The sequence below is a fragment of the Pseudonocardia sp. MH-G8 genome, assembly GCF_002262885.1.
GTDB lineage: Bacteria > Actinomycetota > Actinomycetes > Mycobacteriales > Pseudonocardiaceae > Pseudonocardia.
In genome coordinates, this window is the sequence record NZ_NKYF01000007.1 from 1 (window position 1) to 56108 (window position 56108).

At 70.4% G+C, this 56108-nt stretch carries 54 protein-coding genes and 1 pseudogene (1 of these 55 running past the window's edge); 28 read left to right on the plus strand and 27 right to left on the minus strand.

Annotated features, from left to right (window positions below; genetic code table 11):
* The first annotated feature begins 198 nt into the window (after positions 1–198).
* Together CFP66_RS17975 and CFP66_RS17980 are read left to right on the plus strand one after the other, a co-directional pair.
* Entirely contained in the window at positions 199–1119 is a 921-nt protein-coding gene (locus CFP66_RS17975; RefSeq protein WP_094925634.1) for a ferritin-like domain-containing protein, read from the plus strand.
* Positions 1120–1454: 335 nt separating this feature from the next.
* On the plus strand, positions 1455–1859 hold the full coding sequence (locus tag CFP66_RS17980) for a four-helix bundle copper-binding protein (RefSeq protein ID WP_094925636.1): 405 nt from the start codon (positions 1455–1457) through the stop codon (positions 1857–1859).
* Positions 1860–2096: 237 nt separating this feature from the next.
* Here CFP66_RS17980 and CFP66_RS17985 read toward each other — a convergent pair whose 3' ends face one another.
* The 6 genes and pseudogenes from CFP66_RS17985 to CFP66_RS18010 form a co-directional block, all read right to left on the minus strand.
* Positions 2097–3317, minus strand: a complete 1221-nt coding sequence (locus CFP66_RS17985; protein WP_198961526.1) for an MFS transporter — start codon at positions 3315–3317, stop codon at positions 2097–2099.
* Between the two features lie 109 nt (positions 3318–3426).
* On the minus strand, positions 3427–3906 hold the full coding sequence (locus CFP66_RS17990; RefSeq protein ID WP_369805097.1) for a GNAT family N-acetyltransferase: 480 nt from the start codon (positions 3904–3906) through the stop codon (positions 3427–3429).
* A 34-nt stretch (positions 3907–3940) separates the two neighbouring features.
* Positions 3941–4375: a GNAT family N-acetyltransferase gene (locus CFP66_RS17995; protein WP_094925641.1), complete on the minus strand. Its 435-nt coding sequence runs from the start codon at positions 4373–4375 to the stop codon at positions 3941–3943.
* A 23-nt stretch (positions 4376–4398) separates the two neighbouring features.
* Positions 4399–4731, minus strand: a pseudogene (locus CFP66_RS18000) (alcohol dehydrogenase catalytic domain-containing protein); the annotation flags it as partial.
* A gap of 90 nt (positions 4732–4821) precedes the next feature.
* Positions 4822–5739: an NADP-dependent oxidoreductase gene (locus tag CFP66_RS18005; RefSeq protein ID WP_094925643.1), complete on the minus strand. Its 918-nt coding sequence runs from the start codon at positions 5737–5739 to the stop codon at positions 4822–4824.
* 395 nt (positions 5740–6134) lie between these two features.
* Complete coding sequence (locus CFP66_RS18010) at positions 6135–6635, minus strand: hypothetical protein (RefSeq protein ID WP_094925645.1); 501 nt, start codon at positions 6633–6635, stop codon at positions 6135–6137.
* A 636-nt stretch (positions 6636–7271) separates the two neighbouring features.
* Here CFP66_RS18010 and CFP66_RS18015 point away from each other — a divergent pair.
* The 4 genes from CFP66_RS18015 (at position 7272) to wrbA (ending at position 11400) form a co-directional block, all read left to right on the plus strand.
* Complete coding sequence (locus CFP66_RS18015) at positions 7272–7733, plus strand: OsmC family protein (RefSeq protein WP_094925647.1); 462 nt, start codon at positions 7272–7274, stop codon at positions 7731–7733.
* A gap of 223 nt (positions 7734–7956) precedes the next feature.
* Positions 7957–9387 (plus strand): cysteine--tRNA ligase, encoded by a 1431-nt coding sequence (gene cysS / locus CFP66_RS18020; protein ID WP_094925649.1) that lies wholly within the window; start codon positions 7957–7959, stop codon positions 9385–9387.
* Entirely contained in the window at positions 9372–10712 is a 1341-nt protein-coding gene (locus tag CFP66_RS18025; RefSeq protein WP_094925651.1) for an NAD(P)/FAD-dependent oxidoreductase, read from the plus strand. The genes cysS and CFP66_RS18025 overlap by 16 nt, the downstream gene beginning before the upstream one ends.
* Before the next feature lie 70 nt (positions 10713–10782).
* Positions 10783–11400: an NAD(P)H:quinone oxidoreductase gene (gene wrbA / locus CFP66_RS18030; RefSeq protein ID WP_094925653.1), complete on the plus strand. Its 618-nt coding sequence runs from the start codon at positions 10783–10785 to the stop codon at positions 11398–11400.
* A gap of 120 nt (positions 11401–11520) precedes the next feature.
* Here the strand turns inward: wrbA and CFP66_RS18035 are convergent, their stop codons facing one another.
* The 3 genes from CFP66_RS18035 to CFP66_RS18045 all read right to left on the minus strand — a co-directional run bounded on the left by CFP66_RS18035 (position 11521) and on the right by CFP66_RS18045 (position 13276).
* On the minus strand, positions 11521–11805 hold the full coding sequence (locus tag CFP66_RS18035) for a hypothetical protein (protein ID WP_094925655.1): 285 nt from the start codon (positions 11803–11805) through the stop codon (positions 11521–11523).
* Positions 11806–11873: 68 nt separating this feature from the next.
* Positions 11874–12092, minus strand: coding sequence for a hypothetical protein (locus CFP66_RS18040; RefSeq protein ID WP_094925657.1), 219 nt, complete (start codon positions 12090–12092; stop codon positions 11874–11876).
* A gap of 281 nt (positions 12093–12373) precedes the next feature.
* Positions 12374–13276: a serine/threonine-protein kinase gene (locus CFP66_RS18045; RefSeq protein ID WP_094925660.1), complete on the minus strand. Its 903-nt coding sequence runs from the start codon at positions 13274–13276 to the stop codon at positions 12374–12376.
* 313 nt (positions 13277–13589) lie between these two features.
* Between CFP66_RS18045 and CFP66_RS18050 the strand changes: the two genes are divergently transcribed.
* Entirely contained in the window at positions 13590–13958 is a 369-nt protein-coding gene (locus tag CFP66_RS18050) for a response regulator (protein ID WP_198961528.1), read from the plus strand.
* 12 nt (positions 13959–13970) lie between these two features.
* Here the strand turns inward: CFP66_RS18050 and CFP66_RS18055 are convergent, their stop codons facing one another.
* Entirely contained in the window at positions 13971–18938 is a 4968-nt protein-coding gene (locus tag CFP66_RS18055; protein ID WP_094925666.1) for an AAA family ATPase, read from the minus strand.
* Between the two features lie 177 nt (positions 18939–19115).
* Here CFP66_RS18055 and CFP66_RS18060 point away from each other — a divergent pair, with 177 nt between their 5' ends.
* From CFP66_RS18060 to CFP66_RS18075, 5 genes are all read left to right on the plus strand, one after another.
* On the plus strand, positions 19116–19775 hold the full coding sequence (locus CFP66_RS18060; protein ID WP_094925667.1) for a response regulator transcription factor: 660 nt from the start codon (positions 19116–19118) through the stop codon (positions 19773–19775).
* A gap of 197 nt (positions 19776–19972) precedes the next feature.
* Positions 19973–20140: a hypothetical protein gene (locus tag CFP66_RS47945; protein WP_158228132.1), complete on the plus strand. Its 168-nt coding sequence runs from the start codon at positions 19973–19975 to the stop codon at positions 20138–20140.
* 265 nt (positions 20141–20405) lie between these two features.
* Positions 20406–20804, plus strand: coding sequence for a hypothetical protein (locus CFP66_RS18070; RefSeq protein ID WP_094925669.1), 399 nt, complete (start codon positions 20406–20408; stop codon positions 20802–20804).
* 66 nt (positions 20805–20870) lie between these two features.
* Positions 20871–21062, plus strand: coding sequence for a hypothetical protein (locus CFP66_RS47260; RefSeq protein WP_143517294.1), 192 nt, complete (start codon positions 20871–20873; stop codon positions 21060–21062).
* Positions 21063–21101: 39 nt separating this feature from the next.
* Positions 21102–21350 carry a hypothetical protein gene (locus CFP66_RS18075; RefSeq protein WP_094925670.1) on the plus strand — a complete coding sequence of 83 codons (249 nt, stop codon included), beginning with the start codon at positions 21102–21104 and terminating at the stop codon, positions 21348–21350.
* Positions 21351–21424: 74 nt separating this feature from the next.
* Here CFP66_RS18075 and lysS read toward each other — a convergent pair whose 3' ends face one another.
* The 4 genes from lysS to CFP66_RS18095 form a co-directional block, all read right to left on the minus strand.
* Positions 21425–23095 (minus strand): lysine--tRNA ligase, encoded by a 1671-nt coding sequence (gene lysS, locus CFP66_RS18080; RefSeq protein ID WP_094925671.1) that lies wholly within the window; start codon positions 23093–23095, stop codon positions 21425–21427.
* 162 nt (positions 23096–23257) lie between these two features.
* Positions 23258–23701, minus strand: coding sequence for a DUF3040 domain-containing protein (locus CFP66_RS50325; protein ID WP_094925672.1), 444 nt, complete (start codon positions 23699–23701; stop codon positions 23258–23260).
* 15 nt (positions 23702–23716) lie between these two features.
* Complete coding sequence (gene rpsM / locus CFP66_RS18090) at positions 23717–24097, minus strand: 30S ribosomal protein S13 (protein ID WP_094925673.1); 381 nt, start codon at positions 24095–24097, stop codon at positions 23717–23719.
* 1200 nt (positions 24098–25297) lie between these two features.
* On the minus strand, positions 25298–25420 hold the full coding sequence (locus CFP66_RS18095) for a ribosomal protein bL36 (protein ID WP_094925674.1): 123 nt from the start codon (positions 25418–25420) through the stop codon (positions 25298–25300).
* 110 nt (positions 25421–25530) lie between these two features.
* Between CFP66_RS18095 and CFP66_RS18100 the strand changes: the two genes are divergently transcribed.
* Positions 25531–26070 carry a fumarylacetoacetate hydrolase family protein gene (locus CFP66_RS18100; RefSeq protein WP_143517295.1) on the plus strand — a complete coding sequence of 180 codons (540 nt, stop codon included), beginning with the start codon at positions 25531–25533 and terminating at the stop codon, positions 26068–26070.
* A gap of 167 nt (positions 26071–26237) precedes the next feature.
* Here CFP66_RS18100 and CFP66_RS18105 read toward each other — a convergent pair whose 3' ends face one another.
* From CFP66_RS18105 to CFP66_RS18155, 11 genes are all read right to left on the minus strand, one after another.
* Complete coding sequence (locus CFP66_RS18105; protein WP_143517296.1) at positions 26238–26822, minus strand: carboxymuconolactone decarboxylase family protein; 585 nt, start codon at positions 26820–26822, stop codon at positions 26238–26240.
* Entirely contained in the window at positions 26819–27808 is a 990-nt protein-coding gene (locus CFP66_RS18110; protein WP_094925677.1) for a DUF6282 family protein, read from the minus strand. The genes CFP66_RS18105 and CFP66_RS18110 overlap by 4 nt, the downstream gene beginning before the upstream one ends.
* Positions 27805–28731: an MBL fold metallo-hydrolase gene (locus CFP66_RS18115; RefSeq protein ID WP_094925678.1), complete on the minus strand. Its 927-nt coding sequence runs from the start codon at positions 28729–28731 to the stop codon at positions 27805–27807. The genes CFP66_RS18110 and CFP66_RS18115 overlap by 4 nt, the downstream gene beginning before the upstream one ends.
* Entirely contained in the window at positions 28728–30173 is a 1446-nt protein-coding gene (locus CFP66_RS18120) for an NAD(P)/FAD-dependent oxidoreductase (RefSeq protein WP_158228134.1), read from the minus strand. Before CFP66_RS18120 ends, CFP66_RS18115 begins: the two co-directional genes overlap by 4 nt.
* Before the next feature lie 38 nt (positions 30174–30211).
* Positions 30212–30601, minus strand: coding sequence for a carboxymuconolactone decarboxylase family protein (locus tag CFP66_RS18125; protein ID WP_094925680.1), 390 nt, complete (start codon positions 30599–30601; stop codon positions 30212–30214).
* Positions 30601–31557, minus strand: a complete 957-nt coding sequence (locus CFP66_RS18130; protein WP_094925681.1) for a DUF6282 family protein — start codon at positions 31555–31557, stop codon at positions 30601–30603. The genes CFP66_RS18125 and CFP66_RS18130 overlap by 1 nt, the downstream gene beginning before the upstream one ends.
* A 94-nt stretch (positions 31558–31651) precedes the next feature.
* Positions 31652–32650, minus strand: coding sequence for a cyclase family protein (locus CFP66_RS18135; protein ID WP_094925682.1), 999 nt, complete (start codon positions 32648–32650; stop codon positions 31652–31654).
* A complete protein-coding gene (locus CFP66_RS18140; protein WP_094925683.1) occupies positions 32647–33723 on the minus strand; it encodes an ABC transporter ATP-binding protein in 1077 nt (358 codons plus the stop codon). Before CFP66_RS18140 ends, CFP66_RS18135 begins: the two co-directional genes overlap by 4 nt.
* Complete coding sequence (locus CFP66_RS18145; protein ID WP_094925684.1) at positions 33720–34517, minus strand: ABC transporter permease; 798 nt, start codon at positions 34515–34517, stop codon at positions 33720–33722. The genes CFP66_RS18140 and CFP66_RS18145 overlap by 4 nt, the downstream gene beginning before the upstream one ends.
* On the minus strand, positions 34514–35434 hold the full coding sequence (locus tag CFP66_RS18150) for an ABC transporter permease (RefSeq protein WP_233159520.1): 921 nt from the start codon (positions 35432–35434) through the stop codon (positions 34514–34516). The genes CFP66_RS18145 and CFP66_RS18150 overlap by 4 nt, the downstream gene beginning before the upstream one ends.
* A 119-nt stretch (positions 35435–35553) precedes the next feature.
* Positions 35554–36330, minus strand: coding sequence for an IclR family transcriptional regulator (locus CFP66_RS18155; protein ID WP_094925685.1), 777 nt, complete (start codon positions 36328–36330; stop codon positions 35554–35556).
* Positions 36331–36491: 161 nt separating this feature from the next.
* On the opposite strand from CFP66_RS18155, the gene CFP66_RS18160 reads away from it, so the two are divergent.
* A complete protein-coding gene (locus tag CFP66_RS18160; RefSeq protein WP_158228135.1) occupies positions 36492–37250 on the plus strand; it encodes an SDR family NAD(P)-dependent oxidoreductase in 759 nt (252 codons plus the stop codon).
* Between the two features lie 29 nt (positions 37251–37279).
* Here the strand turns inward: CFP66_RS18160 and CFP66_RS18165 are convergent, their stop codons facing one another.
* Entirely contained in the window at positions 37280–38347 is a 1068-nt protein-coding gene (locus CFP66_RS18165) for an extracellular solute-binding protein (protein ID WP_158228136.1), read from the minus strand.
* A 364-nt stretch (positions 38348–38711) separates the two neighbouring features.
* Here CFP66_RS18165 and CFP66_RS18170 point away from each other — a divergent pair, with 364 nt between their 5' ends.
* From CFP66_RS18170 to CFP66_RS18225, 12 genes are all read left to right on the plus strand, one after another.
* Complete coding sequence (locus CFP66_RS18170; RefSeq protein WP_094925730.1) at positions 38712–39518, plus strand: HpcH/HpaI aldolase/citrate lyase family protein; 807 nt, start codon at positions 38712–38714, stop codon at positions 39516–39518.
* Between the two features lie 5 nt (positions 39519–39523).
* The gene (locus CFP66_RS18175) at positions 39524–40447 is read left to right on the plus strand and encodes a hypothetical protein (RefSeq protein WP_198961529.1); all 924 of its coding nucleotides are present in this window, start codon (positions 39524–39526) and stop codon (positions 40445–40447) included.
* A gap of 56 nt (positions 40448–40503) precedes the next feature.
* On the plus strand, positions 40504–41916 hold the full coding sequence (locus CFP66_RS18180) for an MFS transporter (RefSeq protein ID WP_094925733.1): 1413 nt from the start codon (positions 40504–40506) through the stop codon (positions 41914–41916).
* Between the two features lie 22 nt (positions 41917–41938).
* The gene (locus CFP66_RS18185; RefSeq protein WP_094925736.1) at positions 41939–42943 is read left to right on the plus strand and encodes a cyclase family protein; all 1005 of its coding nucleotides are present in this window, start codon (positions 41939–41941) and stop codon (positions 42941–42943) included.
* A complete protein-coding gene (locus CFP66_RS18190) occupies positions 42940–43767 on the plus strand; it encodes an IclR family transcriptional regulator (RefSeq protein ID WP_094925739.1) in 828 nt (275 codons plus the stop codon). The genes CFP66_RS18185 and CFP66_RS18190 overlap by 4 nt, the downstream gene beginning before the upstream one ends.
* Before the next feature lie 277 nt (positions 43768–44044).
* Positions 44045–46351 carry a CaiB/BaiF CoA-transferase family protein gene (locus CFP66_RS18195; RefSeq protein ID WP_158228137.1) on the plus strand — a complete coding sequence of 769 codons (2307 nt, stop codon included), beginning with the start codon at positions 44045–44047 and terminating at the stop codon, positions 46349–46351.
* Positions 46352–46543: 192 nt separating this feature from the next.
* Positions 46544–47491 (plus strand): ABC transporter permease, encoded by a 948-nt coding sequence (locus tag CFP66_RS18200; protein WP_094925745.1) that lies wholly within the window; start codon positions 46544–46546, stop codon positions 47489–47491.
* Positions 47488–48384 (plus strand): ABC transporter permease, encoded by an 897-nt coding sequence (locus tag CFP66_RS18205; RefSeq protein WP_198961530.1) that lies wholly within the window; start codon positions 47488–47490, stop codon positions 48382–48384. Before CFP66_RS18200 ends, CFP66_RS18205 begins: the two co-directional genes overlap by 4 nt.
* Entirely contained in the window at positions 48381–49406 is a 1026-nt protein-coding gene (locus CFP66_RS18210; RefSeq protein ID WP_094926235.1) for an ABC transporter ATP-binding protein, read from the plus strand. Before CFP66_RS18205 ends, CFP66_RS18210 begins: the two co-directional genes overlap by 4 nt.
* Positions 49403–50476, plus strand: coding sequence for an ABC transporter ATP-binding protein (locus CFP66_RS18215; RefSeq protein ID WP_094925748.1), 1074 nt, complete (start codon positions 49403–49405; stop codon positions 50474–50476). Before CFP66_RS18210 ends, CFP66_RS18215 begins: the two co-directional genes overlap by 4 nt.
* Entirely contained in the window at positions 50473–52014 is a 1542-nt protein-coding gene (locus tag CFP66_RS18220) for an ABC transporter substrate-binding protein (protein WP_094925751.1), read from the plus strand. Before CFP66_RS18215 ends, CFP66_RS18220 begins: the two co-directional genes overlap by 4 nt.
* Positions 52011–53579, plus strand: coding sequence for an ABC transporter substrate-binding protein (locus CFP66_RS18225; protein WP_094925754.1), 1569 nt, complete (start codon positions 52011–52013; stop codon positions 53577–53579). Before CFP66_RS18220 ends, CFP66_RS18225 begins: the two co-directional genes overlap by 4 nt.
* 23 nt (positions 53580–53602) lie before the next feature.
* Here the strand turns inward: CFP66_RS18225 and CFP66_RS18230 are convergent, their stop codons facing one another.
* A complete protein-coding gene (locus CFP66_RS18230) occupies positions 53603–54538 on the minus strand; it encodes a LysR substrate-binding domain-containing protein (protein WP_094925756.1) in 936 nt (311 codons plus the stop codon).
* Between the two features lie 200 nt (positions 54539–54738).
* Between CFP66_RS18230 and CFP66_RS18235 the strand changes: the two genes are divergently transcribed.
* Both CFP66_RS18235 and CFP66_RS18240 read left to right on the plus strand, forming a co-directional pair.
* Complete coding sequence (locus CFP66_RS18235) at positions 54739–55986, plus strand: amidohydrolase family protein (protein ID WP_094925759.1); 1248 nt, start codon at positions 54739–54741, stop codon at positions 55984–55986.
* Positions 55983–56108, plus strand: partial view of a peptidyl-alpha-hydroxyglycine alpha-amidating lyase family protein gene (locus tag CFP66_RS18240; protein WP_094925761.1) — the start only. Its footprint extends 894 nt past the window's final position; only the first 126 of its 1020 coding nucleotides appear in the window; it begins with the start codon at positions 55983–55985; the stop codon falls past the right edge of the window. Before CFP66_RS18235 ends, CFP66_RS18240 begins: the two co-directional genes overlap by 4 nt.

Here is a 56108-nt window from a genome sequence, read left to right on the forward strand (position 1 = left end):
CAGCAACGGCTCGATCTGGGTCCAGGCTTTGTCGGTCAGCTCCCCGCGCCCTACCACCTGGTCATGATCACCGACGGCAGGTCACAACCCTTACAGGACACGCCCTAGTGTCCCGAGTCGTTTTGTCGTCCTCGCCATCGACGAACAGCGACTTGCCGCCAAGCGTGACCGTCACCATCGAACAGCACAGGAGTCAGGATGTCTGAGAACCGTTTCATCGACGACGCCATCAACCGCAGCGCCGAAACAGCCGAAGATCGCGCCAAGCTCACCAGCATGGTTGCCGAAGCCGGCGCCGATGCGCCGACGGCCACGACCGAAGAAGGCGGGCCGAGTGACAGTTCGATCCTGAATTTCGCGCTCAACCTGGAGTACCTCGAAGCCGAGTTCTACCTTCGTGGCGCAACGGGTCAGGGTCTGCCTGATGACATGGTAGGTGGGACGGGAAAGGCCGGCGCGGTGTCCGGTGGTCGTCAGGTCGACTTCCGCAGCCCGCTGATCAAGAACATCGCCCGCGAGATCGCCATGGACGAGCGAGCCCACGTCGCATTCCTCCGCGACGCACTCGGTGACGCGGCCGCCGCGCGGCCACGGATCTCCCTCGACAACAGCTTCACCGCCGCGGCGACCGCGGCCGGACTGATCAAGCCCGGGGAGGTCTTCGACGCCTATGCGAACGACCGCAACTTCCTTTTCGCGGCGTTCCTCTTCGAGGACGTCGGCGTCACTGCGTTCAAGGGTGCAGCGCCGTTCATCTCCAACAAGACCTACCTGGACGCAGCAGCCGGTCTGCTGGCCACCGAGGCCTACCACGCGGGGGTGGTGCGGGCCACGCTGTTCAGCGAAGGGCTCGTGGATGACTCGGTGTTCGACGTCGTCCACAAGATTTCCGCGATTCGCAACGCGGTCAGCGGGCCGGCTGACGATGATCAGGATCTCGGTACGAAGGACGAGGCCAACCTGGTTCCCACCGATGAGTACGGCCGCACATTCGGCAGGAGTGCTGTGCAGATCCTCAACATCGTCTACCTCGACCCCCAAGGGGCTTCTTCCGGCGGCTTCTACCCGGATGGACTCAATGGGGACATCGTCCGAGGCGCTGGGCCGGCCGCGGACTAGTCCCTACCTCCGCCATTCAGCCGTGTCGACGGGATGCTCATTGAATGAGCTGTTCCGCCGGTCCGTGGGCGTCGCCGCGTAGATGTCTGTCTCGGTGACCGGGTCGAGCGCCGGCGCCTACTTCCCGGAGGACGGGGCGGCCCACCGCGCACCGTGAAGTCGTGGCAGGCCGCCCAGTTGGGTCTGGGCGCGTTCATCGTCGGCATGGCCGCAATGGTCATCGTCGCAATGTGGCTGGGAGCCGGGTCATGGCCACGTCACACCAGTCGCCTCTACAGCGTCACCGTCACCGGCACCGTCCCCGCAGGAGGTCGAGACGACGAGAGGATCCCACGATGTCCCTGGTTGCCAGACAGATGGCCGACTCCCACCCGGGTTCCCGGCCGGCCTTCGATGACGCATTGATCAAGTGCATCGAAGAATGCGCCGCCTGCTTCCAAGCCTGCGCTGCGTGCGCCGACGCCTGCATGGCGGAGCCGGACGTCGTTTCGTTGATCAAGTGCATACGGACGGACCTCGACTGCTCGGACGTGTGCGCCACGACGACGAGCATCCTGTCGCGTCGCGCAGTTGTTGACGTGACGGTCACTCGGGCGGCCGTCGAGGCCTGTCTCGCCTCGTGCGTTGCCTGCGCCGAGGAGTGCGAGCTGCACGCTGCGCGCCATGAACATTGCCGCATCTGCGCCGAGGTGTGTCGGCGGTGCGAGGAAGCGTGTCGGCAGCTGTTGCAACGGTTGTGAGGTGACCACGACTCTCACGGGGAGCCGCGCGACCAAGGAACAGCGCGCCGCGTCGAAGTACTTGGGCTCGCTCGACGACTCACTCGCCCCGTGGGTGCAGTCGATCGGACCGATTGATGCCTACGCGATGCACCTCCCCGTGAAGGTCCGCGGTCCGCTCGAATGGTTCTCCTTCGCCATCGCATGGCAGCTGAGCAGGGCGGCGGCCAATGCGATCTACAACCTTGAGGTTGGTGATCACGCACCGAGCCGAGCGATCCCGGTCGGACCGGTACGTGGGTTACGTGCGGCGATGACGGTGAACAGGGTTGCGACGAGGGCGAGCGCGCCGTATCCGAGTGCGATCTGCGGTAGCGAGAAGGTGCTGGAGAGCTGGCCGGCGATGAGCGCAGGGATCGTCGCACCGCTGTAGCTGAGGAGGTAGATGACGCTGAAGATCGGTGCCCGGTCGGCCAGGGTGCTGCCGTGCAGCAGGCCGCGAATGGCGGCGCTGATGGCGACGCCTTGGCTGGCGCCGGCGACGATCGTCGCGGTGATGAACAACGCCAGTGTGCCGGTGGCGAGCGCTGCGATGAGGCCGATCATCCCGGCCAGGAAGGCGATCATGCCGATGCGTTGCGCTGCCGCTGGTGTGAACCGGCCGCCGAGGGGAGCACCGAGAACGCTGGAGGCCATGTAGGCGGCGAACACCAGTCCGACGATGAGCGGGCTGCTGGTGTGAAGCTGCTCCGCGACGAGCGCGGGAACGAACGCTTGGTAGAAGGTACCGGCCGCCCAGGTGGCCAAGAACACCGCGGCCGCGACCGGGAGCAGGCTCCTGGCCCGGGCCGGCACGTAGACCCGGGGTTGCAGCGATCGCCACGCACCCGGCATCCGGGTCACGGTCTCCGGGCTGACGACGGTCAGCGTCAGGGACGCCAGGAGGAGGGCGATGACCACCAGGAAGATGAGCTCCCGCGGCCAGGGACCGAACTGGACCAGGGCGCCGGAGGCGACGGCGCCGACGGCAAGGCCGAGCATGATCGTCTGGCTTGAGGCGACGGAGGCCAACCAGGCCGGCCTGGCCGGTGCCGCATCGACGACGTAGGAGGTGATGCTGCTGCTGGCCAGCCCGGCGCCGAGGCCCATCAGGAGCCGACCGGCGATCAGGATGCCTATGCCGTGCACATTCAACAACAGCACGCAGCCGAGCAGGAGCAGGACGAGGCCGGCGATCGAGATGGGTCGTCGGCCCAGATGGTTGGAGAGTCTCCCCAGCACCAGCAGCGTGGTGAGGGTGGCGACGGAGTAGGCGACGACGGTAATCGAGATGTCGGCGTTGGTGAACCCCTCCTCGGCCCGGTAGATGTTGAACAAAGGTATCGTGGAGCCCACCGCGGCAAAAGCTGCCACCAGTGAGACCACTGCGGACACGAAAGCCAGCCGGAGCGTTCTGTCCCGGCCGGCCACGTGGGTCACCGGCGCCATGTTGTGCATCGAGCTGGTGCCTTTCTCGGGCTCTGAGGTGAACAGGTCGCCGTAGCTGCGGGTTACCCGTCGCGTTCAATCACGGCTGAACTCCGTGTGACTACGCCAGGTCGCGCTCGAACGTGGCAATGTCCTCGTCGTGGTTGCCCTTCGCGGGTTCGTGCTGCGGATAGGCGCCGGAACCGGGATGAACCCTGTCGATCAGGTCGAGGTATTCCGGGTGGCGGGCGATGAACGCACCCACGACCGGGCAGATGATGGTGATCTTCTTTCCGCTCTCGCGGACCTCATCCAAGACGTGAGCGATGAGCTCCGTGGCCACCCGGTTGTGGCGGGCGGCCGGATCGACCCAGGTCGTCAGCAGCACAACGCGGAGGCCCACGAACCGGTACGAGAGCTCGGCGATCGCCTCGGCGCCGAGGGTGGCGATCCAGCGACCGCGCTCCGCGTCGTTGATGACATCGAGCACCCAGCTCGACTCCACCGCACCGGGGCTGCTCTCGTCCAGAGCAGCGATGAGCGCCGCGTTGTTCGCTTCTCGGGTGGCCGCCTCGGCCTCGATGTTGATCGTCAAGGTCACACTCTCTGCGCGGAAGTCGGTGGATTGGTCAGGATCAGTGCGCCCCCTTCGCCACTCCTGGGCGCTTGGAGTCGACGAGGTCGGCGTACTCGGGGTTGTTCTCGATGAAGGTGCGCACGATCGGGCACATGATGGTGATCGTCTTGCCCCGCGTGCGCACGTCGTCGAGGACGCGTCGGATCAGCTCGGTGGCGATGCCCTGATTGCGGAAGTCGGGGAACACCGAAACGGCCAGCAGCACGAGCCGGTCGTCGTCGGCGACGTTGTACGACAGCCCGGCCACCTCGCGCTCGCCGATGATGGCTTCGTAGATGTTGACCTTCTCGTCGTTGACGACTTCGAAGTCGGACGCGGAGGCGTGAGGATCGTCGAGCAGTTCGTCGATGAGGACGGTCTGATCCTGGCTGAGGGTGGCTTTTCCGTCGGGATACGCGAAGGCGTAGCGGTCCGGTGCGGTCGGGTCGGTCATGGGAGGGTCCCTTCGTCGAGTGCCTCCGCGAGGGTGCCGTCGCGAGTCCAGTCGGTGAGGCCGAACACCCGCTGTCCCACCGACAGACCGGTCGTGCCGTAGCCGAGGGCGGTGACCACGCCGGCCAGCTCGTGGCCGGGGATCGACGGTGTTCGGTCCCGCCCGAGGCGATCGACCCAGGTCGAGGGCCACTCCAGCTCATTCCCGGTGAATCCCGACGCATGAACTTCGACGATGACATCGCCGTAGCTCGCGCCGGCGAGGCTGGCGAGCCTCGCCGCATCCGGATCAGGCCGTTCCACCCGCTTCATCCCAGCCGTCCCGGCGGCCTGGTCCGTCACCACGATCGCTTTCATGGACACCTTCATGTTTCGGTCTTCGCCCTATACAGCGCGTTGGGTCCGCATTGCGCAGATCTGCCGCCTGACGACCGCGTTGCGAAGTCGTCACGGACGAACGCGGATGATCGTCTTCCCCTTGACCCGCTCGGTCGGGTTGAAGGCGCCAACGGCGTCGTCAAGGGTCGCGACGTTGCCGATGTCTGTCCGCAGTCGCCCGTCCCGCACGCGCCGGACGACCTCGCCGAGCTGAGCACGGTCGGACTCGACGACGAAGTCGATGGCCAGGCCATCGGCTGGTCGCGCCTCGGGGGGACCGGCGATGGTCACCAGTGTTCCTCCGGCTCGAACCAGACCCGCGGACCGCTTCTGGACGTCTCCGCCGATGACGTCGAACACCAGGTCGACTCCACCCATGTCTTCCAGCGAGTCGATCTGAAGGTCGAGGAACTCCTGCGCGCCGAAGTCGAGCGCGGTCTGCCGGTCGGCGGTTCGCCCGGTGCCGATGATGTAGGCCCCAGCCTCTCGCGCGAGCTGCGTCACCATCGAGCCGACCCCGCCGGCCGCACCGTGCACGAGGACGCTCTGCCCCGCCCGAAGGCGGCCGTGCTCGAACAGTCCCTGCCATGCGGTCAGGCCTGAGATCGGCAGGCTCGCGCCCACCGTGAAGTCGACGTCGCCCGGCAGCGGCGCGAGGTTGCGCGCCTCGACGGCCGCGTACTCCGCGAGGGTGCCGTCGCGAGTCCAGTCGGTGAGGCCGAACACCCGCTGTCCCACGGAAAGCCCCGTCGTTCCGTAGCCGAGGGCTCTGACCACTCCGGCCAGCTCGTGCCCGGGAATCGACGGTGTCCGGTTCCGACCGAGGCGATCGGACCAGCTCGAGGGCCACGTGAGCTCACCCGGCGTGAACCCCGACGCATGCACCTCGACGAGGACGTCGTTCCCCGCCGCCTCGGGCTCCGGCCGCTCCGCGAGCGTCATCCCGGCCGTTCCCGCGGCTTGTTCCGTCACCACGATCGCCTTCATCCGGCACCTCCTCGTATTCAGTCACCGTTGCCACGCCCTGCGGGCGTTGGCATGGACCATCTCGTCCAGTTCAACTCTGGTGCAGGGGCATCCGACCTGGCCGGGAACGAGCGATACCGGAGGCGGAGGCGCTGCACCGGCGTGCCCCGGCAGGGCCGTCAGGTGCGGTGATGCGCAAACCCGCCGGTGGCCGCCGGAGGCTTACCGATCGGTGCCACGCTACTCTGCATTGGACGCCTCAGTCTAGTTGACATCGGCATACCTGGTGAGGGGCGACTACGACCACCCGCAGGGAGCCTCGTCACCAAGAGGTCGGCGAACCAGGTGATCGTGAGTGGTCGCAGTGGTCGGGCGGGTCATGGGCGTGACGTCGCCGCCGTGGGGACAACCTGATGTCACGGGGTGCAGGGAGAGGATGCCGGCGTCAACGAGTGGTTGAACGGCACGGTCAGGTGCCATTCGGAGTCGATGAGTGGTGAGCGCGGCACCTCGAAGGGTGTGCTCCACGACTTTGCGATAGCGCTCCCATCGGAGAAGCTCAGCGTCAGCGTGTAAGCCCGGGTCCCGTCATCGTGCGCTCCGAGGCTTCGGCCGGAGAGGTGGATGAGGCGCGGCAGCGAGCTCAACAAGATCGAGTTGACGTGCATCTCGAGACGTTCTGTTGCCGGGATCTCCTCAGCGGAGTTGACCGCGCAATCCCTGGACTGCGTGGTGGTGGCCAGCAGGATGTCGATCCCGCCCAGCACGCGCGCGCTGAGCGAGAGCTTCAACTGCCGGAGGTGATCGGGCCCACCGCCGCGAGCCCGGCCGCCGTCAGTTGTGATGACGGCAGCGGACAGCTTCAACGGGAGACCGATGATCGGCGAAGTCGGCGTGAAGCTCGGGTGCTCGCTCATCGCGGTTGCTCTTCTCGTCCGGATTCCGGCTGGTGATGGCGACCGCGTTGCGGGCGAGCGCCTTGGTCAACGTATCCATCAGCTGCCCCATCGCTGCCGCCACGACTCTGCTGTCGTTGCTGGTCTGGCTGTTTCGACTCCGTCGGCTCAGCTGCTGCGCGGCCAGCGATATCGGCTGTCTCAACGGACCCGGGGGTCGTGCCGGAGGCGTCGTCAGCCCGCCCGATGTGTGGCCCCCGCCCGTCGAGTGGTCGGGAGCCTGACACTATGGACTATGCAGTCCGAGTATCAGGGTCCTGCGAGCCTGCGGTCAAGGCGACGAGCTGGGGGGTGCGGCTACGTGCGGGCACCTCGGCGGATGGCTGCGACCGCTGGGGACCGTGGCTGGCAGGCCAGGCGCTCGCCCGGGCTTCGGTGCCGCCGCGAGGCGATGTGGGCCGCCATGGAGGGCCGCCTGCACCCTCGACTGGACTGGCTGGTACTACTAAGCTCGGCTGTCTGGTTCGACTGTAGAGCCCGCCGGTACTGGCGTCGAAGCTGATCCTGGTGAACCGAACTGCCGTGCTGCGGGGACTGGATACAGGTCTGTGGGGAGCGGCCGGCTGTGAGGCCGGCCACCGATCGGAAGGAGCAGGCATGAGCCCGGAGGGTGACCCGGTCGTCGCGACCGCACGAGCGACGCTGCTGGCCACGAGTCGGCTCGAGACGGAGATCCGGGCCGGGGAGTTCGTGGGCCTGGCCGACGACCCGGGGACCGGTGCGCCGGGTGCGGGCCCGACCCCGACCGAGTACTTGATGATGGCGCTCGCCTCCTGCACTGCCATCACCCTGCGCGGCTATGCGGATCGCAAGTACGACTACGCCGGCGACATCACCGTGGACGTCGCGTACCACCAGCCGAGGGCGGTCGGGTCGTCGCGCTACCTGCATCGCACCGTCCGGTTGTCGGAGGAGATCCCCGAGCAGGACTTCCAGACGATGATCAACATTGTGCAGAACTCCCCGGTCACCCTGCTGCTCCAGTTCGCGTGGAGTGTCCGGACCGACATCGCGAACGGGCCGGGTGCGCTCGCCGCCTCGGCGACGACCTCGTCCTGACCCAGGTGCCGTCGGCGGCCACGCACGGAGGGCGGAAACGGCAGGTCCGACCGCGGTTCAACCCGCTCAGGCCCGATATCGGCAACTCGAACAAGAGGATCACGCTGTGGCGACCACGCGAGGCCGTGCCGAGTGGGGCGATGACCAGGTGTTCTGGGAGCACGACGGCTACCGCGACCGGGGCGAGCCCTGGCTCGCGCAGCGGTGCCAGGGCGGCTGAGCGATGGTCCTTCGGCTGTACGACACCGCTGCCCAGCAGGAGCGGGAGTTCGTCCCCCACCTGGCAGGCACTGCATCGATGTACGTGTGCGGGGCCACCGTGCAGGGGCCCGCGCACCTCGGACACTTGCGTAGCGCCGTCGTCTACGACGTTCTTCGCCGCTGGCTGACGTGCGGCGGGCTGGACGTCCGGTTCGTGCGCAACGTCACCGACATCGAGGACAAGATCCTGGCCGCCGCAGCCCACGCCGGTCGGCCGTGGTGGGAGTGGGCCGCCACCCACGAGCGCGCCTTCGACGCCGCTTACCGCGCGGTGGGTTGCCTGCCGCCCTCGATCAGCCCGCGGGCCACCGGGCACGTTCCGCAGATGGTCGAACTCATGCACCGCTTGACCGACGGCGGCCAGGCCTACGCGGTGCCGGGTGGGGACGTGTACTTCGACGTGCGTTCCTACCCCGACTACGGGGGCCTGTCCGGACAACGTCTCGAGCAGATGCGGCCCGGCGACCGGGGACACGGTGGCGCGGGAAAACGGGACGCCCGTGACTTCACCCTGTGGAAGGCAGCCAGGCCGGGCGAGCCGTCGTGGCCGAGCCCGTGGGGTCGGGGTCGCCCGGCATGGCACCTGGAATGCTCCGCCATGTCGACCACCTACCTGGGCGCCGAGTTCGACATCCACGGCGGCGGCCGGGACCTGCTGTTCCCGCACCACGAGAACGAGCGTGCGCAGTCCCGGTCCGCCGGAGACGGGTTCGCCCGCTATTGGACCCACAACGCGTTGATCACGGCGGCCGGCGAGAAGATGTCGAAATCGATCGGCAACACGGTGTCCGTCGACGCGCTCCTGCGCCGCGTCGGGGGTGCTCGGCTCCGCTACTTCCTGGTGGCGCCGCACTACCGGTCGGTGATCGAGTACTCGGACACGGCCCTGGCCGAGGCTGGTGCGGCGTACGGGCGCATCGAGTCGTTCCTGCGCCGGCTGGCCGAACGGCACGGGACGGCGCCGCCGGACAAGGCTCTGCCGAGGGGGTTCGTCGAGGCCCTCGACGCCGACCTGGCGACCCCGGCGGCGATTGCCACGATCCACCGCGTCGTGCGCGACGGCAACGCGGCCCTCGACCGGGGCGATGCGGGAGCCGCGCCCGCCGCGGGGGCTGCGGTGCGCGCGATGGCCGGCGTGCTCGGCCTCGACCCGCTGACCGAGCCCTGGGCGAGCTCGGCGGTGCGGACGTCAGCAGCTGCGGAGTCGGCGCTCTCCGCGCTGGTCGGCCAACTACTGAGGGAGCGGGACGAGGCTCGTGCCCTGCGCGACTTCGTGACGGCCGACGCGGTGCGCGGTCGGCTGCTGGCCGCCGGCGTGCAGGTCCGGGACACCTCGGACGGCCCGACCTGGAGTTCGGCCAGAAATGGGAGGGTTCCATGCGCAAGATCTTGATCATCGGTGGCGGCTACGCCGGCTTCTACACCGCATGGAAACTCGAGAAGAAGCTGCGTCGCGGCGAGGCCGAGGTGACGGTCGTCGATCCGCGGCCATACATGACATACCAGCCGTTCTTGCCCGAGGTGATGGCCGGGTCGATCGAGGCCCGGCACGCCGCCGTGTCGCTGCGCCGCCACCTGCACCGCACGCGCGTCGTCGCCGGGATGGTCAACGCGATCGACCACGAGCACCGCGTGGTCACGGTCCGGCCCGCCGACGGCGACACGTTCGAACTGGGCTACGACCTCATCGTGATCACCGCGGGCGCGGTCACCCGCAAGTTCCCGGTTCCCGGTATCGCCGAGTGGGCGATCGGTCTCAAGCACGTGGAGGAGGCGGTCGCGATCCGCGACCGGCTACTGACCTCCTTCGACCTGGCGGCCACGCTCCCGCCGGGCCCACGGCGGGAGAAGCTGCTCACCGTCACTTTCGTCGGCGGCGGCTTCTCCGGCGTCGAGGGCTTCGCCGAGCTGCTGTCGCTGGCGACCGCGTTGCTGCGGCGCTACCCCGAACTGCACCGCGACGAGCTGCAGTTCCACCTCGTCGAGGCGTCAGGCCGGATCCTGCCCGAGGTCACCGAACCGCATGGCCGGTGGGTCGTGCGCTTCCTGCAACACCGAGGTGGGCAGGTGCACCTGGACACGCAGATCAGGTCGGCGACCGGCGGGCACGTGGTGCTCTCCACCGGCGAGGAGCTCGACTCGGAGCTCATCGTGTGGACGGCGGGCAACGCGGCGAACCCGGTCGTGGGCATGCACACCGACCTGCCAGTGGACGAGCGCGGGTTCCTCATCACCCGGCCCGACCTGCGGGTCGGCACCGCCACCGAACCGGTTCCCGACGCGTGGGCCGCCGGGGACGACGCGGGGATCGAGGACCTCACCTCCCCGACCCCGGGCACCCGCACGGTGCCCAACGCCCAACACGCCGTCCGCCAGGGCAAGCTGCTCGCCCGCAACATCGCTGCGACCTTGCACGGCGGGAAACCGAAGAACTACCGGCACCACAGCTTCGGGGCTGTTGCGACGCTCGGCATCGGTCACGGCATCTTCCAGTACCGGCGGCTCGTGATCACCGGGCCCCTCGCTTGGCTGATGCACCGTGGCTACCACGTGCTGGCCGTGCCCAGCTGGGAACGCAAGGTCCGCGTGCTCGTGGTCTGGCTGACCGCCGGGTTGTTCGGGCGAGACATCCTCTCGCTGGCGTCGGTGCAGCACCCACGCGACGCTTTCGTCAGTGGCGGCCGACCCACCGTGCCGAGCGAACAGGACCTTTCCTGAACAATCTCGGCCTGATCGATCCGAGCCCGACCCGGGTTCCTGTTCCGTCAACCACCGAAAGGTCGATAGAATGCCCGAACTCACCAAGGTCGCCGTCGTCTACTACTCGTCGACCGGGACCGTCTACGAGCTGGCCAATTCCATTCTCTCGGGGGCGAAGGACGCCGGGGCCGACGTCCGACTGCTCAAGGTCCAGGAGCTCGCGCCCGAGGAGGCCATCGCCTCGAACCAGGGCTGGGCCGATCACTGTGCCGCCACCCAGGACGTCCCCGTCGCCACACACGAGGACATCCTCTGGGCCGACGCAGTCATCTTCGGCACCCCGACCCGCTTCGGCAACGTCTCGAGCCAGCTGAAGCAGTTCCTCGACACGCTCGGCGGTCTGTGGGCACAGGGCCTGCTCGCCGACAAGGTCTACAGCGGATTCACCGCGACCGCAACCGCCCACGGCGGGCAGGAATCCACGCTGCTCGCGATGTACAACACGTTTCACCATTTTGGTGGGATCGTCGTTGCACCGGGCTACACCGACCCCATCAAGTTCGTCGACGGCAATCCGTACGGCACCAGCCATGTCAACGGTCAGGGCGCGATTCCGGTCGACGACACGGCCCGCGCGGCCGCGGCGTACCAGGGCAGGCGGGTCGCCACGATGGCTACCGCCATCAAGTCCGGTCTCGCCGCCTGATCTGACTCTTCCGGACAGCCGGGTACGTCGCCTCGACGTGGCGAAGACGTCCACGCCGGTCAGCTCGCCGACGCGCTGTGCGAGCTGGCCGGCGCACGCATCGCAGTCGGGTCGACGCCGTCAGCCGGCGGACACAGCGTCGTCGGGTGCAGCGTCGACCGGCGGTGCCGGCCTCACCATCGCCCGCAGCCCTGCCCGGACTTCCTGGTGCGCGTCCGCCCGCTTCTGCGCGGCGAGCCGAAGCAGATCGACCGCCCGGCAGGCGTCAGCGGAATCCTCCAGAGCTGCCGTGGCGTCCAGGACGTGGTCGCGCGCCTCGGTCAGCAGCCGGTCGACCTCGCGTAGGCGGCGGTACACACACGCGCATGCGGAGATCGCTCGATGGTCGGCCGTGTACACGGTCATAGCTCCTCCTCCCGACGATCCTCTACGTGCGGCAGTTGCGCCGCCATCTCCTGTCAGCGCCCGCCCGTTCATCGGGGGTTCCCCCGGGTCATGCGGCCTCGTCGGGCGGTGTCGACTTCGATCATTCCGATGTAGGTCCAGTACTCGTCGACCAAGCCGTGGCTCGTGGTCGGCCCGACGTACACCTTGCGGAATACCTTCCCGTGCATCTCCACCAGCTCGGTCTTGACCTCTCGGGGTGCGCGGGGTCCGGTGGTGTTGGTCCCGCTCGGCGCGATGTCACTCATCCCTAGCCCCTCATCTCATGTGGCGATCAGCGGGCGGCCGCAGGACATCTGTCCACGGGCTGTCCGCGCGTCGGCGGCAACGCAGGCACCGGGCCTTCGACCTGTCCCAGCGGGTAGCTCGCTCGAGACCTGCTTCAGCCTGCTCGCTCGGAGGCCTGCCGTCCGCCCTGCGAGCGGCATGCGTCGTTACCGGTCAGCGGTAGTGCGGGATACCGGCCAGGACCCACCGTCGTCCGTGTCGCAACGACACGACCCACCAGCTTCGCCCTTACCCCTGCAAGCTAGGCGGAGCTGTTCAGCTGGACCGCCCCGCAGGCCGCGGGGTAGGCCTCGACGAGCATCGACCGGATCGCCGCCGAGGAAGGTCGCGCCGCAGGGTCCCTGACCAGCAGCCGCTCCACGAGCGGCCGTAGACGACCGGCTCGCGAGGCCGTGGGGAGCGGATCGTGGAGCACTGCGGTGAGCGTCGGGGCGATGCCTTCGTGCAGGAAGGGAGGCCGGCCTTCAACCGCGGTGAAGAGCACCGTTCCGAGGGACCACAGGTCGGAGGCGGGGCGCGGCGGCCCGCCCAGAACGAGCTCCGGGGCGGTGTAGGCCGGAGAGCCGACGATGTCGCCGGTGCGGCGGGCCGGGTGGACCGGCTCACCGCCACCCAGCTCGGCGATGCCGAAGTCGATCAGGACCAGCCTGCCGTTGTCGGCGACCACCAGGTTCGCCGGTTTCACGTCGCAGTGCACGACGCCGGCCTCGTGCACCGCCGCCAGTGCGGCGGACAGCTGCAGGCCGAGTGCGGCGACGACGAGCGGTGGCAGCCGGCGTTGGATCCGCAGTAGCTCGGCGAGGCTCCTGCCGGGGTGGTAGTCCATTACCAGGCAGGCCGAGCCGCCGTGCAGCACCAGGTCGTGCACGGCGACGACGTGGGGATCCCGTACCCGGGCAGTGAGCCGCGCCTCGGCGCCGATCGGGTCGTGCGCGCGGAGCAGCTTGATCGCGACGTCGCGGTCCAGCAGTTCGTCGTAGGCGCGCCACACGTCCGCCGTCGCCCCACGGCCCACTCGTTCCGCGAGACGGTAGCGGCTCCCGAACAGCTCACCACACCGGGGAACGGGGGCTTCGTCGGCAGCGCGGGTGCGCGATGCGCCCGAAAGTGGACGAGTGGGCCGGATGCGACAACGGAAGGTCATGAGGCTCCTCTTGGCCGGTGCCGCCGACGTCCGGGTCGATGGGGGAGGTCGTGCGGAGTCCGCGGCTCAGGCCGGGCGACGATCTGCGGATCCACCATCGCGGGCTCACGAGGTGCTGTCTGCCGCGCCAGCAGCCAAAGGTCGGTCCGGAGATCCGTCCGCCGGAAACCCTGCTAGCAGGGAGGCCCGACGTTTCGAGGGCAGCCAGGGTGGGGCAGGGTTGACCATGGAGTTCTGCCCGCTCGGATAGCGGCTAGCTGTGTGGTGGGGCCGGCGTGCCGGCCTTAGCCTGATGATCGTGACCCTGCGGTGCTTGCTCGTCGACGACAGCCTGGAGTTCCTGCTGACCGCGCGGACATTGCTCGAACAGGAGGGCCTCCAGGTCGTCGGCGTCGCTTCGACGGGCGCCGAGGCACTCGTCCGCGCTGCCGAACTGCGTCCCGACGTGACGCTCCTCGACGTCGATCTCGGCACGACCGACGGCTTCGAGCTGGCGGGGCGCCTGGCTGCGCGTCCGGACGCCGGCGCCGGTCATCTGATTCTGATTTCCGTGAACGCCGAGGAGGATCTCACCGACCTGATCGAGGCGAGCCCGGCCATCGGGTTCGTGTGGAAGCCGTCGCTGTCCGCCGCGGTGATCAAGGCGCTGGTCCGCGCCGCCGAAGGCGGCACACGGGGGTGAGGTGGCTCCCGGTCAGGCCTGGTCCGTGCCGGCGCACCGCAGGGGGAACTCGGCCAGAACGGTGGTGCCGGCGCCGGGGGCGGAGTGCAGGGCGAGCCGGCCGCCGAGCGTCTCCACGCGGTCCTTGAGTCCGAGCAGGCCCGTTCCGCCGGTGAAGTGCGCGCCGCCGTGGCCGTCGTCGTGCACCTGGACCCGCAGGAGGGCGCCGGCCGGGGTGGTGTCGACCTCGACCTCCACCGTCACGACCGAGGCCTCGGCGTGCTTGGTGGCGTTCGTCAGCGCCTCTGCGACGACGTAGTAGGCCGCGATCTCGACCGGTTCCGGCAATCGTCGGCCGGTGGGCGACTTGATCTGCACGGGGACGCGTGATCGGCGGGCGAGCGCGTTGAGGGCGGGGAGCAGCCCGCCTTGGGCGAGGGCCGGGGGGTGGATGCCGCGGGCCAGTTCGCGCAGCTCGGTCATCGCAGTGGCGGCTTCGGCCGCGAGAGCCTCCAGCTGTTCCCGCAGCGCATCGAGCTCGGGCGGTACTGCTGCTCGGACGATGCGCGCGCGCATGGCGAGCGTCACCAGACGTTGCTGGGCGCCATCGTGCAGGTCCCGCTCGATCCGCCGACTCGCCTGGTCGGCGGCGGCGGCGATACGCGCGCGCGAGGCGGTGAGGTCGGCGTAGAGCTGGGCGTTGTCGAGGGAGACGGCGAGCTGCGCGGCGATGAGCCGGACGGCGTCGAGTCGTTCCGTGCTGAACGCGGCGCGCATGAGGCGGTTCTCCAGCAACAGCACCGCCCGCAGCGCGCCGCGGCCGAGAATGGGCATGGCCAGCAAAGAACAGGCCTCGAGGCCGACGATGTACGGATCGCGGGCGAAGCGGTCGTCGCGGGTGGCGTCGTCGACGATCAGGATCTCAGCCGTCCGCTGGACGTAGCGCACGGCCGACATCGGCAGGTCGCCTTCATGCGGGCCGCCCGCCGTGGCGGCATCCCTCGTGTGGTCCGGTGCGGGGAGCAGCCAGTCGTGGTGGTCGTCGTCCCACAACAACAGATGGACGCTGGTGGCGCCGGTCATCGCACTGAGCACCTCGACGACGCGGGTGTGCAAGCGTTCGATGTCGGTCTCCGAGCTGAGCGCCTGGGACGCGGCGAGGATGGCGAGCAGGTCGAGCGTGCCGGTCGTGACCGTCGAGGAAAGCCGAAGATCATCGGCACGCCGGTCGCCGCCGGGCTCGCCGGCCGTGAGTGCTCCCAGCCGTGGGGTCGGGTAGGCCCAGTCCAGCTGAGCCACCTTCGCCGTCGCGCCCCATGCGGCGTAGTACTGCCGCGCGCGGGCGAGCAGGTCGCGGCCGGCCTGCTCCAACCCGTGTGCGAGGTAGAAGCGGGCGGCGCGTTCGGTGATGAGGGCCCGGTGCCATGGGCGCTGCCGGCCGGCGGCCTCGCGCCGGGCGGTGTCGAAGGCGAGGGCGCCGGCGCGGAAGTCGCCGACCGCCCAGGCTCGCTCCGCCTCCAGCAACCGCTGCAGGTGCCGGAAGTTGTCCGGCGCGTCCGCGGCGCGGGCGGCCAGCCACCGCGTCACCTCGTCCAGTTCGGACAGCAGTTCGCCGCGTTCGTCACCATCGCCGGCGCGGGCCTGCTCGGCGAGGGCCAGCCCGCGCAGCAGGCGGGCCACGGCGGTGGGGTAGAGGCCCGGTAAAGCCGGTAGCAGCGGCATCGCCGCCGCGGCGTGCCGCGCCAGGCCGCTCGGATCGCCGAAGACCGCGGCGACGAGCGCGTGGCTGAGATGCGCGTGGAAGAGCCGCATCGGGTTGTCGGCGTACCCGTCAGTGGGCACCGCCTCACCGGTGGTGGCGACGCTCTCGCCGAGCAGCACACCGGCCAGCCACCGGTAGCTGTCGAGCCACTGGCCGGTCTGCTCGTTGCCGGTGCGCCGCACGAAGGTCAGCCCCGCCTCCACCTCGGCGACGAGGATGTCCAGTGACGGCGCGCAGTCCAGCAGGTAGTGCGCGGTCGGGTGGTAGGTGTAGCCGGCGTTGGCCAGGTCGCCCCCCGCGATCAGCCCCTCGCGGGCCCGCTTCGCGGCTCGGACACCGTTCTCGATCGGCTCGAACCAGCAGCTCAGCAGGGCGAACCGGCGGCGGGCTTCGGAGGTGCCGGGCTCGTAGCCGCGGGTCTCACCCAACGCCAGGACCCGGCGCACCGCCCGGTACCCGGCGGCGTGGTGACCGCGCCGCGCCACCGCGGCGACGGCGGCGGCGCTGGCGGGTCCGATGAGGGTGGGACCAGGGCCGTACTCGTGCCAGATCCGCAGGGACTCCAAACTCAGCCAGGCGACCGTGGCGTGGCCGCCGCCGAAGTACGCAGCCGGCTGGACTGCGTCGATCAGACGGGTCGAGGCCAGCAGCGTGGGCTCTGTGAGGTCGGGCCGAGCCAGATCATCGACACCGTCGGTGCGGTCCAGCCAGCGGTGCAGGCGGTCGAACTGGTCGTCGAGCTCGGCGGCGAGCCGGTCCGCCACCGGAACGGTGATGCCGAGCTCACGCAGCGAGGCGATGCCGAGTCCGATCGCGTCCGCGAATCGGTTCCGGTGAGTCAGGCTGCTCACCTGCACCACCGTCGCGTCCGCGCGGTCCGATGCGGAAGGGCGCAGCCCTTCGATCGTGCGGTACTCCTCGTCCGCCTCATCCAGGCGGCCCAGGCCGTAGAGGGCGGCGTGGCGGCCCGTGTGAACCGCGATCAGCGTGGTGGTCTCACCCGGCTCGATCAGCTGCAGCGCGGCGGCCAGCAGCGCGTTCACCAGCGCATGGTCCCCGATCATCATGGCCTGCTCGGCGGCGCGTCGCAGCAGCCCCACCACCCGACGCCGCTCGCCTGCATCATCGATCGCGTCGACGACCGGCAGGTACTGCCCGGCGGCGACCGCGTACAGCTCCGGCACCCGGGCCAGCCGCCGGGCCGTGGCCAGCTGCAGGGTGCGTCGCCGCCCCGGGTCGAGCCCGCGCAGGATCGTCTCGCGGATCCGGTCGTGGCGGAACCGCACCGCATCGTGGGCGCCCGGCTCCATGACGAGAAGGCCTTCCGCGACGGCGGGCGCCAGCATCGGTTGCACCTCGGCCGCCGGGGCACCCGTCGCAGTCTGCAGCAGGCTCAGCTCGGCGCGCCCGCCCAGACAGGCCATCGCCTCCAGCAGTTGCCGGGACCGCGGCGGTACGGTCTCGATGCGCGCCGCGAGCAGCTCGCCGACCTGAGAGCGGCCCAGGTGGGTGTGCACGGTTGCCGGGTCCCACTGCCACCCGGTGGTGGTGGGGGTGAGAAGGCCGTCGCGGCGCAGCGCATTGAGCAGCTCCACCGTTTCGTACGGGTTGCCGGACGTGTGGGGCCCGATCACCTCGGCCAGATCGGCCGCCACGGCCGGGTGCGTGCGCAGTATCTCGGCGACCATGGTGACGAGGGTCGAGACGGGCAGGTTGTCCAGTAGCAGGTGCCGCACTCCGGCCCGGTCGTGCCATCGGGACAGCGGCGCGGCCAGCGGATGCGCCGCGTCCACGTCCTCGTGGCGGTAGGCCCCCACCAGCAGCAGGCCTTCAACCGGTTCCTCGTCGAGCATCATGTCGACGAGGCCGAGCGAGGCGCGCCCGGCCCACTGCAGGTCGTCGAGGAACAGCACCACCGGGCGTTCCCGCGACGCGACCGCCCGCAGCGCCTGCACGGCCATCCGCTGCGCCCGGTTCTGCGCGGTCAGCGCATCCCCGGGATCGGGCGGTACCGCCAGCAGCGCGGCGAACTCCGGCACCACCGCGGTCAGGAGCCCGGCGTTCGGGCCGAGCGCGGCCAGGACCCGTGCCCGGACCTCGGCCAGCTCGACCTCGGGCTCGGCCAGCAGCAGCCGCCCGAGCGCCCGGAACGCCTGGTGGACCCCGTTGAACTCCAGGTCGCGCCGGTACTGGTCGAACTTGCCGGCCACGAACCAGCCGCCCCGGCCGGCCACCAGCGGCCGCAGCTCGTCGACGAGCGCGGTCTTGCCCACCCCGGATGTCCCCCCGACCAGCACCGCCCGGCACCGGCCCTCCTGCGCGTCCTCGAACGCCGCATGCAGGGTTTCCACCTCGTCGTCGCGGCTCACCAGCCGCGGCGGCAGCAGACGCAGCGGAACATCGTGCTCGCCGACGCGGACCGACGCTGCCGCCGGACGCATCTGAGCCTCACGCACCCGCTCCAGGTCGTGAACCACGCCGTCGGCGGTCTGATAGCGGTGGTCCGGTTCCTTCTCCAGCAGATGCAGGATGATCTCCGACAGCGGCCCCGGTACGTCCGGGTTCACCTTCGCGGGTGGCACCGGCACCCGCGCCAGGTGATCGTGCACGAGGCGCAGCGGGTCCCCGGAGCCGAACGGCGGTTCCCCCGTGGCCAGCTCGTACAGCGTTGCCCCCAGCGCGTAGAGATCAGCGCGCTGGTCCACCGCCCGGCCCGTGCGTCCGGTCTGCTCCGGCGCCAGGTAGGCCAACGTCCCCACGATCTGCGTGTGGTGGGTGAACTCCGGGCGGATCTCGGCGAACGAGGTCGCCAACGAGAAATCGACCAGGCACGGGGCGCCGTCGACGGAGATCACGACATTGGCCGGGGTGATGTCGCGGTGCATCACACCCCGCCGGTGCATCCCCGCCACCGCCTGGGCCAGCTCCATCGCAAGCCCGATCAGGACATCGATCGCCAGCGGCTTGGCCAGCCCCGCCAGGCTGTTGCCACCGACATCCTCCAGCACGATGGACCCTGGGTACCGGGGCGCCTCCAGTTGCGCCACACCCGCGACATCGCGCAGCCGCTCGAGCATCGCCCGCTCACGCCGCAGCCGGCGCTCGGCCTCCGGCCCCAGCGGCTCCTTCCGGATGACCGTGCGCCCGGTCAGGAACAGCCGACTCACGCGCGTGCGCTCGCTCTCGTGCAGCACCTCGGCCTGCGGATCGCGGCCCGGCAACGCCTCGCCTGCCCCCATCCGACACCTCCCCGCACGAACGGCGCCCGCGCACACAGTGCCTACACCTGTTCGAGGGCGAAGGCGACCACTCGTCCGGGCTTGTGGAACCGATCGACCTGCCCGAACGCTGCCCGACGCGTCGTCAGACCGCGATCATTTGTGGAACCCGGGCGTGGCCGGTCGATAATCGTGGACATGGCGGAGAGCGGCGCTCGCGTGGTGGTGGCCGAGGACGACGTGTTGCTGCGTGAGGGCCTGGCCAGCCTGCTCATGGGGGCCGGGTTCGACATCGTCGGGCGTTACGGCACCCACACCGAGCTGATGGCCCACGTCTTGCAGCTGAACCCGGACCTCGTGATCGTCGATATCCGGATGCCGCCTACGCACACCACCGAGGGCTTGGACGCGGCCCGCACGATCCGGCAGGAGCTGCCCGACACCGCGATCCTCGTCCTGTCGGGGCACGTTCAGGTCGAGCAGGCCACGGAGCTGCTCAGGGGCGGGCAGCGCATGGGCTATCTGCTCAAGGACCGCGTCAGTGACGTCGAGGACTTCCTCTCCACGCTGGACCGGATCATCAAGGGCGCGTCCGTCGTGGATCCGGCGCTCGTGCAGGAGCTGCTCGCGGCCCGCCGGATCGAGGACCCCCTGCAGCCACTCTCACCACGGGAGCGTGAAGTGCTCGCGCTCATGGCCGAGGGCCTGTCCAACGCCGGCATAGCCCGCCGGCTGTGGCTGGCCGAGGGGACGATCGAGAAGCACGTCCGCAGCATCCTCACGAAGCTGGGCATCGCGGCGGCAGCCGAAAGCCACCGGCGCGTGCTGGCTGTCCTCACGTTCCTCGACAGCGACTGACCCGCGCCCGTGCCCCTCGCCGACGTGCGGGCACGTCTCGTTCTCGTCCGCACGCTCCCCTGAGCGTCGTTCCTGCGAGCAGCGCTGCGGAACATGCGCGTGCCGGTCAGCAGGTAGTGGGTGTTCCGGCTTCCGGGTACAGCGAATTGCTGCCTACCGGGCGGACGAGCCGCGCTCCGGTGACGACGCTTGGGGGCATGCCGACGCGCAACGCCCCTACCGAGATCGTCGACGCGAATCCGCAGGACACCAGCATCGTCAATGATCAGGGCGCAACGCCGATCGACGACATGGCCCCTCGCGCTGGTGGCGTACCAGGGCAGGCGAGCCAGACCACCGCTGTCAAGCCCGGTCCCGCCGCCTGATCCGACTCTTCTGCCCTCCCGGCTACGTCGCCCCGGCGCAGCCGCTCGAAGTGGAACGTCGCCCGTGCGCTTGTGGGGCGACCGTCCCACCGACATCCGCCGGGTGGCGTGATGGCTGCCCGCCACCCGGCGGACCTGCCGGCTCGGCCGGTCGCCGACCACGATCCGAACGGTCCACGAGACCCGATCCACACCAATCGATCCGAGCACGGAGTGGAAACCCGTTATGGAAACGATACCGCGCGACACGCCGACCGCTGGGGACATGTCACCGGCACAGGTCGCCGATCTGATCGACCAGGCCGCCACGCTCATCGAGACCGATGGCCTGGAGGTCGGCGACTACTGGACGAGGGCTCTGTTCCAGCCGTATGAGCCCGGGATGCCCTGCTGCACCGTGGGCGCGCTCGCGGCCGTGTCCGGTTACCGCGACGGCGTCGACGCCGAGAAGGCGTTCGTCGGGGTCAGCGACTACGACCCTCGGACCGGTGCCACCGAGCCCGACCGCCCGCATCTCGTGATGGCCACCGTGATGACGGCGCTCGGGTTCCGGGAGGCGGAGGACCTCTACGACTGGTCGGACAACGCCGGCGACCGGGAGGTCGTGGCGGAGCTCCGCTACGCCGCCGCGCTGATCCGCGCCCAGGCCGGCGGTGTGGCATGAGCTGGACGACGATCGGCGGCCTCGCCGACGAGCAGGTCGACACGGTCCCTGTCGGAGACGCCTGCGATGCCTGAGCCTCACGACCCGGTTCCGAAGCAGTGGAAGAAGCCCACGGGCGGTGCGAAGAGCGTCATACCGCTGGAGCCGCCGCCCACCCGGCCCCGCTACACCTCCGACGGCGTGTGGCGGCCTGCTTCGCCCGGCTGGGGCGACAGGCCCGGTGAGCGGGACACCCGCCCCCTCCCGAAGCTCACCTGAAACCCATCCCACCCACCCACGCGAAGGGAGCGCCGCCGCATGACCGGCTTCCAGCCCGCGCAGAGGGTCCAGGTGTTCGACCCCCAGCTGCAGCGGTACATCGAGGGCGGCGTTCTCACCGCCACGACCCGCTGCGTCCGCGTGTCGCTCGACGACCGCATGGTGCCGATCGACATCGACCCAGCCGACCACTTCCGCATCCAACCCCTCGAGGTCCCGCCCTGCACCGACTGCACGTCGCCGCTGTGCCCCGACCGTGGATCAGGCACGCACGGTGGCCGCAGCTGATCCGCCGCGAAGGGCCGGACGCGGCTTGCAACGTAGGCGTGTAGTGCATCCCAGCCGCTCGGGTTCCACGGTGATCAGGCGATCCCCGCCGGGTCGATGAGCGCGCGCACCCGCTCGGGCCCCACCGCCAGCAAGAGGGTGGGCAGCCGGGGGCCGGTGTCGCGCCCGACGAGCAGCCGGTAGAGAAGGGCGAAGAACTCGCGCTGCGCGGCCTTGAGCTCTTGGGTCGGGCCAGCGTCTGGTGGAAGGCCCGCGCTCAGCTTCGGCACGCCGTAGACGAGCGAGGTGAGCCCGCCGAGGCACCAGTCGTCGGTGAGGCGCTCGCTCAGCAGCCACAAGGATTCGCGGGCGCCCTCGTCGAGGGAGGCGAGCAGGTGGCGGTCCGGCTCGGCGCGCACGGTGGTGTGCTGGTCGGCCGGCAGGTAGGTGACCGACCAACGCTCGGCGCAGTCGAGGCGCGGGCGCAGCTCGTGCAGGTCGGTGACGCGGTTCTCGGTGTCGAGCCCCTGCACGATCCTCAGCGTCTGTTCCTCGGCGCCGGTGGTGATGTCGACGATCGATGCGAGCGTCCGGTACGGGAACGGCCGCGGGGTGAGGGGCATCTCGCCGAGGGCGGTCTGCGTGGAGCGGGCGTGTGCCACCTGCTCCTCCGCACTGGCCTCATCCTCCGCGACGCGGCGCTCGAGGCCGTCCCACTCGTCGTAGAGGCGGTAGATCTCCTGGTCGAAGGCGATCTTGAATGACTGGTTCGGCCTGCGCCGCGCGTACAGCCAACGCAACACCGCGGGCTCCATGATCGCCAGCGCGTCGGCGGGGGTCGGGACGGCACCGCGAGAACTGCTCATCTTCGCCATGCCACTGATACCGACGAACGCGTACATCGGGCCGATCGGCGGCTTCCCGCCGAATACTCCGTCGACGATCAGTCCGCCCACCTGGAACGAGGAGCCCGGTGAGGTGTGGTCGACGCCGGAGGGCTCGAAATCGACGCCCTCGTACACCCAGCGCATCGGCCAGTCGACCTTCCACACCAGCTTGCCGCTGGTGAACTCGCGCAGCAGCACGGTCTCCGTGTGCCCGCACCCGCACGCGTAGGTCATCTCGGTGGTGTCGTCGTCGTAGCGGACGACGGTGGTGAGGTCCTTTCCGCACTGCAAGCAGTAGGGCTTGAACGGGAAGTACTCGGACGGGGCCGGCGCGGTGCCGGCCCCGTCCGAAGGGCCGTCCGGTGCCGACTCCTTGGTGCGGTAGCGCCCGAGGATCTCGTCGATGCGCTTGCGCTCGCGCATGGCCAGGAGCACCGGCGCGGTGTAGGCACCGCTGGTGTACATGGCGGTCTGGCTGATGGGGTCGACCTCTATGCCCAACGCGGCCAACGATCCGATCATCGACGCCTTGAAATGCTCGGCCCAGTTCGTGTGCCGGCTACCGGGCGGGGCGGGCACGCTCGTGAGCGGCTTGCCGATGTGCTCGGCGTAGGAGGGGTCAATGGCCGCGGGAACGCGGCGGAAGCGGTCGTAGTCGTCCCACGACAGCAGGTGGCGACACTCGCGGCCGCGACGCTTGATCTCGTCGGCAACGAGGTGCGGTGTCATCACCTCGCGTAGGTTGCCCAGGTGGATAGGCCCTGACGGGCTCAGTCCGGAGGCGCACACGATCGTCGCGCCCGGCTTCCGACGGTCCGCCGTCGCGATCACCTCGTCGGCGAAGCGCGCAACCCAGTCGGAGCCCCAGAACCCATTCACAACAGGAAGCCATTCCTTTCACACACGCGTCCTCACAAATCGTCCTCGCGGACTCCGACCGGCGTCATACGAATCCTGCGTCCGGTGGGCGGACGGCCGACGTTCCGGCAGGCGCGCCCACGACGGGCGCCGCGTCACGCAGATCTTTGCCTGGCGGTCCCGTCAGCCGGATCTGCGCGGGTCGGACAGGCAAAGCAGGATCCACGGAACCACAACGGCTGCGGTGATCAGGCCGAGGATGAGCCACCCCGACGCCGGTACCAGGACCGAGGCGACGACGAGTACGCATAGCGCGAGGAGCAAGAGACCCGTGCAGCGCGCCGACAGCGGCCACCATCCACGGGTCGGCAACGAACCGTGGCGATCGATCTTCTGGACGAGGCGGGGGTCGCTCGCGGCCAGGTCGGCTGCGATGCCGGCCAGTACCCGCCCCTCCCAGGGGGACAGACCATCGCGGCCGTCGGGTTCAGAGCCGGCGGGTGTAGCCAAGGTCGGCGCCTTTCGCGCAGTGGGAATATTGGTCAGTTCGGGTCGGCTGTGGTGCTTTCGACGCTGGTGTGCTCGTCGTTCGAGTTGGCGATCCTGATGCGGCGTGTCTCGGCCCACTCCGCGCGGACGGAATTACTTCTTACCGGTCTTTTTCCTCCCGGCGACCGTCTTCTTCGGCCCCTTGCGGGTGCGGGCATTGGTCTTGGTGCGCTGGCCACGCACCGGGAGGCCCCGTCGGTGCCGGATTCCCTGGTACGCGCCGATCTCGATCTTGCGACGGATGTCGGCCTGCACCTCGCGGCGCAGGTCGCCCTCCACGCGGAGGTTGGTCTCGATGTACTCGCGGAGTGCGGCGAGGTTCTCGTCGGTGAGGTCCTTCGACCGCAGGTCCGTGTCGATGCCGGTGGCGTTGAGGATCTCCTTCGACCGGGTACGCCCGATGCCGAAGATGTAGGTGAGTGCGATCTCCATCCGCTTGTCGCGGGGGAGATCGACGCCGGAGAGTCGTGCCATTGGGCGATGTGCTCCTCGATCGGTTCTGCCAGGCTGCCGAAAAGCCCGTCCCGGTCCGACGCGTCTGTTCCGGGCCCCGGCCTGGAGGCGGGGGTGGACCGGGCCCGTGTGGCCAGTGGGTGAGCTCGGTTCCTCGGTGTTGCTGTGCGGTCGGTGCGCCCGAAAACCGCGACGTCCGGGTGGTCAGCCCTGGCGCTGCTCCCGACGAGGTTCTCGCAGGTCACCGTGGAGCCGCCGTGTCGAAGCTCGCGCCCTGATGGCGCACTCAACGCTGATCTCGGGCGACGACATCAAGCGGGTGTGGAGGGCCCACAGCGACCGACTGGCCCGTCAGACCCGCCCTCCATCTCGACCAAATCGCTGATGGGAGGGCCACGGGGACACCTCGGCCCATGTATGCCGGGCACCTTGAGAGGCGCCCGTCACCTGCAGGGGCAGTCGGTCGAACCCCCGGAACGGGTCGGTACGCATGAGCACGCGACCACTCCTCTCGCCGAACGCTGCATGATGTGCGGCTCCCGCCTGTTGAGAGCAGCCGACAGGACGCAGTGGACTATAGAGTCCAGTATTGGGGTCGAGAGGCGCTCGGTCAAGGCTACGATCCGGGTGATTCAAGCCATGCTCGACGCCGCGCTTCAGCTCCTGTAACCCGTGTGGAGCGGCTCGCGTCCCGCCGATGCCGAGTAGGGGCCTTGGGGGGCTCGCCCAGACCCCTCGGCGGCCAGGGCGACAGGAGTCGCCAGCTCCGACCGCAGTCCTGTCCTGCGACCCGAGACGGAGCGGGCCTCAGGCTGGACTGCGAGGTCCAGGAGGCGTCGATGGGAAGTACGAGGAAGCCTGGCCGACACCGGATGACATGTGATGGCGACAGCCTCCAACCGGGGTTGTGGCGGTAGCGGAGCTTGTCACCACTCGACCGCGAGGTGTCCTGACCGGGGATCGAATCGGATCCGCACGCCAGGGCGAAGGACCGCACCGGTGGGGCGGCACTGCGAGCAACGAAGCCTCCGCATCGCGGCAGCCGGGAACGAGTCGAAGTCCCACTGCCGCGAGCCACGCGGCCGGCTTCACGACGCGCCCCCCGCGGTGCAGGGGACGGCGCGGGACGTCTTCCGCGCCGTCGCCCACGGTGCGGCTGGAACTAGGCCTGCGATGGCACCCAGCGGCTTCGGCGGGCGCGATGCCGTTCTACCGCCCGAATCAGGCCTGCCGAGCCTTCCAGCGCGGCTCGCGCTTGTTCAGGACCACGACATGCCCACGGCGACGTGTGACGATCGATCCACGCTTCTTGCGGAGCGACCTCACCGAACTCCTCGACTTCATCGCGCACTTCCTCTCTTGTCCGATGGCTACAACCGGACTGCCCAGTTGTTGATTCCTCAGTACTCCAGCCGCAAGTCGCGACGGCCGGCCGGTCACGGCCGGTGTCGGAGGTGGCGCTGCTGGCGCCGGTGTCGGGCCCGTCCAAGGTGATCGCGGCGGGCAGCAACTACGGCGACCGCGTCGCCGAGGTGCACGCCGTGCAGGAGCGGACCCTCGGCCGCGTCGAGGCCTGGATGATGAACTTCGACGGCGGCGGCAAGGGCATCCCGGTGGAGAAGGAGATGGACGCCGGCATGGGCTGCACCGCCGGCCTCGACATCACCGTGCGTAGCGCCGCCGACCGCTCGCGGCGCAGGAGCTACGTCGGTTTCAGCCCGCTGGGACCGTGGCTCGTCGCCGCCGATGAGCTCGGCAACGGCTCGGACTTGGACATCTCAGTCGTCTGCGACGTCCCCGCGGAGAGCGACAGCACGGTCCAGCGGTCCGCCTCCCGGTTCGACGCGGTCGTGGTGGGGAAGTTCTCACATCGCCCTGCCATCGCGACTGAAATTCCCGCCGTGCCGGGCTCGCCACGCGCCCGCCGCTCTCACAGCGTCGCAGCATCGTCATCGTCGACGAAGAAGACGAAAGGAAGCTCCAATCAGCTGTAGACGACTGGCGGCCTCCGCTGACGACAGTCCACAGTCGGTCATCGCTTCAGCCGTCTCAGAAGGCGTTCGTGGTCATCGCGCTCGGCGGCCGGCGTCCGGCTGTGTCGGGCCGGCCTCGAATGTGGTGCTGCCCGTACGAGTAGTGGTTCCGTCGTCGTTCCGGGGTTCTAGTCGGGCGGACTCACACCGAAGACGGCCAGCTGGGTCGCGACGAAGTCGTAGTAGCCCAGCAGCGTCACCAGCTCGAAGAGCGTGCGTTCGCCCAGTGCGGCGACGGCCGCGGCGTACTCGGCGTCGTCCAGGGTGCGGCGGTCGACGAGCGCGAGCGTCGTGGCGAACACGTGGCGCTCCTCGTCGGAGCGGAAGGCGGGCGGGGTCCGGGTGGCGAGGCCCTCGATCTCGGCGTCCGTGAGGCCTGCGGCCCGCCCGGCCTTCCGGTGCGCGTACAGCTCGAAGGGGCTGTCGCGGTGGAACGCGTGGAGCAGGATCGCGATCTCGCGGGCGCGGTCGGAGAGCGTGAGCTCGAACCGCATGGCCCAGCCCATCTGCTCCAGCACGCGGGCGAGGGCCGGGCTGCGCAGCCAGGCGTTCGGCGGCCCGGTGAGCCCGCCGTCGGGGTGGACGAGGGTGAAGGCCGACCCGGGGGCGGCCCGCCTGCCGTCGGCGAACTTGGCGTAGATCTCCGCCTGCTCCGTGGTCATCTCGTCGGGGGCGATGCGGGACAGCCGTTCGACTATGGGGCGTCCTGTCATGGGGCGTCCTTTCCGATGCCGAGGAACCGCCGGGGGTTGCCGGCGAGCATGCGATGCAGGTCGGCCGCCGCGACACCGAGGTGGCGGAGCTGCTCGGCGACGATGCGCAGGCACTCCGGCTCGGGCGGGGCCCACCGCGAGAACACGTCGGAGCTGAGGACGAGCTGCTCGGCTCCGAGCGTGTGGACGGCGCGGGCGACATCCCGGACGTGCATGTGCCCGTCCGGGTGCAGCAGGGGAGAGGCGGCGAACTCGACCAGCGCCCCGGCGTCGGTGAAGCGGCCCAGCTCGCCGGGCTCGTCGACGTAGTGCAGCGGATGCGTGAGCAGGAGCCGGTCGAAGCCGATGCCGCCTGCGTACTCGGCGATGGCGGTGCTCTCGTCCAGGCCCACGTGGCCGGTGGCCAGCGACAGCTCCAGCTGGGCGCACGCGTCGACCACCTCGCGGGCGGCGCCGGTGAGGCGGGCGTCGCCGTCGACGAGCCGGATCGACCGCTGCGCGGCGAAGGTCTCGAAGGACGGTGAGATCCGGCCGAGCAGCGTGGAGATGTAGCCGCCGCGCTCGACGTCCGCCGCCGCGCCCCAGGTCGGCAGGAAGATCACTTTCGCTCCGTGCGCCGCGGCGAGCTCGACGACGGTGGCCGAGACGCCGCCGAGCACCGGGTTGAGCGTGAAGCTGCCGTGGACGGCGAAGTCGGGGCCGACCAGCTGCTGCAGCAGGTGGGCGCGGTCGGTGGTCGGCCAGAGGTGGGACTTGAGCACCCAGCCGGTGATCCCGTACTCCTGTGCCAGCCGGATCACCGCCAGGTCCTCGCCGCGGTTCGCGAGGTCGACGGCGAGATCGGGCTGGCCGTGGACGTGCACGTCGATCGCGCCGGTGAGCAGGTCGGCGAACCCGGCGGGCTGCGCCGCAGACCAGGACGCCGCAGACCAGGACGCCGCCGACCGGGAGGCGGCGCGGCCCTCGGCGCCGTCCGGCGCGGTCACAGCGGTTCCCCCTCTACCGGGTCGTACCGGTAGCCGCCCGCGGGGTCGGTGCGGATCCGGCCGGGCGTCGCGTTCGGGAAGTGCGCGGGGAACAGCAGGACGTCGCGGTCGGCGATGTCGCGCAGGAGCTCCTGCCGCGCGTCGCTCGCGCCGCAGCGGTCCACGCAGAAGTCGGTGCTCCGCTCGGGGAAGGCGAGCTGCAGGGCGTGGTGCACCATGTCGCCCGCGAACACGGCCCGCCGCCCGGCGGAGGAGACCTCCACGCAGATGTTGCCCGGCGTGTGCCCCGCCGCCGGCACGAGCCGCACCTCCTCGCAGATCCGCAGGTCCGGCTCGACGACGTCCAGGACACCCGCATCGCGCAGCGGCAGCACGCTGTCGCCGATGTAGTCGCCCAGCCGCGCCCGGTCGCCTGCCGCCGATCCGCCGGTCCAGTGGTCGAGCTCGGCCGCCGTGGTGAGGTAGCGGGCGTTCGGGAAGGCCGGCACCCACGCGGAGCCGTCGAACCGGGTGGCGAAGCCGACGTGGTCGACGTGCAGGTGGGTGAAGACGACGGTGTCGATGTCGTCGGCGGTGACGCCGGCCCGGTGGAGCGCGGCGAACCAGTGGTCGTCGCGGTCGTCGAAGCTCGGGTTCGGCCGGTGCTTGCCGTTCCCCACACCGGCGTCGACGAGCAGGGTCCGCTGCGGGGTGCGGACCACGAAGGCGCCGATGTCGATGACGAGCATCCCGTCCTCGCGGTAGGGCGGCCGCCAGTACCAGGCGTCCTCGTCGATCGCACCGACGTCGAGGTCCGGGAAGAACCGCAGCGGGTCCACGCGGTAGTGGAACTGCACGACCGGCGCGATCGTGACCGCTCCGACGCGCACCCGCCGCTCGGGCGTGGCGCCGTCGCGGGTGCGGGCCCGGGCAGGCGCCGTCATCGCGGCACCGCGATCCGCCGGATCCCGATGCGGTGCAGCAGCCTGGTGACGACCAGGTACTTCAGGTGCGCGCCCGGCCACTGCGTGATGTTCTTGCCACCCGGCGAGTGGTAGTAGTTCCGGCAGCCGGACTCCATCGCCGACGCCTTCCGGGCGATCTGGCTGTCGATCCAGCGGACGTAGCGCTGCTGGATCCGCTCGTCGGTGTCGACGTACCCCGGGCCGGACTCGAGCCTGCGCACGGCCTTGGCCGCGACCTCGGCCTGCCGCTCCAGCTGGGCGATGATCGAGAACCCGCCGTTGGTGTTGGGCCCGTAGAGGATGAAGAAGTTGGGGAAGCCGGCCACGGTGACGCCGAGGAACGCCGACGCCCGCTCGGCCCACGCGTCGTGGATGCTCCGGCCGCCGATGCCCCTGACGTCGAGGTTGGCGAGGAACTTCGTGGGCTGGAAGCCCGTGCTCATCACCAGGACGTCGATCTCGTGGTGCTCGCCGCGGGAGTCGACCAGCCCGTTCGCGGTCACCGACGCCACCGGGTGCGGGACCAGATCGACGTGGGCCAGATTCAACGCCTCGTAGAACGTCGAGGCCAGTACCGGCCGCTTGCAGCCCCACGGGTAGTCCGGTGTGACGGCTTCGCGGGTGGCGGGGTCGCCGACGGTGCGCTCGATGTAGTCCACGCAGGCCCGGCGCTTGCGCTCCTGGGAGCGGCTGGTGGCGTCGTAGGCCTTGAAGCGGGCGATCGACTGGTAGAACAGCCGGGCGCGGTGCAGCCGCTGCGCTCCGGGGACGTGGCGGTAGATCCACCGTTCCCGCGCGCTGAAGGGCCGTTCGCGCTTGGGCTCGACCCAACCCGGCTCGCGCTGGAACACCAGCAGAGACTTCACCGACGCGGCGATACCCGGCACCACCTGGGCGGCGGTCGAGCCGGTGCCCACCACGGCCACCCGCTTGCCGCCCATGTCCACGTCCTCGCGCCACCGCGAGGTGTGGAAGGAGACCCCCTGGAAATCGTCGAGGCCCGGCCAGTCCGGGTGGTTGGGGACGTTCAGCAACCCGAGCGCCGAGATCACCACGTCGAAGGTGTGGGTCTCCCCGGCGTCCGTGCGCAGTACGTAGTGGTGCGCCGCGTCGTCCCAGACGACGTCGGTGACCTTCGTGTTCAGCCGGATGTGGGGCCGCAACCCGAACGCGTCCACGATCTCGTGGGCGTACCGCAGCAGTTCCGGTTGCCGCGCGTGGGTGTGCGACCAGTCGTACTTGAGGAACGAGAAGCTGTAGGCGTGCGAGGGGATGTCGACCTCGCAGCCGGGGTAACGGTTGTCGTACCAGGTGCCGCCCACCTCCGGTGACTGCTCGAACACGACGAACGTGGCCGACGTCCGCTGCTGGAGCTTGACCGCGGCGGCGATACCCCCGAAACCCGCACCGATGATGCCCACCCTGACCGACCGTCGGGGCGCCCTTCGCCGGATGTGCGTCATAGCGCGTCGGCCTCGGTGAGCACCCGCTCCGCCTGCCGGAACGCCTGCAGGGCAGCGGGCGCACCGCAGTAGGGCGCGGTGTGCAGGAGCAGCTCCTGGATGTCGGCGACCGAGCAGCCGTTGGCCAGCGCGCCGCGGATGTGCGACTCGAACTCCGTGGGCCGGTCGAGCGCGATGAGCATCGCCAGCGTCACCAGGCTGCGGGTCCGGCGGTCCAGTCCCTCGCGCGCCCAGACGTCTGCCCACACCGCGCCGGCGATCCAGTCCTGCGCGGGGCGGCTGAAGTCGGAGGCGTTCGTGTAGTTGCGCTCGACGAGCTCTGCTCCGAACACGGCCCGGCGGACCGTCACCCCGTCGGCGATGCTCGCGTCGCCCGGACCGCGCATCAGCTGTCTCCCCTGGCCAGGAGCTTCTTCGCGTTTCCGCCGAACATCGCGCGGATGTCGTCGGCCGGCACGCGGTGGTCGAGCAGCCGCCGGGCCATCCGCCGGTACCCGGTGACCGGGAGGGCGTTGCCGGCCTGCCCGAGATCGGAGGAGAAGATCGTGTTGCCGACGCCGCACGCGTCCAGGTAGGGCTGCAACGCCTCGTGGGTGAGCGGCGACTGGGCCCGGTTCACCGCCAGCGCGAGGCAGTGCTCGATCATCGCTCCCTGGCGCGCCCACTCGCCGCACCGTTGCGCGGAGGCGCCCACGATGAAGGTCGGGTGGCTGATGACGATCCGCTCGATGCCGGCCGCACGGGCTGCCGGGACCAGGACGTCGGTCACCTCTGCCGCGGAGTGCCCGGCGTTGAGGATCGCCTCCTCGGAGGCGATGATCTCCAGGATCTCGTGCGCGGCCGCGGACAGCTTCCCGTTCTCGTCCAGCACCGGCAGCGGTTCGTGCTCGCGCAGCTTCAGCACGCTCGTCGGGAACTTGCTGTCGTTGTGCACGTGGTGGAAGTCGATGTGGGCGGGGGAGGAGATGGTCGGGAACCAGACCACCCGGCCGCCGAGGCCGAGCACGAGCTCGACCGCGTACGGGTTCAGGCCTCCCACCGTGCGGTTGAGCGCGATGCCGCTGTAGACCTCGATGGGGAGCTCGGCCAGCCCCGCCTCGCGCAGCGCGAGCACGTCGGTCTGCATGCTCAGGTGGTGCGATTTGACGACCATCGCCGCGAAGCCGGCGTCCGCCGCGTCCCGGGCGGCGTCGAGGATCCCGATCCGGCGGGGGAAGGGGCTCGGGCCGGGGTGCACGTGCAGGTCGACGGCCCCGACGAGCAGCGCGTCGGCCTCCGGATCCGGCTGCAGCCGGTCGGCGTCGAGATCGGGGTCGAGCAGGCTTTCCTGCGTCCGGGTCATCACGGTGTCCTTTCGGTGTGCGCGCGGGCACGAGGAGGTGGTGCCGCGCGGCGAGAACTGTCTTCGGGTCGTGCCGAGCCCTACTGCGCGCGCTTCATTTCACGGCCATCGCATTGGGCGGGGAGCCGACACCGCCCACGAGATTGAGCGGCTTCGCCGTGACCAGGAATTCGTAGCGGCCGTCGGCAGCGCAGGAGTCCGCGAGGTCGCCCAGCCGCCACAGCTCACCGATCAGCAGCCCCAGGAGGGCCAGGATCGGGCGGTGCATCATCCCGTTGTGGCTGGGTCCGCGTTCGGGCGATTGCTCATCCGGGAAGACGAACCCGGACTCCGGGTCGATCGGGAAGGACTCGAGCCCCGGGTTGTCGGCGGCCACGAGGGCGAGCTTGTGGTCCCACAACCAGGCGAGCATCTCCTCGGACTGGTGCAGGCCCGGCGATCCGCGGCGGGCCGCACGCTCCTCGGCCGACATGGCGAGGTACCGCTCCGCCCAGCCGGTGTGGAGCAGGAGCACGTCGCCGGGCGCGAACGTCACGTCCTGGTGGGCGGCGGCGGCGTCCAGATCGGCGGGCCGGAACGGGTGCCTCGGCGACATCTCCGCGCCGCGCGCCGCGAAGTAGCGCGGCATGTCGAGCAGGACCCCGCGCCCCGCGATGCCGTGCTCGGCCACGTGCTGCATCCCCAGCCGCGGGCCGCCCTCCGCGATCTCGGCGTCGGCAACGCCGTTGTAGAAGCCGGCCGCCGGGTGCCTGATGTGGCGCAGCCCGTCGATCTGCGAGGTGGACTGCAGGTAGAACGAATCCAGCCAGTCGTCGCGGTGGTTCGGGTTGTTCGCGAAGATCGTGTGCCGCGTGGGCGGGCGGGTGCCGCCGATCGCGGGCACGAAGGCGTTGATCGGGTAGTCGAGGTTGAACACCTCCCCGGTGCGCACGAGGGCGGCCGCGGCAGCCGTGCGCTCCGGGGTCAGGAAGTTCAGCATCCCGAGGTCGTCCGCCTCGCCGAACACGCCCCACGAGGACCCTGCCGGCGCACCGGTTCGCGTGCGCAGGCTCGCGTAGTCGGGAACGTCGTGCGTCCCGCCGGCCCGGCTCACGCTGCCCGCTCCACGACGAACGCCTGCGATGCCACTTCCCAGCCCGCGCGGACGTCGTCCCCGACCCGGACCCGGACCAGCTCGGTGGAGGGCAGCATCGCCGCCCCGGTGGTGCCGTCGGAGAGCACGAGGTCGATCCGGGACGACGGGCCGAGGCGGGACACGTCGGCCACGACGGCGCCCACCGAGTTCCAGCCCGCCGGCACCTCGTCGAGGCCGAACACCCGCATCCGTTCGGGCCGGACGACGAGAACGCCCTCCGAAGTGCGGTCCGTCGCCGTGCGCCACTTCTCGTGGTTCCACGAGTAGGTCCGTGCATCGACCCGGTCGCCCCTGAAGGTGTTCGCCTCGCCGAGGAAGTTCGCCACGAAGAGCGTGCCGGGGTCGTCGTACAGCTCGGCCGGCCTGCCGACCCGGTCGACCCGGCCCTCGTTGAAGACCGCGATCCGGTCGGACAGGAACATGGCCTCTTCCTGGTCGTGGGTGACGAACACGAAGGTCAGGCCGAACTCCTGGTGCAGCTTCTTCAGCTCCGCCTGGAGGGACTGCCGGAGCTTGCGGTCCAGCGCGCCCAACGGCTCGTCGAGCAGCAGGACCGACGGGGAGAACACCAGTGCCCTGGCCAGTGCGACACGTTGCTGCTGGCCACCGGACAGCTGCGCGGGGCGCCGGTGCTCCATCCCGGCCAGTCCGAACCGCTCGAGGATGTCGAGCACGAGCCGGGCGACCTCGGTCTTGCCCATCCTGCGCTGGCGCAGGGGATAGGCGACGTTGTCGAAGACGGTCATGTGCGGGAACAGCGCGTAGTTCTGGAACACCATCCCGAAGTTGCGGCGATGTGGCTGCAGCCGGGTGAGGTCGACGCCGTTCAGACGGATGGAACCGGAGGTGGGTTGCACGAATCCGGCGACCATGTTCAACGTCGTCGTCTTACCCGACCCGCTGGGGCCCAGCAGCGTGATGAACTCACCGGAGTCGATGGTGAGGTCGATGCCGGCGACGGCCGCCGCGGCCTCCGATCCGTACCGCTTCACCAGATCCCGGATCTCGACGCTTCCAGCCTGTGCATTCATGTGGCGCTACCACTTCTGTTCTCGTTCCGGCGCATCCAACCGAACTGCACCAGGAAGACGACCGTGCTCACGACGACCACGAGGACCGTCGACGCCGCCGAGATCGTCGGATCCGCGGCCTCGACGACGGCGTTGAACATCTGCACGGGCAGCGTGACGTTGCCCGGCCCCTGCAGCAGGAGCGCGATCACGAGCTCGTCGAACGAGGCGACGAACGCGAACACCGCGCCCGCGACGATGCCCGGGAGGATCAGCGGGAACGTCACCGTGCGGAAGGCGGTGAAGGGCGTCGCTCCCAGGCTGAGGGCGGCCGTGGTGAACGACCGGTCGTAGCCCTGCAGGCGGGCCAGCACGGCGATCAGCACGAAGGGGATCGCGGGCGCCGTCTGCCCGAGCACGAGCCCCAGCAGCGTCCCGCTGAGCCCCAGCTTCAGGAACGTGCCGTAGACCGCCAGCGCGATCAGGATGTTGGGGATCACCAATGGTGCGCTCAGGGCCGCGGTGCCGACGATGCGCAGCCGCTGCCCCAGCCGGACGAGCCCGAACGCCGCGCAGGTGCCGATCACCACCGCCATGGGCGTCGCGAACGCCGCCACCTGCAGGGACACGACCACGGCCTCGCGCCACTCGGTGGCCACGACGAGGTTGCGGTACCACTGGAACGACCAGCTCGGCGGCGGGAACTGGAACGTCGACCCGCCCGAGAGGCTCATGGGGATCAGGAACAGCGTGGGGATCGTGAGGAAGGCGGCGACCGACCACGCCGCGATGTACAGGAAAGGCGGTCGTCTCATGGGGCGAGACCCTTCGGGGAGATCGTGGGTGTCCTGGCCCGACGGCCCGTGGCGCGTCTCGAGATCAGCCGGCTGAGCAGCAGCATCACGATCGTGACGACCAGCAGGAAGATGCCGATCGCGTTCGCACCGCCGAAGTCGAGGACCTGTTCGACCCGCGCCATGATCAGCTGGGCGATCAGCGTCTGCTGCGGCGAGCCGAGCAGCGCCGGGGTGACGTAGAAGCCGAGCGAGAGGATGAACGTGAGCGTCGCGGCGGCGATCAGTCCTGGCGCCGAGAGCGGGAGGTAGACCTGCCGGAACGCCTGCATGCGGCTCGCTCCGAGGCCCTGCGCGGCGTCGAGCAGCCGCCGGTCGATCTGGTCCAGCCGGGCGTAGAGCGGCAGGACGGCGAAGGGCAGCAGCACCTGCGACATCGCGATCAGCACCGCGGGCGTGGTGCCGAGCAGCGGGTGGTCGATGCCGAACGTCGACGACAGGAACCGGTCCACGAGACCACCGCGCTGGAACAGGATCATCCAGGCGAAGTTCTTGGCCAGCGCGCTCGTCCAGAACGGGATGAGCACGATCGTGAACAGCGCCGCCCGCATGCGCGGCCCGCAGACGGTCATGGCGTACGCGAAGGGGAACGCCATCAGGAGGTCGAGCACGGCCACCGCCAGCGCCACCCCGAGCGTGCGGACGAGCACCCGCAGCGTGTAGCCGTCGGTGAACAGGTCCAGGTAGTTGCCCGGTCCCACGGCAGGCTCGGTGAGGCTGACGACGACGATGCGCGCGAGGGGATAGACGAACAGCAGGCAGGAGGCGACCACCGCCGGGACCAGGAGCAGGAACGTCATGGCCCGCGAGCCGGTCTCCCGCTCGACGGCGCGGGGCCGGGCCGGTCGGCCGACATCGAGTACGGCGGTGGCGGTCATCGCCGCTCGGTCCGCGCTGTGGTGTGCATCGTCGGCTCCGCTGGGACGAGGGTGGGCATGGGCGAACCCGGCAGGTCACCCCGTACCCGGGTGCTGCCGTGATCAGGAGGAACGTGCGGTCAGCTCACGCCGATCCGGGCGATCGCGGCCACCAGCTGCTCCGCGACCCGGTCGTCGTCGCTCTCGGGCATGAACACGGCCAGGCCGATGACGGCGAGCGTGGCGACGATGGCGCCGTCGGGGGTGCGGATCGGGGCGGCGATGGTCTTGAAGCCGCCGCCGGCGTAGACCTGGCGCGCCGTCAGCACGCCCCCCACCGACCTGAGCTCCTCGTCGTCGACCGCGCGCAGGTGGCCTGCGGCCGGCGAGCCGCCGCCCCGGCCCAGCTTGTGGTAGGCGGCGAAGATGCGGGTCTGGGCGGCGTCGGGCGGCAGTGAGCGCCCCAGCTCGACCGAGATCGTGGTGATGCGGCTGCTGTAGGGAGCCACGCGTGCGATGACCGGGGCGCGACCGCCCCACACGCTCAGCACGACGGTGTTCTCGATCTCCCCGGAGAGCTCCCGCATGACCGGCCACGCCGCCTCGAGGATGCCGAGCCGGGACAGCGCCAAGGTGCCGAGCCTGCAGAGGACCGGGCCGAGCTCGTAGGTCGTGGCGTCGCGCCGCTGGAGGAGGCCGCGCTTCTCCAGCGACACGAGGTACCGGTGTGCGGTGGACCGTCCGACGCCCAGCGCCTTGGCGGTGGTCGGCGTGTCGAGCGAGGGGGAGTCCGGCTCCAGGCACTCCAACAGGGTCACGACGCGGGCGATGACCTGGATGTCGCCGCCCGAGCCCTCTCCCTCGGCCGGCGCCTGAGCTTCTGACTTCCCCACACGGACCTCCGCGTCGTCGCGCATTCCGGGATGATCGTCGCGGCATACGCGACGGGTAGGGACGTTAATCGAGCCTCCCGTCACGGTCAATGCGCTTCAGCGCTATTTGTCAGACAGTCCGACGATGTGAGTACGGTGACCCGGCGCGCGTGCCGCGCACCCCGACACAGAGCTGGAGGAAGCGCATGACGGAACAGGAACGGGTCGCGCTGGTGACCGGAGCGGCCGGCGGCGTCGGCAGGGCCACGGTCGGGCTGCTCGCCGCCCACGGGTACGCCGTCATCGCCACGGACATCTCGCCCGACGTCGAGAAGCTCACCGACCACGGCGTGGCACCCGGTGCGGGGGCCGTCGTCGGCCTGGTCGGCGACGTCACGGACAGCGCGACGGCGGAGCTGGCCGTGGCCGAGGCCGTGCGCCGGTTCGGCCGGCTCGACCTGCTCGTCAACAACGCCGCCCGGTTCCTGCGCAGGCCGATCGGGCAGTCCAGCGACGACGACTTCGACGGCCTGTTCGCCACCAACGTGCGCGGAGCGTTCGCCCACTCCCGCGCGGCCGTCGAGCCCCTGGCGCGCACGCGGGGCGTGATCGTCAACGTCACGTCGATCTCCGGCCTGGTGGGGATGGCGAACCAGTCCCTCTACGCGATGACGAAGGGGGCGCTCGTCCAGCTGACCCGCCAGCTCGCCGTGGAGCTCGCGCCGCGGGGCGTCCGGGTGAACGCCGTCGCGCCGGGCGCGATCGAGACGGAGTTCATCGCCGAGGCGCGCGCGGCCGACCCGGATCCGGAGGCGACGGCGGCCGCCGTGCTGAGCCGCCACCCCCTCGGCCGGATCTCCACGCCGGACGACGTCGCCGCGGCGATCGACTTCCTCGCCTCGCCCGCGGCCGGCGGGATCACCGGCACGATCCTCAGCGTGGACGGCGGCTACGTGGCCCAGTAGCGGCGCCGGCAGGTGGGGTGGCCGCGCGGTCACCCCACCTGCCACGCCGTCCACTTCTCGGCCACCGCGTTGTAGTTCTGCGCCCAGTACTCGGGGTCCTGCAGGACCACGTCGCCGTGGTCGCCGCCCAGGAACGGGTTGAAGAGCTTGCCCGACTCGGTGAAGTCGACGGTGTTCGGATCCACGTCGCTGCGCACCGGCGTCAGCCCGCTCATTGCGGCGTAGGTCCGCAGCGGCTCGGGTTCCAGCGCGAACTCGACGGCCTCCTGGGCCGCGGCGGCGTTCGGGGCGCCCTTCGGCACGACGAACGCGTCGAAGTCCCAGCTGGTGAAGTCCCACACCGGTGCCAGGTCGCTGCCGCTGTCGCGGATGATGCCCAGCCGGCCGCTCAGGGTCAGCGTCATCGTCGCCTGCTTGTTCACGAGGTTCTGCTGGAGCACGGTGAACGACGGCGCGAAGATGATGTCCGACTTGATCGTTTCCAGCTTCGCGAGCGCGCGGTCCACGTCGAGCGGGTAGAGCTGGTCGGGGGCCACGCCGTCGGCCACCAGCGCGGCCTCGATGATCCCCTTGGGGGAGCCGGCGAACACCACCCGCTTGCCCGGGAACGTCGCGGTGTCGAAGAAGTCGCCGATCTTCGTCGGCACCTTGCCCTGGTAGACGGCCGCGTCGTAGGCGAACCCCGCCGCGTACTTCGTGGCGGGCACCGAGCACTCGGTCGTGGTGCCCTCGGGCACGAGGTCGGCCGGGAACCGGCTCAGGTCCACGGGCTCGAACAGGGTGCCGCAGTACTGCTTGACCAGGTACGAGCCGGTGTGCACGACGTCCCAGATGGTCTGGTTCGACTCGACCATCGTGAGGAGTTGGCTGATGTAGTTCAGGGACGTGACGTTCTCGAACGCCGCGCCGGTGCCGGCCGTGAAGGGCTCCTGGAGCGCCCGCTTCTCGTACTCGGTGGCGTCGCCGCCGGTCGTCTGCCAGGTGATCGTCGTGTCCGGGCCGGCCGGCGCCGCCGGATCCGCGGGCGGTTCCGATCCGCAGGCCGTCGACACGAGTGCGCCCGCGACGGCAATGGCCAGCAGGTGCTTACGTCTCATGCGCCTTCTCCTCGTCATCGAGTGTGGAACCGGGTCGGGGAACGGAGTTCCCACGGCGGCACGGAACGGGTGGGCAGACGCTCGTCGGGCGAGGCCCGGAGCCGCGCTGTCGCGTATCGTGGGATGGCCATCGCGTGATACGCGACGAAATGCGGGACGGTAGCCGCACGCGTCAGCCTCCGTCAAGGACGGCCGGGGTCGCGGAGTACGGCTGCACCGATCCAGCGTCCTGGTGCGGCGCTTGCCCCTTGCGCAACCGAATCGTCGAGTGCCAACCTGCATCGCGAACACGCTGTTCGTAAGACGAACAGGTCTGGCTCCGGGTTCGCCGGGCCACCGCGCACATCTCTGGAGATCCGCCTCCATGACCACGTTCCGCGAGCTCCTCCGATCCTCCGACGGGCCGGCCGTCGGCACCTTCGTCAAGATCCCCGCCATCGAGGTGGCGGAGATCGTCGGCAATGCCGGGTTCGACTTCGTCGTCATCGACACCGAGCACGCGCTGCTCTCGGTGCGCGACGTCTACTCACTGCTGGTCGTCTACTCGCGGATGGGCGTCGCGCCGCTCGTCCGCATCACCGACCACGGCTACGGCGACGCGCAGCGCTACCTGGACGCGGGCGCGGCGGGGATCCTCGTGCCGCACGTCTCCAACGGGGTGCAGGCGGGCGCCGCCATGCGCCAGTTCCTGTTCCCGCCCGCGGGCACCCGCGGCATGGGGTACGCGTCCCGCGCCGGGCTGTGGGGGACGTTGCCGGGCGGGCCTGCCGAGTACGTCCGCGCCGGCCAGGAGGACGTGGTCCGGATCGCCATGATCGAGGAGCGGGAGTCCGTCGACGACATCGAGGCGATCCTGGCCGCCCCGGGCGTCGACGGGGTCTTCATCGGCCCCGGTGACCTCTCCCTGTCGATGGGCGAGCCGATGGGCTCGCCCGCCGTCCACGATGCCGTCACCGCGTGCATCGAGGCGGCGGTGACGGCAGGTGTCCCGGTCGGGACGCTGGTGCAGGGCGAGGACCAGATCCGGCTGCGGGCCGAGCAGGGCTGCCGGTTCCTCCTCGTCGGGAACGACACCGGAATGCTCACCGCGGCCGCCCGGCAGACCCGTTCGACGGCCCGCGTCGCGCTCGCCCCGCCGCCCGCTCCCGCCACCGTCGACGAGAAGGGCTGACCCCTGTGGCCTACGCGAAGGACGACCCGCGATCCGCACTGGCGACGTCCGGCGCAGCACCGGGCGTCGCGCCGGGTGCCGGCGTCGCCGCTCCCCAGTTCCTCGACTTCTCCCTGCTCCCGCCGGACGCGGTGTCACCCGCCGGCAGCTGCCGGTGGATCGTCCGTGGCCAGAACTTCGTGCTGATCTACACGGAGCCGGCCGCGGGCGACCTGGTCTGGGAATCCACGCTGGGCGCCGAGCAGGTGGTGCTGCTCATCAACGAGAACAGCGCCGTCCGCGGCACTGCCGGCGACGACGGCCCGCACGAGGTGAGTGGACCCGCGCTGGTCGTCGTGCCGCCGGGGCACAGCGCGATCACGAGCACCGGAACCGGCCCGATCGTGGCGCTCCTGCAGTCGGACGAGGCCGAATGGGCCGCGAAGGCGTCCAACGCCGCGGAGTACGCCGTGGCGCATCCGCACGTCGCGCCGCTCGAACCCTGGCCCGAGCCGGTGGGCGGCTACCGGTGGCGGACCTACCCCATGTCCGACGTGCCGGACGAGCCCACGCGCTTCGGGCGGTTGTTCCGCACCCGCTCCTTCATGGTCAACTTCTTCGCGCCGACCAGCGGCCCGCGTGACCTGTCGAAGATGTCGCCGCACTTCCACGACGACTTCGAGCAGGCCAGCCTGGTGGTCGAGGGCAGCTACATCCACCACATCCAGACCCCGTGGGGCACCGACGGCAGGCAGTGGCGCCCCGAGGACCACGCGCAGGTCGGCAGCCCGTCGCTGACGATCATCCCGCCGCCGACGGTCCACACCTCGCAGGGCATCGGGTGGCGGACCAACCATCTGATCGACATCTTCTCCGGCCCGCGCCGTGACTTCTCGGCACGGCCAGGGTGGGTGCTCAACGGCGACGAGTACCCGGTTCCGGTCGACTGATCCTCAGCTCGTTCCCGACTCGGCCGATCCGTCTTCAGCGTTGAAGGAGATTCGTCATGTCGATGAGCACCTCCGGCCCGGCCGAGGTGACGGACCCCGCCTTCCGGATCCAGCGGAGGCGCGCGATCCTGAGTGCCTGGGCCGGTTTCGCCGTCGACTCGTACTCGATCTACATCGCGTCGACGGTGCTCCTGCCCGCACTCATCTACTTCCAGGGCGACATGTCCCCGGAGACCAAGTCGGTGTTCGCCGGGATGACGCTCGCGGCGACCCTGCTCGGGCGGCCGCTCGGTGGTCTGATCTTCGGGCACTTCGCGGACCGGCTGGGTCGCCGGCGCATCGGGTCCATCACGATCTTCGGGTTCGGCGGGATCTCGCTGCTGATCGCCTGCCTCCCCGGTGCCGAACTGATCGGGGCGGTTCCGGCGACGACCCTGCTGCTGGCGCTCCGTTTCGTGGAGGGGATCTTCCTGGGCGGCGAGTACACGGCGGCCACCCCGATGGCGCTCGAGTACGCGCCGCCGCGCCGCCGCGGTCTGATCGGCGCGCTGATCCAGTGCTCCGCCAGCGGCGGGCCGCTGCTCGTGGCGATCGCCATGGTGCTGACCCTGCTCGTGGCACCCAGTGGGGGGCTCGACTCGCCGTACGTGCAGTGGGGGTGGCGCCTGCCGTTCATCCTCGGCTTCGTCCTGTCCTTCCTGGTGGCCTGGTTCCTGCGCCGCAAGGTCGAGGAGTCGGCGATCCAGAAGGAAGCGGTCGCCGAGGTCGGCGCGCGGGCGAAGTCGCCGGTGCTGATGATCCTGCGGGGCAAGGCGGGCCGGGCGTTCGTCCAGGCGTGGGTGATCATGATGGGCGTCTTCTTCGTCGTGAACCTGACCGGCAGCGTGATCCCCCAGTTCCTGCTCGGGAACGAGGGCTACACGCCCGCGGACCTGGCCAACACGCAACTGGTCACCTCGGCCGCCATGGTGTCCTACGTCTTCTTCGGATGGCTGAGCGACCACATCGGCCGGAAGCGGGCGTTGTACCTTGCCACGGCGCTCACGGTGGTGGTGTACCCCGTGGTGATTACCCTGCTCGGCTCGGGCGCGGTGGAGGGGTGGTGGAACCTGACCCTGCTCGCGCTCGCCGCGCACCTCGTCACCGTCGCCCCGCTCGGCGTGCTGCCCGCTTACATCAACGAGCGGTTCGCGACCACCGTGCGATCGACGGGATGGGGCGTGGCCTACGGTACCGCGGTCATCATCCCGTCGTTCTTCTCGTACTACATGATCTGGCTCGGTGCTCTCGTACCGTTCGTCTACACCGCGGGCATCCTGGCCGTCTTCGGCGCCGTCCTCATCCTCGTGGCCACTGCGAGCGGCCCCGAGACGCGGGGGATCGACCTGCGCACGGCGGGCTCGGACGCGGACCGGGAGGACGGGCCGCCGTCGCTCGGTGCGACGCCGTCCGTGGCAACGGGCACCTGAGATCCGCAGCGAAGGAGCAGAGATGATGTCCGCCGGCCGTAGCGTCGTACCCACCTACGAGGAGCTGACCCGGCGGGTGGACGCCCCACCGGGGTCGTCGTGGGGGGTGTTCGGCCCGCACGACCAGCTCGGCACGCTCAACTTCCTGACCGAGGAGGGCACCGCGGCCGCGGCCGGGCTGGTGCGGCGGGGCACGACGTTCAACCTCGACTACCCGCTCAACACGTTCGTGCCCAGCCTGGCCGGCACGCGCCCGCCCACCGAGCACCACATCTTCGCCAACAACCCCAACCACCGCGACGACTGGGTCGACTCGTTCTACCTGCAGTCGACGTCCCAGGTGGACGGCCTGCGCCACATCCGCCATCCCCGCCACGGCTTCTACGGCGGGGTCGCCGACGACGCGGTCGAGGTGGGCAGGCCCGACCTGGGCATCCAGCTGCTGGCCGAGAAGGCCATCGCCGGACGCGGGGTCCTGCTCGACGCCGTGGCCTACCACGAGAGCATCGGCGATCCACTGGAGTTCGCCACGATGACCAGGTTCACACCCGGCGACCTGGACCGCATCGCCGAACACTGCGGCGTGACGATCCGCCCCGGCGACATCGTGCTCCTCCGCACCGGTTACGCCGAGGCCTGGGTGGAGCTCACCCCCGAGCAGCGTGCCGAGCGGGGCGGCGGCGGGACGGGCCTCGACCAGTCCGATGACATGCTCGCCTGGCTGTGGGACCGCCGGATCGCCCTGATCGCGTCCGACAACGGTGGCCTGGAGTCCTTCCCGGTGAACCCGTCGTCGGGCTGGGTCGACCCGGACGAGCCGCCGCCACCGCGCGGCCCGTCGCACAACGGGATGATGCACCGCCCGCTGATCGCCCTGCTCGGCATGATCATCGGCGAGCTGTGGAAGCTCGACGAGCTCGCGGCGGACTGCGCCGCCGACGGCATCTACGAGTTCATGGTCACGGCGAAGCCGCTGAACCTGGTGGGCGGGGTCGGGTCACCGCCCAACGCCATCGCCATCAAATGAGTGCCGACCGCGTGGGTGCCGACCGCTCGGGCAGCACCGGGGAGATCCAGGCGGTGCAGCGGGTCGGGCAACTGCTGGCCCTGTTCACCGTCAACCGGCCCCGGCTGACGGTGGCCGAGGCGGCGTCCCTACTCGGGATGAACCGGAGCACCGTCAGCCGCTACTTCGGCTCATTGGTGCTGGCCGGCGTCCTGGAACGCTCGCGCGAGGAGCACACCGCCTACGAACCCGGGCGGCTCGTGCTGCAACTGGGCGCGGTGGCGCAGGGTCAGCGCCGGGTTCTCGACCTGGCGCCGAGCCACATGCGCCGCCTCTCCCGCGAGACCGGGTTGACCGTGGTGCTCTCGCTCTGGGGATCGGCAGGCCCTGTCGTGTCCTCGGTCAGCGAGATCGGCACGAACCCGATCCTGATCACGGTGCGGGTCGGCACCACGCTCGACATGGACTCGGCGCAGGGCCACCTGTTCCTGCGCTTCTCCGCCGACCACGACGTGGTCTCGAAGTACTGGGAGAGCCTCGACCCGGTCGAGCGGCGCCGCGTCGAGGCCGAGGTGACCGCCGCGGGCGAACTCGGCCTGGCCCGCGCGCACGCCCCGATCGGCATGTCCATAATCGCCGCGCCGGTGTTCGACGATCACGACATCGCCGCCACCGTCGCGGTGGTCGGCACGCTGCCGTTCGACGCCACGACCGCCAGGGAACTGCGCCGCGCGGCGTTCCGGATCACGTCGGACATGGGCGGAGCCGACGTCTGGCGGGCGCTGATCCCCGCCGACGTCGACGCGGACGCCGACGACGTCACGCACCCCGTGGAGGCGTCGTAGTGGCAGGTCGGTGGTCCGGACGGCCCACCAGCGGGCGGTCGCTGTTGCCTTCTGGTCAACGGTTGGCACCGTTCTCGTCGTCTTCGCGACGGCCGCCGCACCGTATGCTTCGGTGAGATCGCTGGCCGGGTCGCATTCGTGTGAACATCGCTTCCGCGGCGTCCGGCCAGTGCGCGCACCAGCTCTTTTCTGGGCACTGCCGATTCGGCCGGTCAGCGTTGACGGAGGCTTGCAATTGTCGCGGAACGTGCAAACAGGGATTTCCACGAAAAGCTCGGTGCGACCACTCGAGGGCATCCGGGTCGTCGACTTCGGTCATCACGTGGCCGGGCCGCTCGTGGCCGTGATGCTCGCGGACCAGGGCGCCGACGTCATCCACGTCGACCGGCCCGGCGCGCCGGGGTCGGACGAGCCTGCCGACGCCTTCTACAACCGCGGCAAGCGGCGTATCACGCTCGACCTGGCCGATCCGGCCGACCTCGACGTCGCCCGCCGCCTCGCGGTCCGGGCCGACGTGCTGGTCGAGAACTTCCGCCCGGGCGTGATGGACCGGTTCGGACTGGGCTGGGAGCACCTCCGGGAGGCCGCGCCACGGCTCGTGTACCTCTCGCTGCCGGGCTTCGCACCCGAGGACCCGCGGGCCGGCCTGCCCGCGTGGGAGGGCCTGGTCGATGCGGCCACCGGCAACTGCCACGTCCGCGTCGGTGAGGCCCCGGACGGTTGGGACGACAGCGTCCCGACCTACAGCAGCGTCCCGGTCGCGTCCGACTTCGCCGCGTTCCTGGGCGCGGTCGGGGTGGTCGGCGCGCTGACCGAGCGCCACCGCTCGGGCCTGGGACAGCGGGTCTCCGTCCCGCTGTTCGACGCGATGTTCGAGGCGATCGGCGCAGCAGGCGCGTACGTGACGGAACGCGGGCTCTCCCCGCAACTCCCTCTCGCACAGCACGGGAGCGGCACCTACGCCTGTGCCGACGGCCGCTACGTGCAGTTCAACCCGATCGGCGCGACCCCCCGGTTCCTCACCTGGTTCCTGCAGGAAGCCGGACGGCCGGAGTGGACAGCGGCCGGCGAGGAGAACGGCGAGGAGAACGGCGTCGTGCTCCGCAAGCGGCTGACCGAGCTCTTCGCCACCCGCACCGCGTCGGAGTGGGAAGAGCTCGGGCGTTCGGCCGGAGTGCCCCTCGCCCGGATCCGGACCAGCGAGGAATGGCTCGCCACGCCGCACGCGCGCGCATCCGGGATGATCACCCGGCTCGACGATCCCCGCCTCGGCCCGACGTGGATGGCGGGAGTGCCCCTGCACGCCGGTGACGACCAGGACGAGAACGGCCTGGACCATCCGCTGCGGCCACGCCATCTCCCGGACGCCGACCGCGCCGACGTCCTGCGCGAACTCAGGGAGGAGGCCGCGGGTGGAGCACCCGCGACCGTGGCGGGACGACGGGACCTCCCGATGAGCGGCCTGCGGGTCCTCGATCTCACCCAGATCCTCGCCGGGCCGACCTCGGGGCGGCTACTGGGCGAGCTCGGCGCCGAGGTCATCAAGATCAACGCTCCCCAGCGGCGCATCGCCGCACACGGCGTCGTCAACCGGGGCAAGCAGACGATCCTGCTCGACGTGGAGAACCCGGCAGGTCAAGCGGTCTTCTGGAAGCTCGTCGAGGACGCCGATGTCATCGTGCAGAACTTTCCGCCCGGCACCGCCGAGCGCTACGGCATCGGGTACGAGAACGTGCGCGCCCGCAAGCCCGACATCGTGCACGTCTCGGTCAGTTCCTACGGCGGGATCGGCCCGTGGACCCACGGGCGGGGCTACGAGACCCAGGGCCAGGCCGTCACCGGGATCATGGCTCGCGCGGGTGGGCCGGGCGGGCGGCCCGCGGTGCTCGGTCCCTACAACCTGCTGGACTACGGCACCGGGGTCCTCACGGTGTTCGCCGCCGCGCTGGGGATCTACCACCATGCGGTGACGGGCCGCGGGCTGCGGTTGCGCACCTCGCTGGCGCAGACCGGGACCTATCACCAGGCGGCCCACCTGCTCGACCACGAGGACGCCGTGCACGGGACCGAACCCGCCGGGCCCGGCGCGCTGGGCGAGGGCCCACTGATGCGGTTCTACCGGGCGAGCGACGGGTGGTTCTTCCTCGGCGCCGGCGAGGACGACCTCGACCGCGTCACGCAGGTCGCCGGCCTCGGCGGCCCGCACCGCGGATCGCTCGAGGACGTCGAGGCGCAGCTCGAGGCGTCGTTCGCGCAGCGGCAGGCGGGCGTGTGGGTCGAGTCCTTGCGCGGCGCAGGCGTGGGCGCGCACGAGGTCGTCGGCCTCGCCGCCCTCATGGAGGACGCGCTGGTGCGTGGCCGGCAGCTGAGCGTCACACAGGCCTCCGAGGAGGTCGGCGAGGTGACGATGCCGGGCCTCGCGATCGCCATGACCGCCACCCCGCCGCGGATCGGTGCCCCCGTGCGCCAGCCCGGTGCCGATGCCGTCCGGGTGCTCGAGACGGCGGGCCTCGGCAGCGCCGTGGAGTCCCTGGAGCGCCGCTGGGCGGTCCAGACCGCCGGCCTGCCCGGTGGATGGGAGTGACCGCCGGCGTGCGCGCAGCCGGGTCCGTGCAGGTGGGTGGCCCGGTCACGCGGTGGGGGAGGTCGTGCTGAGGAACGGGTGACGGTCGCCGATCCGGCCGACGCCAGGAACCGTTCCGTGCCGCCATCCATGGCGGAGGTCCGGGCACGACCAGTCGTACGACGTTGTCGACGTAGTGGAGTGGCGTAAACGATGAAAGTCTCGTCGATCCTCTCTCGCCTCCTCGGGGGGCTGATCGTGTTGTGGCTGGTGTCGGTGCTGACCTTCGGCCTGATCCAGCTCGTACCCGGCGACCCGGCCGAGATCGCCGCGGGCGACTCCGCGACGCCGGAGACCGTCGCGGCCATCCGCCAGCAGCTGGGACTCGACCGGCCGATCATCGAGCAGTACACGACCTGGTTCGGCAACGTGCTGCAGGGCGACATGGGGAGCTCCCTGTTCACCGGTGAGCCGGTGACGGAAGCGATCCTGCGCTCCGCGCCGGCCACGCTGTCGATCACGTTGCTCGCACTGGTCATCGCCGTCGGCCTCGGCGTGCCGGCCGGCATCGTGGCGGGTCTGCGACAGGGCAGCTGGTTGGACCGGGCGGTGTCGACGCTCGCGACCGTGGGCATCGCGATGCCGGGCTTCTGGGTCGGGATGCTGCTCATCCTGATGTTCGCCCTGGTGAACCCGTGGCTGCCGGCCACGGGCTACGAGCCTCTTTCCGAGGGCGTCGACCTCTGGTTGCAACACGCGATCATCCCGGCCACCGCACTCGGACTGGCGACCGGTGCCGAGCTCGCCCGCCACGCCCGCGGCTGCGTGGCCGACGTCCTGTCCCGGCCCTACATCCGCACGGCCCGGGCACGCGGTTCCGGCTCGTTCTGGCTGGTCCGCCACCACATCCTGCGCAACGCGGCGATCCCCGTCGTGACGGTCCTCGGGCTCCAGGCCGGTCGCCTGCTCGGCGGGGCGATCATCATCGAGCTCGTGTGCGGCATCCAGGGCCTCGGCACTCTCACGATCAATTCGATCCTCCAGCGCGACTTCCCGGTCCTGCAGGGCTATGTCCTGTTCGCCGCCGCCATCGTCGTCGCCGTCAACCTGCTCGTCGACGGGCTGTACGGGTGGCTGAACCCGAAGGTGCGTACCGCATGACCGCAGAGATGACACCCGGGCGGGTCGTGGACCCGCCGGCCGTCCCGGCAGATCCGGGACGGTGGGCCCGCGCGATCCGCACACTCCTGCGAAGGCCCTCCAGCCTCGTGGCGCTGTCCTTCGTCCTCCTGCTGGTCGTGCTCGCGGCGCTGGCGCCGTGGATCTCGCCCCAGGACCCGAACGAGCAGAACCTGTCGGCCGCGTTCGCGCCCTACTCCGCGGAGCACCTGCTCGGTGGCGACGAGCTGGGCCGCGACGTCGCGAGCCGGCTGCTGCACGCGATCCGGCTCGCGCTGCTCGCCCCCCTGATCTCGGTCGGCGTGGCGCTCGTACTCGGGGTGCCGAGCGGGCTGTGGGCCGGTCTGCGCCGCGGCGTCGCCGACACGGTGCTGAGCCGGATCGCCGACACGCTGCTGAGCCTGCCCGGCATGGCGTTCGCGCTCGCGATCGTGGCGGTCGTCGGGCCCGGGCTGGTGAACGTGATGGTCGCGCTCGGCGTCGTGTTCACCCCGAGCCTGTTCCGGGTCGTCCGGAGCGCGGCGATGTCCGTGGCGGAGGAGCCCTACATCGACTCGGCACGGGCGATCGGCTCCTCGACGAACCGGATCCTCTGGGTCCACATCCTGCCCAACGTGGCGGCTCCGCTGCTGGTGCAGGCCACGATCCTGATGGGGCTCGCGCTGCTGGCCGAGGCCGGCCTGAGCTTCCTCGGCCTCGGCGTCCAGCCGCCCGACTCCAGCTGGGGCTCGATGCTGCGCACGGCCTACGACAACCAGTTCAGGGCGCCGCTGGCGGTCCTGCCACCCGGCATCGCCGTGGTCCTCACGGTGCTCGCGTTCAACACCCTCGGCGACACGATCCGCGACGTCATGTCCGCGAGGTGGCGTCGATGAGCCCCGAGGTGACACGCGGGGCGGGTGACCCGCTGCTGGCGGTGGACGGGCTGACGATCGACCTCACCGGGCACGGGGGCCAGCAGGGCCTGGTGCAGGACGTGACGTTCGCGGTCCACGGCGGCGAGTCCGTGGCGCTCATCGGTGAGTCCGGGTGCGGCAAGACGATGACGGCGATGGCCGTGCTCGGCCTGCTCCCCGGCGGGTTCACGGTGACGGGCGGGAGCATCCGCTTCCAGGGCCGGGACCTGCTCGCCTGCAGCGAGCGCGAGATGCGCTCGGTGCGCGGCCGGTCGATCGGCGCGATCTTCCAGGAGCCGATGAGCAGCCTGAACCCGACGATGCGGGTGGGCGACCAGATCGCGGAGGTCCGGCGGCTGCATTTCCGGGAGAACCGGAAGGTGGCCCTGCGGCGGGCGCGTGAGCTGCTCGACCGGGTCGGCATCCCCGACGCCGAGAAGCGGCTGGCGTCCTACCCGCACGAGCTCAGCGGCGGGATGCAGCAGCGGGTGATGATCGCCTCGGCGATCGCGTGCGACCCGGAGCTGGTGCTGGCCGACGAGCCGACGACCGCGCTCGACGTCACGATCCAGGCCGAGATCCTCGAGCTCCTGCGGGACCTGCGGCGGGAGCAGGGGATCGCCGTCCTGCTCGTCACGCACGACCTCGGCGTCGTCGCCGACTTCTGCGACCGCGTGGTGGCGATGTACGCCGGGTCCGTCGTCGAGCGTTCCGACGTCGAGCGGCTCTTCGGGGAGCCCGCTCACCCCTACACCAGGGCGCTCCTCGACGCCGTCCCGCACACCGGGCGGCCGCGCACCGTCCTCCCGGTCATCCAGGGCCGGGTCCCGGCGGCCGGCCAGTTCCCCACGGGGTGCCGGTTCGAGCCGCGGTGCGCACACGGCGGGCACGACCGGTGCTCCGTCCCGCAGCACGAGGCCTCCCTCCAGGACGGCCGGTACACCCGGTGCGCCCGCATCGCCGACGGAGACCTCGTTCTTCCCGAAGGGAGGGCCCGATGACCGGCACCGGTGAGAAGGCCAGGAGGGACGAGCTGCAGGTGCCCGTCACGGGCAGCGGTTCGCTCACGGCACGCGGGCTCTCCAAGTCCTTCCCGCTGTCCCGGAACGCCCTCGGCCGCCCGACCACGCACGTCCGTGCGGTCGACGGCGTGGACATCGACGTCACGGCCGGCACCACGGTGGGCGTCGTCGGCGAGTCCGGATCGGGCAAGTCCACGCTCGGCAGGCTGGTCTCGCTGCTGGAGCGGCCGGACTCCGGCTCGGTGGTGCTCGACGGCCAGGACGTCACCCGGCTGCGGGGCAAGGCCATGTCGGCGCTGCGGACGCGGCTGCAGGTGGTCTTCCAGGATCCCTTCGGGTCGCTGGACCCGACGAAGTCGGTCGGGCACGCCGTCGCCGAGCCGCTGGTCGTGCACCGCAGGATCCGGCGGTCCGGGATGCTCGGCGCCGCCGAGGATCTGCTGTCCCGGGTCGGGCTCGACCCGGGGCTCGCCCGCCGGTACCCGGAGCAGCTGTCCGGCGGCCAGCGCCAGCGCGTCTGCATCGCCCGCGCGCTCGCGCTGGAGCCGTGGCTGCTGGTCGCGGACGAGCCCACGTCGGCACTGGACCTGTCGACGCGGTCGGAGATCCTCAACCTGCTGCTCGGCCTCCAGGAGGACGTGGGCCAGTCGATCCTGCTGGTCTCGCACGACTTCGCGACGGTGCAACACCTGGCCCACCGCGTCGCCGTCATGTACCTCGGCCGCATCGTCGAGGAGGGCCCGACCCACGAGGTGGTGAACAACCCCCTCCACCCCTTCACCCGGGCGCTGCTGTCCGCGGTGCCCGTGCCCGACCCGGTGGTCCAGCGCACCCGCCGGCGCATCGTGCTCCACGGGGACGTGCCGAACCCGGCGAACCCGCCGTCGGGTTGCCGCTTCCGCACCCGCTGCAGCGAGGTGATGCCCTCGTGCTCGTCGATCGACCCGGTGCCGGCCGAGGTCCGGCCCGGCCACCGCGTGGCCTGCCTGCTGCATTCCGGTGCCGGTGTACCCGTGCCGGATGTCGAGACCCCGAGGACCCCCACATGAGAACTTCCTTCCCCCGAGTGTTCGGCGCCCTGCTCGCGTTCGTCCTCGCCGTCTCGCTCGCCGCGTGCAGCAGCGGCTCGCCGGAGGGCTCCGGCGGTGCGGGGGACGGGCAGGCCCGGTTGACGATCGGCGCGGCTGCCATTCCCGCGTCCCTCGACCCGCGCAAGTCCGCCCCGTACGAGGCGTTGTGGGTGGGTCTGCTCTACGACTCGCTCGTGGACCGGAAGCCGGACGGCACCTTCGCGCCGGGTCTGGCCGAGAGCTGGACGTTCTCCGACGACATGCGCGTGCTGGACCTGACCCTGCGCAGCGGGGTGACGTTCCACGACGGTGCCCCGTTCAACGCGGAGGCGGTGAAGGCGAACCTCGACGCCGCCAAGACCGGCGCCACGAACTTCACGAACTACCTGGCGAACGTCGATAGCGTCGACGTCGTCGACGACACGCACGTGCGGCTGAACCTGTCCGAGGCCGGCGCCCCGACCCTGGGAACGTTGGCCGGCGAGGCCGGCATGATCATCAGCCCGCAGGCGTTGTCCCGGGACGATCTCTCGACCAGCCCGGCGGGCACGGGCCCCTTCACGCTCGACAGCTTCGTCGGATCCAACCTGAAGTTCACCAAGTGGGACGGCTACTGGAACAAGGCCGCGGTGAAGATGCCGGGGATCGACGTCACGGTCTACATCGACGAGAGCGCCCGGGTGCGGGCGCTGCGGTCCGGGCAGGTCGACGTGGGGTTCATCCAGCCGAACCAGCTCGAGGAGGTGCGTGCCGCAGGCCTGGAGATCACCAGCGCCGGGACGGCCGACTTCTGGGGCGTGATCGTCAACACCGGCAAGGCCGAGTTCGCCGACCCGAAGGTCCGCCAGGCGATGATGCTCGCGCTGGACCGGCCGTCGATCTCCCAGAACCTGTTCGGCGAGGGCTGCGTCCCGAGCGCGCAGCCGTTCCGGCCCGACGACTGGGCCTACGCCCCGGGCATCGACGACCTTCCGGCGGCGCAGTACGACCCGCAGCGCGCCAAGCAGCTGCTGGCCGAGGCCGGGTACCCGAACGGGTTCTCGTTCGAGCTGCAGACCGGAACGATGCAGACCTGGACCCAGATGGCCTCCGTGCTGCAGGCGCAATGGGGTGAGATCGGGCTGACGGTGAACGTGCGGCCGATGGAGAACGTCCAGTTCGTGACCGCGCGCCGGGACGGCGAGTTCGAGTCGACGGTCTCGACCTACCAGTCCGCGCGGCCGGACCAGAGCGAGTTCGTCAAGACGTTCTACCTGCCGGGCGGCTTGTTCAACCCGTCGGACTACGACCTTCCGGGGGTGGCCGAGCTGCTCGCCGAGTCCTCGTCCAGCCCCGACGTCGAGGTCCGCAAGCCTCCGATGCACAAGATCATGACCGATATCCTGAACGACGGTCCGCCGGTGATCCCGATCTGCACGCGTACCACGTTCTACGCGCACCGGGACAACGTGCACGGCCTGGTGGTCTCGCCGTTGTTCGACTCGGACCTGGTGGACGTCACGGTCGATTCGCGATGAACCGCACCTCCACCGGCATCCGGTTCCGGCAGCGCCCTTCCCGTCTCGTCGCGGCGATGCTGACGTCGCTCCTCGCCGTCTCGCTCGCCGCGTGCAGCAGCGGCTCGTCCGAGGGTTCCGGCGGCGCCGGGGACGGGCAGGCCCGGTTGACGATCGGCGCGGCCGCCGTTCCCGCGTCCCTCGACCCGCGGAAGTCCTCGCCCTACGACGCAATGTGGGTGGGTCTGCTCTACGACGCGCTCGTCAACCGGGCTCCGGACGGCACCTTCGCGCCGGGGCTGGCCGAGAGCTGGACGTTCTCCGACGACATGCGGGTGCTGGACCTGACGCTGCGCAGTGGGGTGACGTTCCAGGACGGCGCGCCGTTCAACGCCGAGGCCGTCAAGACGAACCTCGACGCTGCGCTCGCCGGTTCGACCAACTTCACGAACTACCTGTCGAACGTGGAGAGCGTCGAGGTCGTCGACGACATGCACGTGCGGTTGAACCTGTCCGACGCCGGCGCCCCGACCCTGGGAACGCTGGCCGGTGAGGCCGGCATGATCATCAGTCCGCGGGCGCTGTCGCAGGACGACCTGTCGACCAGCCCGGCAGGCACCGGCCCCTTCACTCTCGACGGCTTCGTCGGCTCCAACCTGACGTTCACCGGTTGGGCCGGCTACTGGAACCGGGACGAGGTGGATCTGTCCGGGATCGACGTCACGGTGTTCCTCGACGAGAGCGCCCGGGTGCGGGCCCTGCGGTCCGGGCAGGTGGACGTCGCCTTCATCCAGCCGAGCCAGGTCGCGGAGGTGCGGTCGGCAGACCTTTCGATCACCAGCGCGCCCACGGCCGACTTCTTCGGTCTGATCGTCAACACCGGCAAGGCCGAGTTCGCCGACCCGAAGGTCCGCCAGGCGATGATGCTCGCAGTGGATCGTCCGGCGCTGGTGCAGAACGTGTTCGGCGAGGGCTGCGTCCCGAGCGCGCAGCCGTTCCGGCCCGACGACTGGGCGTACGCCCCGGGGATCGACGACCTGCCGGCGGCGCAGTACGACCCGCAGCGTGCGAAGCAGTTGTTGGCCGAGGCCGGGTTTCCGAACGGGTTCTCGTTCGAGATCCAGACCAACACGATGCAGACCTGGACCCAGATCGCCTCGGTCCTGCAGGCGCAGCTGGGTGAGATCGGCGTGACGGTCTCCGTGCGGCCCATGGAGAACGTCCAGTTCGTGACCTCACGCCGGGACGGTTCGTTCGAGTCGACCCTCTCGACCTACCAGTCCGCGCGGCCGGACCAGAGCGAGTTCATCAAGACCTTCTACCTGCCGGGGGGTCTGTTCAACCCGTCCGGCTACGACCTGCCGGGGGTGGCCGAGCTGCTCGCCGAGTCCTCGTCCAGTCCCGATCTCGAGGTCCGCAAGCCTCCGATGCACAAGATCATGACCGATATCCTGAACGACGGTCCGCCGGTGATCCCGATCTGCACGCGTACCACGTTCTACGCGCACCGGGACAACGTGCACGGCCTGCAGGTTCCGCCGCTGTTCGACGCGAACCTGGCGGACGTCACGGTCGACTCGCGATGAGCAGTACCGCGATGGCCCTCGGTTCAGCCGAGTTCGGTCGCCGCGGGCGCGGGAGTGGGCGTGATCGCGGCGGGTTGCGCCTCGTCGAGCAGCCAGTTGCGGAATACCGAGAATGCGCGCCGGCGCGGTCTGTGGGCCGGGTGGAGGAGGTAGAAGTCGAGATTCTGACCGCGCGCGTCGAATGGGATGACGAGCGTTCCCGCGGCGATCTCCGGCTCGACGAAGGACCGCGGCGCGAGCGCCACGCCCTGGCCGGACGCCGCTGCCCGGTAGGTCAGGCTGGTGTCGCTGAACCGGGACCCGCGGGTGGCGTCGATGCCCGTGATGCCGGTGCTGAGGAGCCAGTTCTGCCACAGCTGGGGGGAGGCGACGGAGCGCAGGAACCCGTCGCTCGGCACCCTGCGGAGGTCGCCGGGCTCGTTCAGGCGGTACTCGTCCTTGAACTCGGGACTGCAGATCAGCACGATCACGTCGCTGACCACCAGATCGAGGTCGAACTCCTCCCCGGGCAGGTGGCTGTTCGGCCGGATCTCCGCGTCCACGTCGAACTGCCCGAAGTCCTCCGGCCGGCTGGAGGTGACCAGCTCCAGCTCGACCCACGGCTGGCTCCGGTGGAAGCGGGCGAGCCGCGGGACCAGCCAGTTGCTCGCGAAGAGGGTGAAGGACCGCACCTGCAGCGTCTCCTCGCCGCGCCAGCGGCCCGTGACCTGGCCGGTGGCCTTCGCGATCTCCGACAGGTGCCGCGAGGTGGCCTCGAGGTAGCGGGCGCCCACGTCGGTGAGCTGGATGGTGCGGCCCTCGTGGCGGAACAGCGACACACCGAGCCACGACTCCAGCACGCGGACCTGGCGACTGACGGCACCCGGGGTGACGACCAGCTCCTCCGCCGCCGCCCGGATGCTCCCGAGCCTGCCTGCCGCCTCGAAGCTGCGCAGCGCGTTGAGGGGCGGAAGCTGCATCGGTGCATCCCTGCCATCCACCCGTGGAGTCTCGGCGATCGGCCACGGTTCCGTCAACGGGTGCTCAACTGTTTCCCGGAGCTCAACGGTTGGTGCAGTTCTCGTCGCTGGTGCCTCCCTTTCCTGGTCGTAAACTACTGAATAGCAAGCGAGCTGATGAGGTAGCCGTCGGCTTCCTTTTCGGAAAGGCTGGAGAAACGATGACAGCGCCGCCGACGTCCTGCGACATCCTGATCCGCAACGGGCACGTCCTCGACCCCGGTTCCGGCCTCGACGGGCGGATGGACATCGCCATCGCCGGAGGCCGGATCAGCGCGATCGGCCCCGATCTGGACGTGACCGGGGCGAAGCGGGTGCTCGAGATGCGCGGGGACGACCGGTACGTGGTGCCCGGCCTCATCGACATCCACACGCACGTGGCGCACGGCGCCACCACGGCCGGAGTGGGGATGGGCTGCTGCGATCCCGACGAGATCGGCGTGCGCTCGGGCGTCACCACGGTCGTGGACTGCGGCTCGGTCGGTGTCGCCAACCTCGGGGTGTTCCCGGTGCACGTCCTGCCGCGCGCACGCACCCGGGTGGTGGTCTACGTCAACGCCGGGAGCCACGCGCACACCATGCCGGGGTGGGCCGACATGGCGAGCCTCGACGAGATCGACGATCGCGCCATCGCCTCCTGCGTCGAGCACAACCCCGGGCTCGTCGAGGGGGTGAAGCTGCGGCTGGTGGGTGACATCGTCACCGAGGCGGGCGAGGAAGTGATCAACCGGTCCAAGAAGGTCGCGCGGGAGCACGGTGTGCCGCTCATGGTGCACATCGGAGACTTCCGGGCGGCGGAGCGGCCACGCCCGGACCGGATGGGCGAGGTCACCCGCCACCTGCTGGAGGCGCTCGAGCCGGGCGACATCCTCACCCACCTCTGCACACCGAACATCGGTGGCGTCATGGACGACGCCGGCGCGACGCTGCCACTGCTGACCGAGGCCCGCGCCCGGGGAGTGGTGCTCGACCCCGCCCTCGGGCTGGGGAACTTCGGCTACGCGATCGCCGCCGAGCAGGCGCAGCGCGGGCTGCACCCCGACACGATCAGCAGCGACCTGACGGCCGGCGGGCAGAGCTTCCAGAGCCTCGTCGAGTGCATGGCGAAGTTCATGGCCATCGGCTACTCGTTGCGGGAGGTGGTCGCGATGACCACCGGGCGCGCGGCCGCGGCCATCGGCAAGCAGGACGAGATCGGGGCTCTCGCGGTCGGCCGGGAGGCCGACATCACCGTGCTCGACCTGGTGCGCGGCGACTTCGGCTTCGTCGACACCACGAAGGCGAGCTTCGGGGGCGGGTACGGGATCGTGCCCGTCGCCACGGTGCGGGCCGGCGAGCTCGTCGCGCCCGGCTGGGGCCCGCATCCGTGGGGCTGGCTGCCCGCCGACGCGGCGGAGGTCGCGCGATGACCGGCGAGCGACCGGCAGGCGACCTGCGGTTCACCGCGTCCGACACCTGGGCGCAGGTTCCGCCGGAGTTCGCGTACCGCGACGTCGCGGCCGTCGACGTCGCCGCCGACGACGACGTCTAC

Excerpts from the sequence above, each read along its gene's own strand:
- CFP66_RS47945 (WP_158228132.1), top strand. The coding sequence starts at position 19,973 with ATGCCGACGCGCAACGCCCCTACCGAGATCGTCGACGCGAATCCGCAG.
- CFP66_RS18075 (WP_094925670.1), top strand. The coding sequence starts at position 21,102 with ATGACCGGCTTCCAGCCCGCGCAGAGGGTCCAGGTGTTCGACCCCCAG.
- rpsM (WP_094925673.1), bottom strand. The coding sequence starts at position 24,097 with ATGGCACGACTCTCCGGCGTCGATCTCCCCCGCGACAAGCGGATGGAG.
- CFP66_RS47260 (WP_143517294.1), top strand. The coding sequence starts at position 20,871 with ATGCCTGAGCCTCACGACCCGGTTCCGAAGCAGTGGAAGAAGCCCACG.
- CFP66_RS18140 (WP_094925683.1), bottom strand. The coding sequence starts at position 33,723 with ATGAATGCACAGGCTGGAAGCGTCGAGATCCGGGATCTGGTGAAGCGG.
- CFP66_RS18220 (WP_094925751.1), top strand. The coding sequence starts at position 50,473 with ATGAGAACTTCCTTCCCCCGAGTGTTCGGCGCCCTGCTCGCGTTCGTC.
- CFP66_RS18055 (WP_094925666.1), bottom strand. The coding sequence starts at position 18,938 with ATGGGGGCAGGCGAGGCGTTGCCGGGCCGCGATCCGCAGGCCGAGGTG.
- CFP66_RS18010 (WP_094925645.1), bottom strand. The coding sequence starts at position 6,635 with ATGAGCGAGCACCCGAGCTTCACGCCGACTTCGCCGATCATCGGTCTC.
- CFP66_RS18040 (WP_094925657.1), bottom strand. The coding sequence starts at position 12,092 with ATGAGTGACATCGCGCCGAGCGGGACCAACACCACCGGACCCCGCGCA.
- CFP66_RS17995 (WP_094925641.1), bottom strand. The coding sequence starts at position 4,375 with ATGACCGACCCGACCGCACCGGACCGCTACGCCTTCGCGTATCCCGAC.
- CFP66_RS18170 (WP_094925730.1), top strand. The coding sequence starts at position 38,712 with ATGACCACGTTCCGCGAGCTCCTCCGATCCTCCGACGGGCCGGCCGTC.
- wrbA (WP_094925653.1), top strand. The coding sequence starts at position 10,783 with ATGCCCGAACTCACCAAGGTCGCCGTCGTCTACTACTCGTCGACCGGG.
- CFP66_RS18130 (WP_094925681.1), bottom strand. The coding sequence starts at position 31,557 with ATGACCCGGACGCAGGAAAGCCTGCTCGACCCCGATCTCGACGCCGAC.
- CFP66_RS18095 (WP_094925674.1), bottom strand. The coding sequence starts at position 25,420 with ATGAAGTCGAGGAGTTCGGTGAGGTCGCTCCGCAAGAAGCGTGGATCG.
- CFP66_RS18235 (WP_094925759.1), top strand. The coding sequence starts at position 54,739 with ATGACAGCGCCGCCGACGTCCTGCGACATCCTGATCCGCAACGGGCAC.
- CFP66_RS18070 (WP_094925669.1), top strand. The coding sequence starts at position 20,406 with ATGTCACCGGCACAGGTCGCCGATCTGATCGACCAGGCCGCCACGCTC.
- CFP66_RS18145 (WP_094925684.1), bottom strand. The coding sequence starts at position 34,517 with ATGAGACGACCGCCTTTCCTGTACATCGCGGCGTGGTCGGTCGCCGCC.
- cysS (WP_094925649.1), top strand. The coding sequence starts at position 7,957 with ATGGTCCTTCGGCTGTACGACACCGCTGCCCAGCAGGAGCGGGAGTTC.
- CFP66_RS18150 (WP_233159520.1), bottom strand. The coding sequence starts at position 35,434 with ATGACCGCCACCGCCGTACTCGATGTCGGCCGACCGGCCCGGCCCCGC.
- CFP66_RS18045 (WP_094925660.1), bottom strand. The coding sequence starts at position 13,276 with ATGACCTTCCGTTGTCGCATCCGGCCCACTCGTCCACTTTCGGGCGCA.
- CFP66_RS17975 (WP_094925634.1), top strand. The coding sequence starts at position 199 with ATGTCTGAGAACCGTTTCATCGACGACGCCATCAACCGCAGCGCCGAA.
- CFP66_RS18210 (WP_094926235.1), top strand. The coding sequence starts at position 48,381 with ATGAGCCCCGAGGTGACACGCGGGGCGGGTGACCCGCTGCTGGCGGTG.
- CFP66_RS18160 (WP_158228135.1), top strand. The coding sequence starts at position 36,492 with ATGACGGAACAGGAACGGGTCGCGCTGGTGACCGGAGCGGCCGGCGGC.
- CFP66_RS18190 (WP_094925739.1), top strand. The coding sequence starts at position 42,940 with ATGAGTGCCGACCGCGTGGGTGCCGACCGCTCGGGCAGCACCGGGGAG.
- CFP66_RS18225 (WP_094925754.1), top strand. The coding sequence starts at position 52,011 with ATGAACCGCACCTCCACCGGCATCCGGTTCCGGCAGCGCCCTTCCCGT.
- CFP66_RS18165 (WP_158228136.1), bottom strand. The coding sequence starts at position 38,347 with ATGAGACGTAAGCACCTGCTGGCCATTGCCGTCGCGGGCGCACTCGTG.
- CFP66_RS18230 (WP_094925756.1), bottom strand. The coding sequence starts at position 54,538 with ATGCAGCTTCCGCCCCTCAACGCGCTGCGCAGCTTCGAGGCGGCAGGC.
- CFP66_RS18215 (WP_094925748.1), top strand. The coding sequence starts at position 49,403 with ATGACCGGCACCGGTGAGAAGGCCAGGAGGGACGAGCTGCAGGTGCCC.
- CFP66_RS18015 (WP_094925647.1), top strand. The coding sequence starts at position 7,272 with ATGAGCCCGGAGGGTGACCCGGTCGTCGCGACCGCACGAGCGACGCTG.
- CFP66_RS18005 (WP_094925643.1), bottom strand. The coding sequence starts at position 5,739 with ATGAAGGCGATCGTGGTGACGGAACAAGCCGCGGGAACGGCCGGGATG.
- CFP66_RS18115 (WP_094925678.1), bottom strand. The coding sequence starts at position 28,731 with ATGACGGCGCCTGCCCGGGCCCGCACCCGCGACGGCGCCACGCCCGAG.
- CFP66_RS18125 (WP_094925680.1), bottom strand. The coding sequence starts at position 30,601 with ATGCGCGGTCCGGGCGACGCGAGCATCGCCGACGGGGTGACGGTCCGC.
- CFP66_RS18155 (WP_094925685.1), bottom strand. The coding sequence starts at position 36,330 with ATGCGCGACGACGCGGAGGTCCGTGTGGGGAAGTCAGAAGCTCAGGCG.
- CFP66_RS18035 (WP_094925655.1), bottom strand. The coding sequence starts at position 11,805 with ATGACCGTGTACACGGCCGACCATCGAGCGATCTCCGCATGCGCGTGT.
- CFP66_RS18105 (WP_143517296.1), bottom strand. The coding sequence starts at position 26,822 with ATGACAGGACGCCCCATAGTCGAACGGCTGTCCCGCATCGCCCCCGAC.
- CFP66_RS18060 (WP_094925667.1), top strand. The coding sequence starts at position 19,116 with ATGGCGGAGAGCGGCGCTCGCGTGGTGGTGGCCGAGGACGACGTGTTG.
- CFP66_RS18200 (WP_094925745.1), top strand. The coding sequence starts at position 46,544 with ATGAAAGTCTCGTCGATCCTCTCTCGCCTCCTCGGGGGGCTGATCGTG.
- CFP66_RS18025 (WP_094925651.1), top strand. The coding sequence starts at position 9,372 with ATGCGCAAGATCTTGATCATCGGTGGCGGCTACGCCGGCTTCTACACC.
- CFP66_RS18180 (WP_094925733.1), top strand. The coding sequence starts at position 40,504 with ATGTCGATGAGCACCTCCGGCCCGGCCGAGGTGACGGACCCCGCCTTC.
- CFP66_RS18185 (WP_094925736.1), top strand. The coding sequence starts at position 41,939 with ATGATGTCCGCCGGCCGTAGCGTCGTACCCACCTACGAGGAGCTGACC.
- CFP66_RS17980 (WP_094925636.1), top strand. The coding sequence starts at position 1,455 with ATGTCCCTGGTTGCCAGACAGATGGCCGACTCCCACCCGGGTTCCCGG.
- CFP66_RS18205 (WP_198961530.1), top strand. The coding sequence starts at position 47,488 with ATGACCGCAGAGATGACACCCGGGCGGGTCGTGGACCCGCCGGCCGTC.